The 54091-nt window shown below is 65.1% G+C and carries 61 protein-coding genes and 1 riboswitch (1 of these 62 cut by a window edge); of the genes, 37 read left to right on the top strand and 24 right to left on the bottom strand.

The features are described from left to right. Positions 1-1100, top strand: partial view of a molybdopterin-dependent oxidoreductase gene (locus RUH75_RS06630; protein ID WP_313803396.1) — the 3' end only. It extends 1510 nt beyond the left edge of the window; the window shows 1100 of its 2610 coding nt (coding positions 1511-2610); its start codon lies beyond the left edge, outside the window; the stop codon is at positions 1098-1100. Then, positions 1087-1869, top strand: coding sequence for a uroporphyrinogen-III C-methyltransferase (cobA, locus tag RUH75_RS06625; RefSeq protein ID WP_313803394.1), 783 nt, complete (start codon positions 1087-1089; stop codon positions 1867-1869). Before RUH75_RS06630 ends, cobA begins: the two co-directional genes overlap by 14 nt. A gap of 104 nt (positions 1870-1973) precedes the next feature. Here cobA and RUH75_RS06620 read toward each other — a convergent pair whose 3' ends face one another. Next, on the bottom strand, positions 1974-2501 hold the full coding sequence (locus RUH75_RS06620; RefSeq protein ID WP_313803392.1) for a molybdenum cofactor guanylyltransferase: 528 nt from the start codon (positions 2499-2501) through the stop codon (positions 1974-1976). Further along, the gene (locus tag RUH75_RS06615; protein ID WP_313803390.1) at positions 2501-3490 is read right to left on the bottom strand and encodes a threonine/serine dehydratase; all 990 of its coding nucleotides are present in this window, start codon (positions 3488-3490) and stop codon (positions 2501-2503) included. Before RUH75_RS06615 ends, RUH75_RS06620 begins: the two co-directional genes overlap by 1 nt. An 80-nt stretch (positions 3491-3570) precedes the next feature. Next, a riboswitch (cobalamin riboswitch) is annotated at positions 3571-3785 on the top strand. A gap of 172 nt (positions 3786-3957) precedes the next feature. Here RUH75_RS06615 and RUH75_RS06610 point away from each other — a divergent pair. Next, the gene (locus RUH75_RS06610) at positions 3958-5775 is read left to right on the top strand and encodes a TonB-dependent receptor domain-containing protein (RefSeq protein ID WP_313803388.1); all 1818 of its coding nucleotides are present in this window, start codon (positions 3958-3960) and stop codon (positions 5773-5775) included. Positions 5776-5782: 7 nt separating this feature from the next. Here RUH75_RS06610 and RUH75_RS06605 read toward each other — a convergent pair whose 3' ends face one another. After that, positions 5783-6658, bottom strand: a complete 876-nt coding sequence (locus tag RUH75_RS06605; RefSeq protein WP_313803386.1) for an ABC transporter substrate-binding protein — start codon at positions 6656-6658, stop codon at positions 5783-5785. A gap of 38 nt (positions 6659-6696) precedes the next feature. Here RUH75_RS06605 and RUH75_RS06600 point away from each other — a divergent pair, with 38 nt between their 5' ends. Together RUH75_RS06600 and RUH75_RS06595 are read left to right on the top strand one after the other, a co-directional pair. Beyond that, positions 6697-7692, top strand: a complete 996-nt coding sequence (locus tag RUH75_RS06600; protein WP_313803384.1) for an iron ABC transporter permease — start codon at positions 6697-6699, stop codon at positions 7690-7692. Next, complete coding sequence (locus tag RUH75_RS06595; protein WP_313803382.1) at positions 7686-8465, top strand: ABC transporter ATP-binding protein; 780 nt, start codon at positions 7686-7688, stop codon at positions 8463-8465. The genes RUH75_RS06600 and RUH75_RS06595 overlap by 7 nt, the downstream gene beginning before the upstream one ends. Positions 8466-8508: 43 nt before the next feature. Here the strand turns inward: RUH75_RS06595 and RUH75_RS06590 are convergent, their stop codons facing one another. After that, a complete protein-coding gene (locus tag RUH75_RS06590; RefSeq protein WP_313803380.1) occupies positions 8509-9666 on the bottom strand; it encodes a penicillin-binding protein activator in 1158 nt (385 codons plus the stop codon). Positions 9667-9737: 71 nt separating this feature from the next. Here RUH75_RS06590 and rsmI point away from each other — a divergent pair, with 71 nt between their 5' ends. Genes rsmI through RUH75_RS06570 form a run of 4 tightly spaced genes read left to right on the top strand, consistent with a single transcriptional unit; the run spans position 9738 to position 12594 of the window. Beyond that, positions 9738-10580: a 16S rRNA (cytidine(1402)-2'-O)-methyltransferase gene (gene rsmI / locus RUH75_RS06585; protein ID WP_313803378.1), complete on the top strand. Its 843-nt coding sequence runs from the start codon at positions 9738-9740 to the stop codon at positions 10578-10580. Beyond that, positions 10577-10930, top strand: a complete 354-nt coding sequence (locus RUH75_RS06580; protein WP_313803376.1) for a YraN family protein — start codon at positions 10577-10579, stop codon at positions 10928-10930. The genes rsmI and RUH75_RS06580 overlap by 4 nt, the downstream gene beginning before the upstream one ends. Positions 10931-10979: 49 nt before the next feature. Then, positions 10980-11954 carry a glutathione synthase gene (gene gshB, locus RUH75_RS06575; protein ID WP_313803374.1) on the top strand — a complete coding sequence of 325 codons (975 nt, stop codon included), beginning with the start codon at positions 10980-10982 and terminating at the stop codon, positions 11952-11954. Between the two features lie 40 nt (positions 11955-11994). Beyond that, positions 11995-12594, top strand: a complete 600-nt coding sequence (locus RUH75_RS06570; protein ID WP_313803372.1) for a DedA family protein — start codon at positions 11995-11997, stop codon at positions 12592-12594. A 12-nt stretch (positions 12595-12606) separates the two neighbouring features. Here RUH75_RS06570 and RUH75_RS06565 read toward each other — a convergent pair whose 3' ends face one another. Further along, complete coding sequence (locus RUH75_RS06565; RefSeq protein ID WP_313803370.1) at positions 12607-13503, bottom strand: tyrosine recombinase XerC; 897 nt, start codon at positions 13501-13503, stop codon at positions 12607-12609. 90 nt (positions 13504-13593) lie between these two features. On the opposite strand from RUH75_RS06565, the gene RUH75_RS06560 reads away from it, so the two are divergent. Together RUH75_RS06560 and nadA are read left to right on the top strand one after the other, a co-directional pair. Then, positions 13594-14472, top strand: coding sequence for an MBL fold metallo-hydrolase (locus RUH75_RS06560; RefSeq protein WP_313803368.1), 879 nt, complete (start codon positions 13594-13596; stop codon positions 14470-14472). Between the two features lie 145 nt (positions 14473-14617). Further along, positions 14618-15604, top strand: a complete 987-nt coding sequence (gene nadA, locus RUH75_RS06555) for a quinolinate synthase NadA (protein WP_313803366.1) — start codon at positions 14618-14620, stop codon at positions 15602-15604. Between the two features lie 18 nt (positions 15605-15622). On the opposite strand, the gene RUH75_RS06550 is transcribed toward nadA, so the two are convergent. Further along, positions 15623-16108, bottom strand: a complete 486-nt coding sequence (locus RUH75_RS06550) for an SRPBCC domain-containing protein (RefSeq protein WP_313803364.1) — start codon at positions 16106-16108, stop codon at positions 15623-15625. Positions 16109-16196: 88 nt separating this feature from the next. Between RUH75_RS06550 and nadC the strand changes: the two genes are divergently transcribed. Next, positions 16197-17060 (top strand): carboxylating nicotinate-nucleotide diphosphorylase, encoded by an 864-nt coding sequence (nadC, locus tag RUH75_RS06545; protein ID WP_313803362.1) that lies wholly within the window; start codon positions 16197-16199, stop codon positions 17058-17060. Between the two features lie 29 nt (positions 17061-17089). Here nadC and RUH75_RS06540 read toward each other — a convergent pair whose 3' ends face one another. Both RUH75_RS06540 and RUH75_RS06535 read right to left on the bottom strand, forming a co-directional pair. Further along, positions 17090-17512 (bottom strand): DUF4112 domain-containing protein, encoded by a 423-nt coding sequence (locus tag RUH75_RS06540; RefSeq protein ID WP_313803361.1) that lies wholly within the window; start codon positions 17510-17512, stop codon positions 17090-17092. Between the two features lie 20 nt (positions 17513-17532). After that, positions 17533-19035, bottom strand: coding sequence for an ABC transporter substrate-binding protein (locus tag RUH75_RS06535; protein ID WP_313803360.1), 1503 nt, complete (start codon positions 19033-19035; stop codon positions 17533-17535). A gap of 170 nt (positions 19036-19205) precedes the next feature. Between RUH75_RS06535 and RUH75_RS06530 the strand changes: the two genes are divergently transcribed. The 3 genes from RUH75_RS06530 to RUH75_RS06520 all read left to right on the top strand — a co-directional run bounded on the left by RUH75_RS06530 (position 19206) and on the right by RUH75_RS06520 (position 21111). Next, positions 19206-20144: a right-handed parallel beta-helix repeat-containing protein gene (locus RUH75_RS06530; RefSeq protein WP_313803431.1), complete on the top strand. Its 939-nt coding sequence runs from the start codon at positions 19206-19208 to the stop codon at positions 20142-20144. Positions 20145-20183: 39 nt separating this feature from the next. After that, positions 20184-20387, top strand: a complete 204-nt coding sequence (locus tag RUH75_RS06525) for a hypothetical protein (RefSeq protein WP_313803358.1) — start codon at positions 20184-20186, stop codon at positions 20385-20387. Between the two features lie 115 nt (positions 20388-20502). Beyond that, the gene (locus RUH75_RS06520; RefSeq protein ID WP_313803356.1) at positions 20503-21111 is read left to right on the top strand and encodes a hypothetical protein; all 609 of its coding nucleotides are present in this window, start codon (positions 20503-20505) and stop codon (positions 21109-21111) included. An 84-nt stretch (positions 21112-21195) separates the two neighbouring features. On the opposite strand, the gene RUH75_RS06515 is transcribed toward RUH75_RS06520, so the two are convergent. Next, positions 21196-22623 (bottom strand): short-chain fatty acyl-CoA regulator family protein, encoded by a 1428-nt coding sequence (locus RUH75_RS06515; protein WP_313803354.1) that lies wholly within the window; start codon positions 22621-22623, stop codon positions 21196-21198. 142 nt (positions 22624-22765) lie between these two features. Here RUH75_RS06515 and RUH75_RS06510 point away from each other — a divergent pair, with 142 nt between their 5' ends. From RUH75_RS06510 to RUH75_RS06475, 8 genes are all read left to right on the top strand, one after another. Then, positions 22766-24358 (top strand): isocitrate lyase, encoded by a 1593-nt coding sequence (locus tag RUH75_RS06510; RefSeq protein WP_313803352.1) that lies wholly within the window; start codon positions 22766-22768, stop codon positions 24356-24358. A 223-nt stretch (positions 24359-24581) separates the two neighbouring features. Next, on the top strand, positions 24582-25268 hold the full coding sequence (locus tag RUH75_RS06505) for a glutathione S-transferase family protein (protein WP_313803350.1): 687 nt from the start codon (positions 24582-24584) through the stop codon (positions 25266-25268). 104 nt (positions 25269-25372) lie between these two features. Then, positions 25373-26830 carry a 3-isopropylmalate dehydratase large subunit gene (leuC, locus tag RUH75_RS06500; protein ID WP_313803348.1) on the top strand — a complete coding sequence of 486 codons (1458 nt, stop codon included), beginning with the start codon at positions 25373-25375 and terminating at the stop codon, positions 26828-26830. A 109-nt stretch (positions 26831-26939) separates the two neighbouring features. Beyond that, positions 26940-27557, top strand: coding sequence for a 3-isopropylmalate dehydratase small subunit (gene leuD / locus RUH75_RS06495; RefSeq protein ID WP_313803346.1), 618 nt, complete (start codon positions 26940-26942; stop codon positions 27555-27557). A gap of 48 nt (positions 27558-27605) precedes the next feature. Next, on the top strand, positions 27606-27929 hold the full coding sequence (locus tag RUH75_RS06490) for a DUF1476 domain-containing protein (protein ID WP_313803344.1): 324 nt from the start codon (positions 27606-27608) through the stop codon (positions 27927-27929). A 19-nt stretch (positions 27930-27948) separates the two neighbouring features. After that, entirely contained in the window at positions 27949-28182 is a 234-nt protein-coding gene (locus RUH75_RS06485) for a BolA family transcriptional regulator (protein WP_313803342.1), read from the top strand. A 57-nt stretch (positions 28183-28239) separates the two neighbouring features. Next, the gene (grxD, locus tag RUH75_RS06480; protein WP_313803340.1) at positions 28240-28572 is read left to right on the top strand and encodes a Grx4 family monothiol glutaredoxin; all 333 of its coding nucleotides are present in this window, start codon (positions 28240-28242) and stop codon (positions 28570-28572) included. Between the two features lie 306 nt (positions 28573-28878). Then, entirely contained in the window at positions 28879-29307 is a 429-nt protein-coding gene (locus RUH75_RS06475; RefSeq protein WP_313803338.1) for a hypothetical protein, read from the top strand. Positions 29308-29317: 10 nt separating this feature from the next. On the opposite strand, the gene hemW is transcribed toward RUH75_RS06475, so the two are convergent. Further along, positions 29318-30508, bottom strand: a complete 1191-nt coding sequence (gene hemW, locus RUH75_RS06470; RefSeq protein ID WP_313803336.1) for a radical SAM family heme chaperone HemW — start codon at positions 30506-30508, stop codon at positions 29318-29320. Here hemW and RUH75_RS06465 point away from each other — a divergent pair. Beyond that, a complete protein-coding gene (locus RUH75_RS06465) occupies positions 30507-31205 on the top strand; it encodes a CAP domain-containing protein (protein WP_313803334.1) in 699 nt (232 codons plus the stop codon). The genes hemW and RUH75_RS06465 overlap by 2 nt on opposite strands. Before the next feature lie 82 nt (positions 31206-31287). Here RUH75_RS06465 and rdgB read toward each other — a convergent pair whose 3' ends face one another. Beyond that, on the bottom strand, positions 31288-31917 hold the full coding sequence (rdgB, locus tag RUH75_RS06460; protein WP_313803332.1) for an RdgB/HAM1 family non-canonical purine NTP pyrophosphatase: 630 nt from the start codon (positions 31915-31917) through the stop codon (positions 31288-31290). Between the two features lies 1 nt (position 31918). Then, the gene (rph, locus tag RUH75_RS06455; RefSeq protein ID WP_313803330.1) at positions 31919-32635 is read right to left on the bottom strand and encodes a ribonuclease PH; all 717 of its coding nucleotides are present in this window, start codon (positions 32633-32635) and stop codon (positions 31919-31921) included. A gap of 97 nt (positions 32636-32732) precedes the next feature. On the opposite strand from rph, the gene RUH75_RS06450 reads away from it, so the two are divergent. From RUH75_RS06450 to RUH75_RS06430, 5 genes are all read left to right on the top strand, one after another. Further along, positions 32733-33245: a DUF6438 domain-containing protein gene (locus tag RUH75_RS06450; protein WP_313803328.1), complete on the top strand. Its 513-nt coding sequence runs from the start codon at positions 32733-32735 to the stop codon at positions 33243-33245. A 44-nt stretch (positions 33246-33289) separates the two neighbouring features. Continuing rightward, a complete protein-coding gene (gene hrcA, locus RUH75_RS06445) occupies positions 33290-34333 on the top strand; it encodes a heat-inducible transcriptional repressor HrcA (RefSeq protein ID WP_313803326.1) in 1044 nt (347 codons plus the stop codon). After that, positions 34330-34884 carry a nucleotide exchange factor GrpE gene (gene grpE / locus RUH75_RS06440; protein WP_313803324.1) on the top strand — a complete coding sequence of 185 codons (555 nt, stop codon included), beginning with the start codon at positions 34330-34332 and terminating at the stop codon, positions 34882-34884. Before hrcA ends, grpE begins: the two co-directional genes overlap by 4 nt. A gap of 159 nt (positions 34885-35043) precedes the next feature. Then, positions 35044-35655, top strand: coding sequence for a PadR family transcriptional regulator (locus RUH75_RS06435; protein WP_313803322.1), 612 nt, complete (start codon positions 35044-35046; stop codon positions 35653-35655). A 3-nt stretch (positions 35656-35658) separates the two neighbouring features. Next, entirely contained in the window at positions 35659-35937 is a 279-nt protein-coding gene (locus tag RUH75_RS06430; protein WP_313803320.1) for a DUF2218 domain-containing protein, read from the top strand. Between the two features lie 331 nt (positions 35938-36268). Here the strand turns inward: RUH75_RS06430 and ruvC are convergent, their stop codons facing one another. From ruvC to RUH75_RS06405, 5 genes are all read right to left on the bottom strand, one after another. Further along, positions 36269-36760, bottom strand: coding sequence for a crossover junction endodeoxyribonuclease RuvC (gene ruvC / locus RUH75_RS06425; protein WP_313803318.1), 492 nt, complete (start codon positions 36758-36760; stop codon positions 36269-36271). Between the two features lie 75 nt (positions 36761-36835). Next, complete coding sequence (locus RUH75_RS06420; protein ID WP_313803316.1) at positions 36836-37579, bottom strand: YebC/PmpR family DNA-binding transcriptional regulator; 744 nt, start codon at positions 37577-37579, stop codon at positions 36836-36838. Between the two features lie 67 nt (positions 37580-37646). Then, entirely contained in the window at positions 37647-37973 is a 327-nt protein-coding gene (locus RUH75_RS06415; protein ID WP_313803314.1) for a heavy metal-binding domain-containing protein, read from the bottom strand. Positions 37974-38014: 41 nt separating this feature from the next. Beyond that, positions 38015-38257 (bottom strand): DUF2312 domain-containing protein, encoded by a 243-nt coding sequence (locus RUH75_RS06410; RefSeq protein ID WP_150290645.1) that lies wholly within the window; start codon positions 38255-38257, stop codon positions 38015-38017. Positions 38258-38296: 39 nt separating this feature from the next. Further along, entirely contained in the window at positions 38297-38596 is a 300-nt protein-coding gene (locus tag RUH75_RS06405) for a DUF1244 domain-containing protein (protein WP_313803310.1), read from the bottom strand. Between the two features lie 106 nt (positions 38597-38702). Here RUH75_RS06405 and pyk point away from each other — a divergent pair, with 106 nt between their 5' ends. Further along, the gene (pyk, locus tag RUH75_RS06400) at positions 38703-40160 is read left to right on the top strand and encodes a pyruvate kinase (protein WP_313803308.1); all 1458 of its coding nucleotides are present in this window, start codon (positions 38703-38705) and stop codon (positions 40158-40160) included. A gap of 198 nt (positions 40161-40358) precedes the next feature. Here the strand turns inward: pyk and RUH75_RS06395 are convergent, their stop codons facing one another. Both RUH75_RS06395 and ykgO read right to left on the bottom strand, forming a co-directional pair. Next, the gene (locus RUH75_RS06395) at positions 40359-41006 is read right to left on the bottom strand and encodes an HAD family phosphatase (RefSeq protein ID WP_313803306.1); all 648 of its coding nucleotides are present in this window, start codon (positions 41004-41006) and stop codon (positions 40359-40361) included. Positions 41007-41010: 4 nt separating this feature from the next. Continuing rightward, positions 41011-41136, bottom strand: coding sequence for a type B 50S ribosomal protein L36 (ykgO, locus tag RUH75_RS06390; RefSeq protein ID WP_004210176.1), 126 nt, complete (start codon positions 41134-41136; stop codon positions 41011-41013). A 198-nt stretch (positions 41137-41334) separates the two neighbouring features. On the opposite strand from ykgO, the gene RUH75_RS06385 reads away from it, so the two are divergent. Together RUH75_RS06385 and RUH75_RS06380 are read left to right on the top strand one after the other, a co-directional pair. Next, positions 41335-41934, top strand: coding sequence for a hypothetical protein (locus RUH75_RS06385; protein ID WP_313803304.1), 600 nt, complete (start codon positions 41335-41337; stop codon positions 41932-41934). Continuing rightward, positions 41931-43061 carry a M14-type cytosolic carboxypeptidase gene (locus RUH75_RS06380; protein ID WP_313803303.1) on the top strand — a complete coding sequence of 377 codons (1131 nt, stop codon included), beginning with the start codon at positions 41931-41933 and terminating at the stop codon, positions 43059-43061. The genes RUH75_RS06385 and RUH75_RS06380 overlap by 4 nt, the downstream gene beginning before the upstream one ends. Before the next feature lie 132 nt (positions 43062-43193). Here RUH75_RS06380 and RUH75_RS06375 read toward each other — a convergent pair whose 3' ends face one another. The 4 genes from RUH75_RS06375 to secB form a co-directional block, all read right to left on the bottom strand. Then, positions 43194-43844 (bottom strand): DUF4136 domain-containing protein, encoded by a 651-nt coding sequence (locus RUH75_RS06375; RefSeq protein WP_313803301.1) that lies wholly within the window; start codon positions 43842-43844, stop codon positions 43194-43196. A gap of 201 nt (positions 43845-44045) precedes the next feature. Continuing rightward, positions 44046-45050 carry a tryptophan--tRNA ligase gene (trpS, locus tag RUH75_RS06370; RefSeq protein ID WP_313803299.1) on the bottom strand — a complete coding sequence of 335 codons (1005 nt, stop codon included), beginning with the start codon at positions 45048-45050 and terminating at the stop codon, positions 44046-44048. 5 nt (positions 45051-45055) lie between these two features. Next, positions 45056-46660: a murein biosynthesis integral membrane protein MurJ gene (gene murJ / locus RUH75_RS06365; RefSeq protein WP_313803297.1), complete on the bottom strand. Its 1605-nt coding sequence runs from the start codon at positions 46658-46660 to the stop codon at positions 45056-45058. 22 nt (positions 46661-46682) lie between these two features. Next, entirely contained in the window at positions 46683-47180 is a 498-nt protein-coding gene (gene secB, locus RUH75_RS06360; RefSeq protein ID WP_313803295.1) for a protein-export chaperone SecB, read from the bottom strand. Between the two features lie 189 nt (positions 47181-47369). Here secB and RUH75_RS06355 point away from each other — a divergent pair, with 189 nt between their 5' ends. The 4 genes from RUH75_RS06355 to RUH75_RS06340 all read left to right on the top strand — a co-directional run bounded on the left by RUH75_RS06355 (position 47370) and on the right by RUH75_RS06340 (position 51623). Further along, complete coding sequence (locus RUH75_RS06355; RefSeq protein WP_313803429.1) at positions 47370-48026, top strand: Tim44/TimA family putative adaptor protein; 657 nt, start codon at positions 47370-47372, stop codon at positions 48024-48026. After that, a complete protein-coding gene (locus RUH75_RS06350; protein ID WP_313803293.1) occupies positions 48023-49276 on the top strand; it encodes a murein transglycosylase A in 1254 nt (417 codons plus the stop codon). Before RUH75_RS06355 ends, RUH75_RS06350 begins: the two co-directional genes overlap by 4 nt. Positions 49277-49305: 29 nt before the next feature. After that, positions 49306-49839 carry a Smr/MutS family protein gene (locus tag RUH75_RS06345; RefSeq protein WP_313803291.1) on the top strand — a complete coding sequence of 178 codons (534 nt, stop codon included), beginning with the start codon at positions 49306-49308 and terminating at the stop codon, positions 49837-49839. A 104-nt stretch (positions 49840-49943) separates the two neighbouring features. Continuing rightward, the gene (locus tag RUH75_RS06340) at positions 49944-51623 is read left to right on the top strand and encodes a putative bifunctional diguanylate cyclase/phosphodiesterase (RefSeq protein ID WP_313803289.1); all 1680 of its coding nucleotides are present in this window, start codon (positions 49944-49946) and stop codon (positions 51621-51623) included. 2 nt (positions 51624-51625) lie between these two features. Here the strand turns inward: RUH75_RS06340 and dapE are convergent, their stop codons facing one another. Continuing rightward, positions 51626-52768 (bottom strand): succinyl-diaminopimelate desuccinylase, encoded by a 1143-nt coding sequence (dapE, locus tag RUH75_RS06335; RefSeq protein WP_313803287.1) that lies wholly within the window; start codon positions 52766-52768, stop codon positions 51626-51628. A gap of 130 nt (positions 52769-52898) precedes the next feature. Between dapE and RUH75_RS06330 the strand changes: the two genes are divergently transcribed. Continuing rightward, entirely contained in the window at positions 52899-53906 is a 1008-nt protein-coding gene (locus RUH75_RS06330) for an LD-carboxypeptidase (protein WP_313803428.1), read from the top strand. Positions 53907-54091 lie beyond the last annotated feature (185 nt).

The following is a 54091-nucleotide window of genomic DNA, read 5'->3' as shown; positions in this document are numbered from 1 at the left end:
CTGCCTATCAGAATGACGGCGCGCGGGCATTGAACCTGCGTGCCCAAGCCACCATCGGCAATGACGCTTATGAGGCGATGGAACCGTTCCGCTGGGGTGGCGACACGCCGTTCGCCAAGGGTTTCACCACGCCCGACGGCAAGGCGCGGCTGGTCCTGACCCGGCAGATGGACGTGCAGGCTCCGCTCAAGGATTGGCCAATGACGCTCAACACCGGGCGTTACCGCGACCAGTGGCACACGATGAGCCGCACTGGCCTCTCGCCCAGGCTCGCTCGCCATCGCGAGGAACCGCTGGTCGAAATCCACCCGCAGGATGCGCAGGCGCTGGGCATGGCCGACGGCGATCTCGCCCGTGTCCAGACCGCGCAGGGTAACAGCATCTTCCGCGTGGGTTTCAGCGAAGGCCAGCGTTTGGGCGAAATCTTCACGCCCATCCACTGGACCGATCAGATGTCGAGCGGCGGCCGCACCGGCCTTCTGCCCCGTCCGCTGGTCGACCCGCATTCGGGCCAGCCCGGTTTCAAATCCACCCCGGCCAGCATCGAGAAAGTCGCGACCGAGTGGAAGGGCTTCCTGATCCTGCGCGGTGATCAGCCTGCGAAACTGCCCTGCCTCTGGTCCACCCGGATCACCGTGCCGGGCGGCGCACTCTATGAAATCGCCGGCAATGGCGATCCGGTGCGGCTCGAAGCCTGCCTGCCCAAGGGCGACCGCGTCGAGGCCATCGACCAGACGCGCGGCACCCGCCGGATCGCGATCATCAACGAAGGCAAGCTGTGCGGCGTGCTGTTCGTGACCCGCACCGGCCTGCTGCCCTCGCGCGACTGGCTCATCCGGCAACTGGAAGCCGAAGGGGTGGGCGGTTCCGTTCTGGCCGCGCGTGGCCCGGGCAACCAGCCCGACAAGGGGCCGACCGTCTGTGTCTGCTTCGACATCGGCCTTTATCAGATCATGGCGGCGATCCGCGAACAGAGCCTTGTCGACGTGCCCGCCATCGGCAAGGCGATCGGCGCGGGAACCAATTGCGGGTCCTGCCGTCCCGCGCTCGCCAACATCCTTGTCCAAGCCACGCAGGAGACGCTCCATGCAGCCGAATGAGCTTATCGCCCCCGGACAGGTCTGGCTGGTCGGCGCAGGTCCCGGCGACCCGGACCTGCTGACCCGCAAGGCGGAAAAGCTGATCGGGGCGGCGGAGATCGTCTTCTACGACGCGCTGGTGGGACCGGGCGTACTCGACCTGATCCCGGAAGGCGTGGAGCGGGTCAGCGTCGGCAAGCGCTCCGGCCGCCATAGCAAGGCGCAGGAAAGCATCAATGACCTGCTGCTGGCGGCGGCGAAGGCGGGCAAGCGCGTCGTGCGCCTGAAGGGAGGCGACCCCTCGGTCTTCGGCCGTTCGGCAGAGGAAATGGAGCATCTGGCGGCGGACGGCATTTCCTTCCGCATCTGCCCCGGTATCACCACGGCCAGCGCTGCGGCGGCAAGCGGCAGCGCCTCGCTCACCCTGCGCGGCGTGGCGCGGGGGCTGACGCTGGTGACGGCGCATCTCAAGGCAGGCGAACCGCTGAAGCTCGACTGGGAAATGCTGGCGCGGCCCGGCGGCACGCTTGGCATCTATATGGGGCGCGCGGCGGCGGGCGAGATCAGCCGCTCGCTGATCGCTGCCGGGCGTGACCCGGAAACGCCGGTGATGGTGGCGGTGAACGTGTCATTGCCCAATGAACGGCTGATCCGGGGTAAGCTGTCCGCGCTGGCCTTTCTGGTGCGGACGATCAGCGACGAAGACCCGACCTTGCTGATGATCGGTGAAGCGGTGGCGGGCACCTGTGTCCCGGCGGAAGTGGCGGCAAGCGTCGCGCTGACGGCCTGACTACAAAGCCACGTGCTCCTGCGAAGGCAGGAGTCCAGTCCCGCCTCTGAACTGGACTCCTACGTTGCCTTACGCCGCCCTTCGGGTCGCAGGAGCACGGGACACTATATTTTCAATCTCTCCAAATCCTCCGGCCGGTTGATATTGGGCAACACAAATTCCGGCCGTTCGACGATCCGCGCGCCGATCCGCTCCAGCCAGCCATGGATCGACCGGTTATTCTCCTCGGCCAGATGCGCGTCCAGTTCGCTCGCCAATCCAACTGGCCAGAACCCCGCCAGTTGCTGGCCCTTCAGGATCGCCGCGCCATCCCCCACCAGCGCCTCCGCCAGCCCATCGGGATAGACCGGCACATCGCATCCGGTCGTCAGGACCGCGTCGAAACCCTGTGCCGCCGCATGATGCAGCGCCGCATTCAGCCCGCCCAGCGGCCCCATATCCGCCGCCGGCCGGTCCGCCAGCCCGATCATCCCGTCCACCTGCCGTCCGCAAACCACAATCGCCTCGACATGGCGGCCCAGCGCCGCCGCCGCATGGTCCAGCAGGCTCCGCCCATCGAGCATCGCCAATGCCTTGTCGCTTCCGAAGCGGCTGGACCTGCCCCCCGCCAGCACCGCTCCCAGCAACCGCATCATGCCCCTCCCGCAATGATCCGCGCATAGGCGTCCGGATCGACATTGCTCCCCGAGATCACCACCACGCTCGCGCCCTCTGCCCCCGGAGCCAATCCTGCCAGCATTGCCGCCAAAGCCGCCGCGCCGCCCGGCTCCACCACCAGCTTCAACGCCGAAAAGGCAAAGCGCATCGCCTCGCGCACCGACACGTCGCTTACCACCAATCCGCCCGCCAGCAGCGCCCGATTGACCGGAAAGGTCAAAACCCCCGGCGACGGCGAGAGCAGCGCATCGCAGATCGACCGTGCATCGGGTGAAACGCTCTCCCGCACCCCGCTCGCCAGCGACCGCGCCGTATCGTCAAACCCTTCCGGCTCTACCGCATAGATCGCCATATCAGGCCGCCGCGCCTTCACCGCCGTCGCGATTCCCGACGCCATGCCGCCACCGCCGCAATTGACGAGGATCTGTCCCACCCGCGCGCCCAACTCGTCCGCCTGCTGCAATATCTCCAGCCCGATCGTCCCTTGCCCCGCCATGATGAACGGATCGTCGAAGGACGGCACCAACACCGCTCCGCGCGCGGTCGCCAGCCTTGTCGCGATCTCCTCCCGGTTTTCGGTGAAGCGGTCATAGGCCACCACGTCGGCACCCAGGGCCCGCGTATTGGCCGTCTTGATCGCGGGCGCATCGGCCGGCATCACGATCGTCGCCGCTATCCCCAGCAGCCGCGCGGCAAAGGCCACGCCCTGCGCATGATTGCCTGAGGACCAGGCCACGACCCCCGCCTTGCGTTCATCCGCATTCAAGCGCGCCAGCCGGTTGTATGCTCCGCGGAACTTGAACGACCCGCCATGCTGCGCGCCCTCGAACTTCACCAGCACCCGCTGTCCGCAACGCTCGTTCAACAGGGCATTTTCCAGCAGCGGCGTGCGCACTGCCGCCGGGGCGATGACCCGGGCGGCCTCTTCGACATCGGCGGCGGTAATGGCGAAAATGTCGGACATAGGGTTCCTTGGCGGCTCCTCTTGGCATGGCTGCTCCTTTCCCTTATGGCGCGCGGCGCGGGCGGGGACAAATCCTTGCGCGCAAAGAAGATCGCGCCGGTGCCCGAAAGGGCTGAAAACGGGAATGCGGTGCGGACGGGCAGCCGTCCAATTCCGCAGCTGTCCCTGCAACTGTAAGCGGTGAGCGCGATGCACCTGGGTCTACGGACCCGCCACTGGGCGACAGGCCCGGGAAGGCGTGCATCGCCGCATTGACCCGCGAGCCAGGAGACCTGCCGGCGTATGGTCGCTCTTGCCTTGGGTCCAGGGGTTGGCCGAGGCACGGTGTTTTCCGTCTGAGCGACGCAGCGGCACAGGGCCGCATCGGTGCAGGGGAGGGCGCTGGCGTCGACTTCCCCCTGTCCCGACCGCGCAAAGCGGACGCCCTGAGCCATCAAGTCGCAGCGACGCCCGGGGAAACAGATATAATGTTGAAAACCACCATCTCTCTCGCGGCTCTGCTCGCGGCCACGCCGGTTCTGGCGCAGGAGAATGACGAGATCATCGTCACCGCGCTGGGCATCGAACAGCCCCGCGACGAAGTCGGGCAGGCCGTCACCGTCATCGACGCCGACACCATCCGCGCCCGCCAGAGCGTCAGCGTCACCGATCTGCTGGCCACGACGCCGGGGGTTCGCTTCAACCGTGCCGACGCGGTCGGCGGCGTCACCGGCATCTCGCTGCGCGGCGCGGAAACGACCCAGACGCTGGTGCTGATCGACGGGGTCAAGGTCAATGATCCGAGCGGCATCGGCGATGCCTATGACTTCGGCAACCTGCTGACCGGCAATATCCGCCGGATCGAGGTGCTGCGCGGCTCCAACTCGGTGGTTTATGGCAGCCAGGCGATCGGCGGCGTGGTCAACATCATGACCGGCACGCCCTCTGAAGGTTTCGGCGGCAACGCCTCGGTCGATTATGGCTATGCCGATACGCTGAACGCCAAGGCCGATATTTCCGGCACGGCGGGCATGGCGTCGGGCGGGGTGGGCGTCGCCTGGCTGAACACCGACGGCATTTCCGCCGCCGCCAATGGCACGGAAAAGGACGGCTACAAGAATATCGCGACCAACGCCAAGCTGAAGCTTGCCTTCACCGATGCGCTCAGCCTTGACCTGCGCGGCTATTATATCCATGCCGATCTCGCTACCGACATCTTCTTCGGCGCGCCGATGGACACGGGGGACAGCAGCAAGCTCGACCAATATATCGGCTATGCGGGGCTGAACCTCGCTTTGTTCGACGGCAGGCTGACCAGCCGCGCGGCCGTCACCTGGTTCCGCAACGATCGCGACTATACGTCCGATTTCGGCCCCTATGGCTATTCGGGCACCAATCTGCGCTTCGAATATGAGGGCGTCTATCAGCCGGTCGATCAGGCGAAGCTGGTCTTCGGTTATGAGCATGAACGGCCGAACTATGAATTCGCCGGCTTCGGATCGGTCGAAAGCCACAAGGCGAATATCGACAGCGTCTACGCCCTTGCCGTGGTGAAGCCATTCACCGGCCTGTCCCTCACCGGCGGCGTGCGCCATGACGATCACAGCCAGTTCGGCGGGGCGACGACCTTCGGCGCCAACGCCAACTACACCCCCAATGGCGGCGCGACCAATTTCCGCGCCAGCTATGGCGAGGGGTTCAAAGCGCCCTCGCTCTACCAGCTTTACGACAGCTTCAGCGGCAACAGCGCGCTCAAGCCCGAAACCTCGAAAAGCTATGATATCGGCTTCGACCAGAATCTGGACGGCAATCGGGTGATGCTCTCGCTGACGGCCTTCCTGCGCGACACCCGCAACCAGCTCGATTTCGACTATGCGACCTCGCTTTACGGCAATCTCGACCGCACCCGCGCCAAGGGGGTGGAGGCGATGCTGACGCTGAAGCCCGTCGACGCGCTGACCGTCACCGCCGCCTATAGCTATGTCGACGCGCGCGACCGCAATACCGACGCCCGCCTGCCGCGCCGCGCGGCCAATGCGGTGAGCGTGTCGGCGGATTATGTCTGGCCCTTCCGCCTGTCGACCGGCGCGACGCTGACCATGGTGGGCGACAGCTTCAACGACGCGACCAACACGGTGCGGCTCGACGGCTATGCGCTGCTGGGGGTGCGGGCATCCTTGCCCGTCATGGAGAATCTCGAAATCTACGGCCGCATCGACAATCTCACCGATGAGGGATACGCCACCGTCTATGGCTATGGCACCTATGGCCGCTCGGCCTTTGGTGGCGTGCGTGTCCGCTTCTGATCAACGCTTACCGGCGTGGCGCGGCTGTGACCCGCGCCACGCTTTTGCGCGCGCGGCCGTCAAGCTGCGCCCCGCTTTTGCGCGCGGCGCCGTCAAGCTGCGCCACGATATTGCGTGCGGCCTCGACATAAGCGGGGCCGCCGCACACCGTCCATGCCTGCGGCACGCGGATGCGCGGAATCGCGCGCAGGATCGGATGGTGCAGCATCTCCGTCCCCTGATCGACCACCTTCTCGCTGCCGCTCTCGACGATCAGCCAGTCGGGCCGGGCGGCGACCATCTCCTCCAGCGAAAGCTGCGAGAGGGCGGGCTTGCCCAGCTTCCCCGCCAGATTGACGAGCCCCGCGCGCTTCATCAGATCATCGACCAGCGTGCCCGTCCCGGTCATATAGCCGCGCCGCTGATAATAGGCCGCGACCCCGCCGCGCCTTGGCCGGGGCAGGGCGGCCAGATCCCGGTTCATGCGCGCGATCAGCGCCTCGCCCCGTTCGGGATGCCCCACCGCCGCTGCCACCTGCCGGATCTGCGTCAGGATCATGGGATAGCCGTCCGCGCTTGCCAGCCCCAAAGTCCCGGATCGCCCCGGAGGCGCCCCCACAACGCTGTCCCCGGAAGGAAAGCCGAGCAGCAGGTCGGGCCGGATCGCCAGCACTTCCTCGCCGGGTCGCTTGAGCGTCCTGAAGCCCCGCGCCTTGCCCACTGCCGCCGACAGTTCCGGATCATGCCCATAGGGGCTGAGCGCCGCGATCTGTCCCGGATCGGCCAGCGCCAGCACATATTGATCGGCGCAGGTGTTGAGCGAAACGATCTTCTTCGGCGGAACGGGCGCAGCGCCGGTCAGCGCCAGCACAGAGAATATCGCCAGGATCGCCTTGCCTTGCATGGCACCGGCCTTAGCAAGCGCGCGCAGGGACGCAAGCCATGAGCGCTCGCCGTCACCCCATGCTGATCCCCGTGCTGATCGCATCGATCCTGCTCGCCGCCTTCGGTTCCGTCACTCTCGGCGCCGTGCCGCTCTCCCCCGCGCGCATCCTTGCAGTCCTGACGGGCGGAGGCGACGATGTCGCGCGCGCCATCCTCATCGACCTGCGCCTGCCCCGCATGCTGCTTGGCCTGATCGTCGGCGCGATGCTCGGCCTGTCGGGCGCGGCGCTGCAAGGCTATCTGCGCAATCCGCTGGCCGAACCCTCCGTGCTGGGCGCTTCCAATGCCGCGGCCCTTGGCGCGGTCTGCGCGCTCTATTTCGGCCTTGCGCAAATGCACCCGCTCGCCCTCCCGGCGCTGGCCATATTGACCAGCCTGATCGGCATCGGCGCGCTGTTCCTGCTGGCCGGGCCGGCGGAAAGCCCGCTCACCCTGATCCTTGCCGGCATTGCCATCGCCACGCTGGCGGGGGCGGGGATCAGCCTGTCGCTCAATCTTTCGCCCAATCCCTTCGCGGCGATGGAGATCATGAGCTGGCTGATGGGAAGCCTGGAAAACCGCGCCTATGGTCATGTCTGGATCGCGCTTCCCTGCGTGGCGGTCGGCGCGGTGCTGCTGATGGCCGATGGCCGGACGCTCGACGCGCTGACCCTGGGCGAGGATGGCGCGCAGGCGCTCGGCATCGACCTCGGAAAAGCCCGCCTCCGCCTGATGCTCGGCGTCGCCATTGGCGTGGGTGGAGCGGTCGCGGTGTCGGGCGCGATCGGCTTCGTCGGCCTGATCGTGCCGCATCTGGTGCGGCCGCTCACCGACCGCTCGCCCTCTGCGATCCTCTTGCCTTCGATGCTGGGCGGCGCGGTTTTGCTGACGCTGGCGGATATCGGCGTGCGCCTGATCCCGACCGGCAGCGAACTCAAGCTGGGGGTGCTGACGGCCCTGCTCGGCGTGCCCGTCTTCCTGATCCATCTGATGCGGGAGCGGCGGCTATGGTGACGATCCGCGCGCAGGGGCTGTCCGTCCGCCTGGGTCGCCATCCGGCGGTGAACGGCATCGACCTTGATCTGGAGCCGGGCCAACTCGTCGGCATCATTGGCCCCAATGGCGCAGGCAAGTCCACGCTGATCCGCGCCCTGCTGGGCCTTGTGAAACGCGAAAGCGGCACCGTGCTGCTCGACGGCGCCGACATCAGCCACCTGGGCCGGCGGGAGATCGCCAGGCGCATCGCCTATCTGCCGCAAGGCCAGACCCTGCATTGGCCGTTGGCGGTCGAGCGGCTGGTGGCGTTGGGCCGGATGCCGCATCTGGGGCCGCTCTCGCGGCTCTCGGCAGGGGATGAGGCGCAGGTCGATGCTGCGCTCACCCGCGCCGATGTGCTGCATCTGAAGGGCAGGGTGGCGACCGAACTCTCCGGCGGGGAGCGTGCCCGCGTCCTGCTCGCCCGCGCTCTGGCGGTTGGCGCCCCTGCACTGATCGCGGACGAGCCGCTGGCCGCGCTTGATCCGGGGCATCAGATCGATGTGATGGACCTGCTCAAAGCCGAAGCGCGGGCGGGATCGCTGGTCGTCACCGTGCTGCACGATCTCGGCATGGCGGCGCGCTATTGCGACCGGCTGGTTCTGATGGATCGCGGCGCGCTGGTGGCGGATGGCGCGCCGCTGAAGGTGCTGACGGAGGCGAGCCTCGCCAGCGTTTATGGGATCAGCGCCTGTATCGACGCGGATCGCGACTGGCCGCTGATCCTGCCGATGGGGCGAATCAAGCCCTGAAACCCTCTACCGTCGTTCCCGCCTCCGCGGGGATGACGGAGGATTATTCCGCAAAGGCCCGAGGCGCCGGCGCCACTACCGCGAACGTCCCGGCCCCGATCTCCGAAACCTCCAGCGCGCGTTCGGCAATCCCGTCGCGGCCAAAGCGGAACGCCCCGTCGATCCCGGCAAAGCCGCCCGCGTCGCGCAGCCGCGCCGCCGGGAAGGTCGTGCCCGGCTTCCAGTCGCGCGCGATCCGCACGGTCAGCAGCACGGAATCATAGCCGAGCGCCGACAGCCGGAACGGCGCATTGCCGTAACGCGCCCGATATTTGGTCGCGAGCTGGCGATAGAGGGCATCCGACACGCTGGCGAACCAGGCGCCGCGCAGAACCGGGCTGGATGCGATCGCGCTGTCGGTGTTCCATAATTCCGTGCCGAGCAGCCGCGCCGCAGCGCCGCCATTTTTCCGCACGATCGGCGCGACCTGCATCGCCACGCGCCCGCTGTCTGCGATCAGCAGGGCGTCATAGCTGGACGAGGCCTGCAATTTCCTGACCGCCGCCGTGATCGACGTCGCAGTTCGGTCGAAGGTCTGCATCGACACGACCGTCCCGCCCGCGCCCTCCACCGCGCGCAGCAGCGAGGTGCCGGACCGCTCGCCATAGGTGCCCTTGGGCACCAGCGCGGCGAAGTGCGACAGTCCCTTGGCTCTGGCGAATGCCACGACGCGCTCGATCGACTGGTTGGGGTTATAGCCCATGATGTAGACGCCATTGCCGGCCACGCTCACATCATTGGAAAAGCTGATGACAGGCACGCTTGCGCGCGCCGCGATCGGCCCCACGATCCGCGCATCCTCCGCCAGCAAGGGTCCCAGGATCAGCTTGTTGCCGTCCGCCAGCGCCTTGTTCGCCGCCGCGGCCGCGCCGATGCCGGTATCATAGGTGGTGATCCGCACCTTGTCGGCCTTGGTATCCAGCAGCGCCAGCGTGGTCGCATTGGCGATCGACTGGCCCACGCCCGCATTGGGGCCGCTCATCGGCACCAGCAGCGCGACGCGGTGGCGCTGCGTGTCGGTCGGCAGGCCTTCGGTGACTTCCGGTCCGGTCTGCGCGGGACCGGTCGGCTGCGCCGGACCCGGCCCCTTGGGCACGATCGACTGACAGGCGGCAACCAGCAGGGCGGTGGCTGCGAACAAAATCCGCCCGGCGCGTTTCATCCCCAGCCCTTTTATCAAAGCGAACAAGTCCGCTTGCCGGGGGGCATCCGTCTCTGTCATCTGGCGTCCTTATGGAAACTGATACTTCTAGGCTTGAGGCAGGGCTTTACATCGTTGCAGGGCCGATCGGCAACCTTGCAGACCTTACCCCCCGCGCGGCGCAAGTCCTGCGGCTGGCCGATGTGGTCGCCGTGGAAGATACACGGGTCAGCGCGCGTTTGCTGCGCCATGCCGGGTCGGAACGGCCTATGGTCCCCTATCACGACCATAGCGCCGAAGGGGTGCGCGCCCGCCTGATCGAGCGGATGGCGAGCGAATCGGTGGCGCTGCTGTCGGATGCGGGAACGCCGCTGATCTCCGATCCGGGCTACAAGCTGGTGCGCGACGCCCGCGCCGCCGGGCGCAGGATCACGACGCTGCCCGGCCCCAGCGCCGCCATCGCCGCGCTGACTTTGTCGGGCCTGCCCACCGACCGCTTCCTGTTCATGGGCTTCCTCCCCTCCAAGCAGAAGGCACGCGGCGACGCCCTTGCCGAAGTCGCCGCCCTGCGCGCCACGCTGGTCTTCTACGAAAGCGGCCCGCGCCTTTCCGAAAGCCTCGCCGCCATGGCCGGGCATCTGGGCGACCGCGAAGCCGCCGTCTCCCGCGAGATCAGCAAGGCTTTCGAGGAAACCGCCACCGGCACGCTGACGGAACTGTCTGCCCGTTATGCCGACGCTCCGCCCAGGGGTGAGATCGTCGTCATCGTCGGCCCTCCGGGGGAAGCGCCCCCCGCCAGTGCCGAGGATGCCGACGCGGCCCTGATCGAAGCCATGGAACGCCTCCCTGTCTCCAAGGCCGCAGGAGAGGTCGCGAAAAAACTCGGCCTCGACCGCCGCGCCCTTTACGCCCGCGCCATGGAACTCAAGGGATGAAGAAACAGGCCGCCGAAAAGCGCGGACGGCAGGCGGAACGCATCGCGGGCTGGTGGCTGCGGCTCAAGGGCTGGCAGATCGTCGGCCGCCGCCTGCGCACCCCGGCGGGCGAGGTCGATCTGGTTGCCCGGCGCGGTAAAATGCTGGCCTTCGTGGAAGTGAAGGCCCGCGCCACCGCCGCTGACCTTGACCTCGCCATCGACGCACGCCGCCTCTCCCGCGTCGCGGCGGCGGCGGAAATCCTCTTCTACGATCTCGCAAAACCGGGCGATGACATGCGAATCGACGTGATGCTTCTTGCGCCGGGCCGTCCGCCACGCCATCTGGCCAATGTCTGGCACGGGGGGTAAAGGCTGCCTTCCGGTTTTTGGCCTGCACTGGAAGGAATCGAAAGCGCCCATGACCCAGCTCAACCCGCTCACCGTCGCCGTGCAGATGGACCCGATGGAGGGGATCAAGATTGGCGGTGATTCGACCTTCCACATCATGCTGGCGGCGCGGGCGAGGGGACACAGCCTCTATCATTTTCTCGCCACCGATCTCACCTACCGCGACGGCCGCGTGCTGGCCAGGGCGCGCCCGGTGAAGGTGCAGAAGGTCGAAGGCGACCATTATGTCTTCGGCGCGCCGGAAATGCTGGACCTCGGTCGCGACGTCGACGTGGTGCTGATGCGCCAGGACCCGCCCTTTGATTTGAGCTACATCACCGCCACCCATTTGCTGGAGCGGGTGCAGGCCGAAACCTTGGTGGTGAATGACCCCGCCTCCGTCCGCAACGCGCCGGAAAAGCTGTTCGTGCTCGACTATGCGCGCTTCATGCCGCCGACGATGATCACCCGCGATCTGGATGAGGTGAAGTCCTTCCTCGCCGAGCATGGCGAAGTGGTGGTGAAGCCGCTCTACGGCAATGCCGGCAATGCCGTCTTCCATGTCGGGCAGTCGGGCGCGAATCTCTCCGCGCTGGTGGAACTGTTCAAATCCTCCTGGGTCGAACCTTTCATGGTTCAGGCCTTCATCCCCGGCGTCGCGCAGGGCGACAAGCGCATCGTCCTGATCGACGGCGAAGTCGCGGGCGCCATCAACCGCATCCCCGGCGCGGGCGAAATCCGCTCCAACCTCGCGGTCGGGGGCTCCGCCGCCAAGACGGAGCTGACCGAGCGGGAACTGGAAATCTGCGCCGCCATGGGTCCGGAACTGAAGCGCCGCGGCCTGTTGTTCGTCGGCATCGACGTGATCGGCGGCGAATGGCTGACGGAGATCAACGTGACCTCGCCCACCGGCATCGTCTCGATCGACGCCTTCAACGGCACCGACACCGGCGGCATGATCTGGGACGCGATCGACGCCCGCCTGGCCGCGCGGGCAGCGGCTTGAAATCCTTCTGCCATCCCCGCTTCCGCCTGCATGACGTGCCGTGACCGACTGGGTTCTGCGCCTGATCGATGCGGGCGGCTATTGGGGCATCTTCGCCCTGATGGTGATCGAGAATGTCTTCCCGCCCATCCCCTCCGAACTCATCATGGGGATTGGCGGCATCCGCGTCGGGCAGGGGCGGATGGACATGGGCTGGCTGCTGCTCGCGGGGACGCTCGGCACCACGCTCGGCAATTATTTCTGGTATCTGATCGGCCATGTGCTGGGTTTCGGCCGGTTGAAGCCGATCATCGACCGCTATGGCCGCTGGGCGACGCTGGAATGGAAGGATGTCGAGGCGCTCGACCATATTTTCGGTAAATATGGGCAGATCGTGGTGTTCGTCTTCCGCTTCCTGCCCGCCTTCCGCACGATGATCTCGCTGCCCGCCGGGCTGTTCCGCATGGGGCATGTCCGCTTCCTGCTCTGGACCTCGGGCGGGGCGCTGGTATGGAACGTCATCCTGGCCTATGCGGGCTTCATCCTCGGCCAGAATTTCCGGGATATCGACAAATATGTCGGCCCCGCCGCCACCGTCTGCGTGATGGGCGCGCTGGGCTTCTATCTCTGGCGCCTCGCGACGTGGAAGCCGCGCGGCTAGGGATGGATCACCCTAAGCGCGGGGATGCGCGTTGCGGTAGACGTCGAGCAGATGCGCCGCATCCACCTGCGTATAGATCTGGGTCGAGGACAGGCTGGCATGGCCCAGCAATTCCTGCAACGATCGCAGGTCCGCTCCGCGCCCCAGCAGATGCGTGGCGAAGCTGTGCCGCAGCGCATGCGGCGTCGTCCGGTCCGACAGCCCCAGCCTGCCCCGCGCGCCCTGCACCGCGCGCCGGATCAGGGCAGGGGAGAGCGGCCCGCCCCGCGCGCCCCGGAACAGCGGCGCATCCTTTTCCACCGCAAAGGGGCATAGCGCGACATAGCGCTCCAGCGCCTGCCGCACCTGTGGCAGCAGCGGCACCTGTCGGGTCTTTCCGCGCTTTCCGGTCACCCGCAGCGTTTCGCCAAAGGGCAGCACCGCCCCGGTCAGCCCCATCGCCTCCCCGATGCGCAGCCCGGCCCCGTAGAGCAGCAGCAGCACCGCCCAGTCCCGCGCGCCGATCCATTCCTCCCGTGCCGTTTCGGCTATATCCTCGGCCAGCGCCACCGCCTCGTCGGGCGAAACCGGCCGGGGCAGCCCGCGCTTGACCCTTGGCCCCTTGAGCGGCGGCACGCGCGCGTCCTCGCCGCCGACGAATTTCAGGAAACCCCGCACCGCCGACAATTCCCGCGCCGCCGAGCCATTGCCGATGCCGTCCATCCGCCGCGCCGTCAGGAAGGCGCGCAGGTCGGCCTGCTCCAGCCCCCCCAGCATCGTGGCCGTCACGGCTTCGCCGCGATGCTCCTCCAGAAAGGCGATCAGCCGTTCCGCCGTCGCCACATAGGCACGCACGGTGTGCATCGAGCGCCGCCGGTCGAGCGCCAGATGCCGCCGCCACTGTTCGCAAAGATCGCCGTTACCCGTCATCCGGCCGATGATAGGGCATGGTCGCCATAAACGGAATCCCCTGCGCTTCGCCCTTGAAAACCACGCTGAAATGGGCACATGAGGGTGGTTATGGCACCTCCTTTCGATCCGTCCGATCTTCCTGCGGGCATGCTGATGCAGCTTTCCCGACGGGTGGGACGCGTGCTGGCGCCCAATCCCTCGCCCTTCACCTATACGGGCACGCAGACCTATCTGGTCGGCACGGAAGAGCTGGCCGTCATCGATCCCGGCCCGGACGATCCGGCCCATCTCGCCGCGCTGCTGGCGGCGATTGGCGGCCGCCCGCTGAAGGCGATCCTGTGCACCCACACCCATCGCGATCACAGTCCCGCCGCCGCGCCCCTTGGCGCGCGGACCGGCGCCCCGATCATTGGCTGCGCGCCGCTGACGCTGGAGGATGATGGTCCTCGCGCCGACGCCGCCTTCGATGCCGCCTACCGCCCCGACCGGGTGCTGAAGGATGGCGAGCAGGTGACGGGCGCCGGCTGGACCCTGGAAGCGGTCGCGACCCCCGGCCACACTTCCAACCATCTCTGCTTCGCGCTGCGGGAGGAAGGGGCCTTGTTCACCGGCGACCATGTGATGGGCTGGTCCACCAGCGTCGTTTCGCCGCCCGATGGCGACATGACCGCCTATATGGCCTCGATGCAGCGGCTGCTCGACCGGGATGACGTGCTTTATTATCCCGCTCATGGCGAACCGGTGGAAAGCCCCCGGCGGCTGGTGCGTGGCATGATGGGGCATCGCAAGCAGCGCGAAGGCCAGATCCTGCGTTTCCTGGAACGGCATGGCGCGTCGGAAATCCCCCATATGGTCACGGAAATGTACAAGGGCGTCGATCCGCGCCTGCACAGCGCGGCGGGCCGTTCCGTGCTCGCCCATCTGATCGACCTCGACGGGCGCGGCATCGCCGCCGCGACGGGGGACGGGCGATGGCAGCTGCGCTGAAACACCACGGAGGGCTGATCAATGCCGCGCGTCAGCCGCAAGGCGGCGGGACCCATGGGACGTCGCCACGCCGATCAACGAGGTACTGGCCAACAGGCGCCACGCCCGCTAGGGGCGCGCATGGAGGCCGAGAGGAGTGAGGCACATGACTGCGATGACCACTATCCCGCAGGGGATCGACCTGCGCGCGGAGATCGACCGGCTGCGCAAGGAACGCAATGCCGTCATCCTCGGCCATTATTATCAGAAGCCGGAAATTCAGGACCTGTCGGATTTCGTCGGCGATTCCCTTGAACTGTCGCGCAAGGCGGCGGAGACGGATGCGGACGTCATCGCCTTCTGCGGCGTGCGCTTCATGGCTGAAACCGCGAAGATACTCTCGCCGGAAAAGATCGTCGTGCTGCCTGACATGGACGCCGGCTGCTCGCTGGAGGACAGTTGCCCTCCCGCGCAGTTCAAGGCCTTCCGGGAGGCCCATCCCGACCATATCGCCCTGAGCTACATCAACTGCTCGGCGGAGGTGAAGGCGCTTTCCGACATCATCGTCACCAGCTCGTCGGCGGAAAAGATACTCTCGCAAATCCCCAGGGAACAGAAGATCATCTTCGGCCCCGACAAGCATCTGGGCGGTTACCTCGCGCGCAAGCTCGGCCGCGAAATGCTGCTCTGGCCGGGCGTCTGCATCGTGCATGAGGCGTTCAGCGAAACCGAACTGCTGAAACTGAAGGCCCAGCATCCCGACGCGCCCATCGCCGCGCACCCGGAATGCCCGCCGCATATCGTCGACCATGCCGATTATGTCGGCTCGACCAGCGGCATCCTCGAATTTTCCAAGAAGATGGCGGGCGACACGCTGATCGTCGCCACCGAGCCGCACATCATCCACCAGATGCAGAAGGCGGTGCCGGAAAAGACCTTCATCGGCGCGCCCGGCGCGGACGGCAATTGCAACTGCAATATCTGCCCGTACATGGCGCTCAATACGATGGAAAAGCTCTACCTCGCCCTCCGCGACCTCCAGCCGCGCATCGAAATGGACGAGGAACTGCGTCTCGGTGCGAAGAAGAGCCTCGACCGCATGCTGGAAATGGCGAGCGGGACGGTCGGCCAGGGCGATCTCGGCAACCGCTGAACGGAAGGGGCGAGGGGCTCAGCCCCCGCCCATCTCGCCGACCAGGCCGCCAACGACCCCTTCCAGCTGATCCAGCCCGGAATTCGTTCCTTCCTCGAAACCCTGTCCCAGATAATCATCCCGCATCGCCTTGTTCTGGAAAACGGTGTGATGGGTCAGCAGCGTCCGCCCTTCGGCATCCTCGGCAAGGCTGATCGTCGTCACCATCACGGGCGATCCGGGCGCCTCGAAGCGATTGTCGTATCGGATGCGGGCGTTGGGCACGATCTCCAGATAGGTGCCGCCAAAGGGCGGCCCCAATTCCCCCTCGTCGCTGGTCATCTGGAAGCGGAAGCGCCCGCCTGCGCGAAAATCCATCTCGCATTTGGTGAGCGGCCAGCCGACCGGCCCGAACCAGCGTTTCACATGCGCCGGATCGGCATGGGCGGCAAAGACCAAATGGGCAGGCGCATCGATCAGCCGCGTGATGAATATCTCGCGGACGGATTCGGGTTCGTCGCTCATGCTTCCTCTCCTCAAAACTGCCGTTCAGCCGGTCCATCACGCGGCAGGGGCTGTCAACCACCGGGCGACTATGCCACATCGCTCGGCCATGACTGCTGATTCTTCCACCTTTTCGCTCCCCGGCTTCAACCTTGACGCCTTTGTCGCCGCTACCCTTGCCGAGGATCTGGGGCCGGATGGCCGCGATGTCACCAGCGAGGCGGTGATTCCCGAAGACGCGCTTTTCGACGGGGTGATGGACAGCCGCGACGCCGTGACGCTGGCGGGATTGCCCATCGCCGCCGCCTTCTTCCGCGCGCTCGACCCGGATGTGGAAATCGAGTTGCTGAAGCAGGATGGCGACCGCGTATCGGCCGGCACCGACATCATGCGCATCCGGGGCAAGGCCCGCGCCATGCTCACGGCCGAGCGGTCCGCCCTCAACACCGTTCAGCATCTGACCGGCATCGCTTGCCTGACGCGCGCCTATGTCGATGCGATCCTGGGCACCGGCGCGACCCTGCTCGACACGCGCAAGACCATTCCCGGACTGCGCGTCCTTGAAAAATACGCAACCCGGCAAGGCGGCGCGACCAATCACCGCATGGGCCTGTGGGACGCGGCGATGATCAAGGACAATCACGTCGCCGTCGCCGGATCGGTCGGGGAAGCGGTGCGCCGCGCCGCCGCCGCCGGGATCGGGCGCATCATCGTGGAGGTGGATCGCATCGATCAGATCGAACCCGCCCTGGCGGCGGGCGCCACCCATTTGCTGCTCGACAATATGGACGCTGCTACCCTGCGCGGCGCGGTGACATTGGTGGGCGGGCGCGTGCCAACCGAGGCGTCGGGCGGCGTGACGCTGGACACCATCCGCGCCAGAGCGGAAACCGGGGTCACCTATATCAGCGTCGGTCGTCTTACCCAGTCGGCCCCGGCCGCCGATATCGGGCTGGACTTCGCCTTTGGCTGAATACGGCACTGCGGCAAGCGGATGGCATCCTAACCCTCGACAATCGCCGTCGAGGGATGATGCCGATCCAGATGCCTGCGGATGATCCGCAGATTCCTGCTATTGGACTTGTAGAAGAAGTCGAAAACATCCCCGGCAAAGGGGATGGCGCCGATCAGCGTATCGAAGCCGACATTGGCCGCCATCCGCGTGAGCTGCCATTTCGACATGCCCAGGTTCCGCGCTTCCCACACGATCCACGCGCCCATCGCCGCCGTGGCGAAATCGCCCACCACCGGAACCAGCCCGATCAGGCTGTCCAGCCCGACGCGCCGGTTGGTTCCGGGAATGACGAACAGCCCTTCCAGCAGAGCTTCCATCGCCTGAATCCGCTTGCGCACCGAAGCGGGGTCCCGGCCGAATCCGGGCATGTCGCGCACCATCCGATCGAACTGGTCCTGCGAAACTGCCATTCTTCTGTCCTCCAGAACCCCTAATTGGTGCTCCTGAACAGATGGTTCAATGGGTGTCGCGCCCGCGGGGAGGCCATGAAGCCGGTCAGCCGCCGCGCCACCAGCGACCAGCGGACCGGCGCCCCCAGCGCGATGAAGCCGTTATGCGCCTGCATCAGCGCCTCGGCCTGCGCCACGCGCGCCATGCGTTCCGCCAGGCTGCTGGAAAGGCTTGCCGCCTGCAACTGCGCGTCCGCCTCCGCCGAACAATGCACTTTGCGCGCGCAGCCGATCCGTCCCAGATACCAGAGCGCGCTGTCATAGGCCGCGACCTCGTCCACCAGCCGCAGATCGGCATCCTTCTCCATATCGACCCGTTCCACCGCCAGTCCGATCATGCCGAGGTCATGCCGCACCAGCCCGAACAACAGGGTGGAACCCGGTCCCTTGGGCAAGGCCACGCGCAGCACCGGCGGATCGCCATTCTCACTATGCCACCGCTTCATCACAGCCTGCCCCTGCGCCCGGCGATCCTCCAGCGACAGACCCGTCCAGTCCGGCGCGGCGGGCGGCCCCGGCAGGTCGATCTGTTCCGGCACGATCTGCTCGGTCGTGGCCCAGCCGCCGACGGGAAACATGGCCGGCAACTGGCTGCGGTCGATCGCCATGTTGATCGCCCGGCGCACGCCGGCATCGTCCAGCAGCTTGCCCCTGTCCCCATCCTGACCCGTCACCGCCAGCCCCAGCAATCCCTGCACCGGGTCGATCCGCACATCGTCGCGATCGACCCCGGCGGGCACCAGCAGCGGCAGGTCGGAAAAGCGCCCGCCCAGCACCAGCGCCGCCTGGCCCTGCTGGAAGCGGGTGATGGCCAGCGCCGCCCGCTCCGCCCGGACGATCCGCTTTTGCCAGGCGGGGACCGGCAGTTCATCCCCCGATTCGGTCGTCGCCCGCTCGACCGGCATCAGGATCAGGGCCCTGCCCCGCATTTCCTTTCGGTAGGGCCCGGTTCCCCCGTCGCGCGACAGGATCGCCATTTGCGGCTGGGCCAGCATCTGCAACACATAGGGGCGGGGCGCGGCAAGCCGGATTTCGATCACCTCGCCGGTCATCGCCACCACATCCCGCACGGCGTCCAGCGGGCCGTCCGGGTCCAGCCGCCGCAACGTCTCGATCCTTGCCATCAGCAGCCGTCCGACATCCTTGGCCGTGACCCTGCTGCCGTCCGGCCAGAAAGCGCGGCGCAGGCGGAAAATATAGCTGCGCCCGCCATCCTCCACGATCCAGCGCTGGGCGAGGGCCGGCAGGATTTCCCCGCTGGCGTCGAAGGCCACCAATCCCTGCGCGGTGGTTTCCAGAAACAGCTTCGATCCCGGATCTGGCAGGTTTTCCAGCGGCTTGGCGAAATCGGCGGGGGTGCCGACGACGCTGACCGTCACCGTCCCGCTGCCCTCGTCCGAACAGCTGGCCAGCATCGCTGCCGCAAGGATGATCGCGACAAGGGCGAGGCGGGCAGGAAGCTGGCGGGGGCGGGCGAAAATCATGGGCGGACAAGGCTTAACCCGCCAGCGCGCCCGCGCCAACCGCCATGACGCCCCATCCGCATGCGGAATGACCCGGAACGCCCATTGGCATCTGTCCCATAGCGGAACAGGATTTTGTTAACCATGACTCGGCATTGGCCGCCCCCATGCGCGCGCCTATACCTTTCGATATGCGCTTCTTCTCGACCATCCTGCTCGTGTCCGCGGCCGTCACGGCTACCGCGCTGGCGCAGGGCGTCACCTCGCCCTTCACCGTGGCCGAGAGCGGGCGCGGCTATGCGACGCTGAACGACGCGATAAAGGCGATTGGCGACGGCCGGGGCACGGTGCTGGTGGCGCCGGGCAGCTATGCCCAATGCGCGGTGCAGCAGGGCGGCGATGTCACCATCCGCGCGCAAAGGCCCGGCACGGCGATCCTTGACGGCGTCGCCTGTGAACAGAAGGCGGCGCTGGTGCTGCGCGGCCGGTCAAGCACGGTCGATGGCCTCATCTTCCAGAATCTGCGCGTGCCCGATGGCAATGGCGCCGGCATCCGTCTGGAAAGCGGCAATCTGACGGTCGCCAACAGCCTGTTCCGCAATAGCGAGGAGGGCATTCTGACCGGCGACGCGCCCGGCAACAGCGTGCGGATCGACAGGTCGACCTTCCGCCATCTGGGCCGCTGCGACCGTGATCTGGCCTGCGCCCATGGCATTTATGTCGGCCGTTATGGCAGCCTGTCGGTCACCCGATCCCGCTTCGATCAGGGCAATGGCGGTCATTATCTGAAGACCCGGACCCCACGCGTCACCATTGCCGACAACAGTTTCGACGACAGCGCGGGCCGGCTCACCAATTATATGATCGACCTGTCCAATGGAGCCGGCGGCACGATCCGCGGCAATGAAATGGTGCAGGGCCGGGACAAGGACAATTACAGCGCCTTCATCACCATCGCGCCTGAAGGCCGCGAGCAGGACAGCGCGAATCTCTCGATCGCGGACAACAGCGCCTCCTTCGTGCCGGGACTCCAGCGAAGCAGCAGTTTCGTCGCCAATTTCACGGACGATGCGGTGAAGATCGGCCCGAACCGGCTGGCGAACGGCATCAGGGTCACGGACCGGCGTTGACCGCTTGCGTTACGGCGCGCGGCCTCCGATAATCCGCCGATGCGCACCACCTATAGTTCGGCCACCGTTCGCCTTTACCATCTCAGCGATGCCGATGGCGGCGGCGCGGCGACGACGCTGTTCTACGGCCCCCTGAACGAAGCCCTGCTACTCGCGGAGCAGCAGCCGCAGGACGTGCAGGACGGCCTGTTCCTTGCCACGGACAATGACGTGGTGGCTTATCTCGATCTTATAGAGAGTTAGCTTTTCTTGCCTTCAGGCGCCGCGACGAAGCCGGAACAAAGCCCGCCAACGCTGGTTGATCCCGCGATGGCGGCGGGCGTCGTGCGGCTTTGACAGCCGTGAGGAGAGAGATGTCATGGTCACTCTGACCCCGCTGGAAGTCGGACTGGCGCTTCTGGCCCTTATTCTGGTCGTTTCCATCACCATCATGGTCGTCAATAACCGCCGCCGCGCGAATCTGCGCGCCAAATTCGGCCCGGAATATGGCCGAACGGTCGAAATGACCGGCAACTCGCGGAAAGCCGAAGCCGAATTGCATGAACGGGAGAAGCGCGTCGCGGCCTTCACGATCCGCCCGCTCTCGCCGCCGCAGGCGGATGCCTTCACCGATGCCTGGGTGCGGGTGCAGGCGCAGTTCGTCGACGATCCCCAGGGCGCGGTGTCGCGCGCCGATGTGCTGCTGACCGAAGTGATGGAGGTGCGCGGCTATCCGATCGCCGATTTCGAACAGCGCTCCGCCGATCTTTCGGTGGACCATCCCGAAGTCGTTCAGAATTACCGTTCCGCGCACGACATTGCGGTGCGCCATGCGCGGGGCGAAGCCGATACCGAAGACCTCCGCCGGGCGATGATCCATTATCGCGCGCTCTTCGACGATCTGGTCCATGAGCCGGTCGATCACCGCATGGCGCCCACTGTCTCACGATTGAGGCAGGATGATTTGCGCAGGCCCGATCTGCGCTGAACCTAAAAAGGGGCGGACGGGTCCGGCACAGGTCAGCCGGACCCGCCATGTTCAGCCGTCAGCCCAATCACCCATCGGCCCGGATTACCCATCCGCAAAGCCGAAGGGGGCGTGGGTGCGCCGGAAATCCTCCGGCAGCATGTCGCGCCCGATCGGCGGCGCGGATCGGGCCATGCACTGGCTGCGATGGCACAGACGGCAGGTGACGCCTATCGGGGTCGGCTCGGACGGCGTTTCGCCTGCCGCATAGATCAGCCGATGGGCATGCTCCGCCGCGCAGGCAAGCGCGATCGCCCGCTCGATCCTGGGCGCCCCCCAACCGCCGCCGCCTGCCGTCACCGTCCGCGCGATGGAAAAGAAGCGTTGGCCGTCCGGCAATTCCAGCCATTGCGTCAGCACCTCGCGTGGGCGCTCAAAGGCATGGTGAACCGACCAGAGCGGGCATGATCCCCCATGGCGGGCAAAGGGAAACCCCGCGCTGTCGAGCCGCTTGCTGACATTCCCCGCCTGATCCACGCGCAGGAAGAAGAAGGGTACGCGCTCCTGTCCCGGCTTTTGCAGGGTGGTCAGGCGATGCGCGGTCTGTTCGAAGCTGGCGCCGAACTGCCGCGCCAGCGCCTCCACATCATAGCGCCGCGTCTCCGCCGCCTTGGCGAAGGCGGTATAGGGCATCAGGATCGCCGCCGCTCCATAGGCGGCCAGGGCGCGCCGGGTCAGCCGCCGCCCGCTTTCGCTGGCAAACTGGCCGTCCTTCAGCACCGCGTCGAAATCGCGCCGCATCTCCAGATAGGCGATTTGCAGCGCGAGCTGGAAACTGGTGCTCGCCCCATCCAGCGCATCGTCCAGCAGCACGGCGTCGCGATGCCGGTCCAGCCGCCGCATCGATCCTGCCATCACATCGGAAGGCAGCCGCCGGACCCGCAGATTATGCTTCGCCTTCAGCCAGCCGGCCAATCCTCCAGCGGACAACCCGCCTGCCGCCTCGACCTCATGGGCCAGCTTCTCGCCCGCATCGTCCAGCAGCGGAAAGCTGTTCCGCCGCGCGCCCAGAAAGCGCCGCGATTCGGCCACCGGATCGGGCGCCTCGGCGGTGTCCGCGCGCTCCGTGTCCCCTGATCCGGCGTCCCTGTCGGCAAGGGCCAGCTGCTCCTCGCGATAGGCGGTGTGCAGCCGCAGCAGAGCCTCCGTAATGCCCGGATAGTTGACCGCCACGTCCCCCGTGGCCAGCGCGGGCAGGTCGATATCCGCGAACATCGGGTCCTTCAGCACCGCCTGCAACCGCGCGGTCTGCTCCGCGCCGCCATCGCCCGCCAGCTCGCTCATGTCCATCTTGTATGTGCGGGCGAGGCGCAACAGCATGTCGGCGGTCAGGGGCCGTTGGTTGCGCTCCAGCAGGGCGACATAGCTGGCGGAAATCTCCAGGTCCGCGGCCATGTCCGCCTGGGTCAGCCCCAGTTCGCGCCGCAGCCTGCGAAGGCGCGGACCCATGTAAACCGGACGATCCTTGGCCATTTGTCGTGCGCTCCTGTGCAGCCTTTACAACTTTACATGCAAATCTTGTAAAGTTCTACAACTGAACTTCGCAACCTCTGCCGCGGCGCACAAAAGGCGATTAGGCCAGTTTCATACCCATAGAGCGACCAAGGATTTGAGCATGACCTACCAACAGGAAATCACGAAGGCTGGCACGACCATAAGCGGTCAGGGCCATTGGGATGGCATCGCGCCCGAATCGGTCGCCCGCATGCGCCTTCAGAACCGTTTCCACACCGGTATCGACATCGCCCGCTACACGGCCGGCATCATGCGCCGCGACATGGCGGCCTATGATGCCGATCCGGCCAATTACACCCAGTCGCTGGGCTGCTGGCACGGCTTCATCGGTCAGCAGAAGCTGATCAGCATCAAGAAGCATTTCGGCACGACCAAGGGCAAATATCTCTACCTTTCCGGCTGGATGGTCGCCGCGCTGCGCAGCGAATTCGGTCCGTTGCCCGACCAGTCGATGCATGAAAAGACCAGCGTTCCGATGCTGATCGAGGAACTCTACACCTTCCTCAAGCAGGCCGATGCCCGCGAACTGGGCATGATGTTCCGCGACCTCGACGCGGCCCGTGAAGCCGGTGACGAAGTCAAGGCGCAGAAGATTCAGCAGGATATCGACAATTACGAAACCCATGTCGTCCCGATCGTCGCGGACATCGATGCGGGCTTCGGCAATGCCGAGGCGACCTATCTGCTCGCCAAGAAGTTCATCGAGGCGGGCGCCTGCTGCATCCAGATCGAGAATCAGGTTTCGGACGAAAAGCAGTGCGGCCATCAGGACGGCAAGGTCACGGTTCCGCATGAGGACTTCCTCGCGAAGATCCGCGCGGTCCGTTATGCCTTCCTCGAACTGGGCATCGACGACGGCATCATCGTCGCGCGCACCGACTCGCTGGGCGCGGGCCTGACCAAGCAGATCGCCTACAGCAAGGAAGATGGCGATCTGGCCGACCAGTATAACAGCTTCCTCGACGTCGAGGAGGTCACGGACATCGCCACCCTGCGCGGCGACGTCGTCCTGGCCCGCGACGGCAAGCTGTTCCGCCCGAAGCGCCTGCCGTCGAACCTGTTCCAATTCCGCTCCGGCACCGGCGAGGATCGCTGCGTTCTCGACTGCATCACCTCGCTCCAGAACGGCGCGGACCTGCTGTGGATCGAAACCGAAAAGCCGCATATCCAGCAGATCGCCGGCATGGTCGACCGCATCCGCGAAGTCGTCCCCAATGCGAAGCTGGTCTATAACAACTCGCCGTCGTTCAACTGGACGCTGAACTTCCGTCAGCAGGTGTTCGACGCCTGGGCTGCCGAGGGCAAGGACCTGAGCGCCTATGACCGCGCCAGGCTGATGAGCGCCGATTATGACGCGACCGACCTGGGCCGTGAGGCCGATGAGAAGATCCGCACCTTCCAGCGGGATGCCGCTGCGCGGGCCGGCATCTTCCATCACCTCATCACCCTGCCGACCTATCACACGGCGGCGTTGTCGACCGACAATCTGGCGAAGGAATATTTCGGCGAGGCGGGCATGCTCGGCTATGTCGAGGGCGTCCAGCGCAAGGAAATCCGTCAGGGCATCGCCTGCGTCAAGCATCAGAACATGTCGGGTTCCGACATTGGCGACGACCATAAGGAATATTTCGCGGGTGAAGCGGCGCTGAAGGCGGGCGGCATCCACAATACGATGAATCAGTTTGCGGCCTAAAGGCCGCGGGGAAACCAGTTTGCGGCCGACAAGCCGCTGACCGATCCGGATCGTGGGCGACACTCCCGCGATCAGGGTGGAAGGACTTGACGGTCCGGGGCTTCATGCTCCGGACCGTTTTTTTTGATTCATAAGCCTATCTTATGAACCTCGCCGCCATTCCGGCTTTTGCCCCGGTCGTCGCGCGCCTATGTTCATCGCGCCGTTCATAAGGGGAAAGCCGATGTCCTACACCCTCATCACCGCCAACCGGAATTATTCGAGTTGGTCCCTGCGCCCATGGGTGCTGATGAAGACGCTCGGCATCGGCTTCACCGATCGGCTCGAACCCTTCGCCGCCGCTGAAAATTACGCGGCCTTTCGCGATTTCTCTCCGACGGGACAGGTGCCCGCGCTGATCGATGGCGACAGGACGGTCTGGGACTCGCTGGGCATCACGCTGTACCTTGGCGATCGGCATCCGGACGTCTGGCCGCAGGGGGACGCCGCGCGGGCATGGGCGCAATCGGCCGTCGCGGAAATGCACAGCGGCTTTGCAGCGCTGCGCAACGATTGCCCGATGAATGTCGGGGTGCGCGTGGAAGCGCATATGCCGTCGCCCGCTCTCAACCGGAACATCGCGCGGCTGATGGAACTGTGGGGGGAGGGGCTGTCCCGCTTCGGCGGCCCCTTTCTGGCGGGACCGGCTTTCACGGCCGCCGATGCCTTTTATGCGCCGGTGGTTTTCCGGGTGCGGACCTATGGGCTGGACGTCGGGCCGGTGGCGCAGGCCTGGGTCGACCATATGCTCGCCCTGCCCGCGATGCGCGAATGGGAGCGCGCGGCCCTCGCCGAAAGCTGGCGGGAGGAAAGCCATGAGGCGGAAGTGGGCGCGGCCGGTCGCATCGTCGAGGATCATCGTGCCGGCTAAGTCCCTGACGTTGCGTCATGGCAGGGCGGCTATTGGCGGAAACAGGAAAAATTGGCCGCTTTCCCTCTTTTCCCCTGCCCTGTCTGGGGCTAGGGGGAAGGGCTATGGTAAAGCCCCGCACCTTGTATGAGAAGATTTGGGACGCGCACGTCGTTGAACGCCGTCCCGACGGAACCTGCCTGATCTATATCGACCGTCACCTCGTCCATGAGGTGACGAGCCCGCAGGCGTTCGAGGGCCTTCGCATGGCTGGACGCAAGGTGCGTCGTCCCGACCTGACCCTTGCGGTGCCGGACCATAACCTGCCGACGACCCCGCGTCGCGATGCGGCGGGGAACCGTATCCCGATCGCCGATCCCGAAAGCGCGCAGCAACTGGCGGCGCTGGAGCGCAATGCGCCCGAATTCGGCGTCCGCCTGATCGGGGACGCCGATGCCGAACAGGGCATCGTCCACGTCGTCGGTCCGGAACAGGGCTTTACCCTGCCGGGCACGACGCTGGTTTGCGGCGACAGCCACACCAGCTCGCATGGCGCGCTCGGTGCGTTGGCCTTCGGCATCGGCACGTCGGAGGTCGAGCATGTGCTCGCGACCCAGACGTTGCTGCTCAAGCAGTCGAAGACGATGGAAGTCGTGGTCGATGGCGAGCTGGGCTTTGGCGTGACGCCCAAGGATGTGGCACTGGCGATCTGCGGCCAGATCGGCACTGCGGGCGGCACCGGCTATGTCATGGAATATCGCGGCTCGGTGTTCCGCGACATGTCGATCGAGGGGCGGCTGACGGTCGCCAACATGTCGATCGAGGCGGGCGCGCGCTCCGGTCTGTTCGCGCCGGACGAGAAGACCTTCGCCTATCTGGAAGGCCGCCCCATGGCGCCCAAGGGGACGGAGTGGGATGCCGCCGTCGCCTATTGGAAGACGCTGCTGACGGATGAAGGCGCGGTGTTCGACAAGATCGTCGTGATCGACGCCGCCGACATCGTGCCCAGCGTCACCTGGGGCACCAGTCCGGAAGATGTCGTGCCGGTAACGGGCGTGGTGCCCGACCCGGAAAGCTTCGCCGACGCCTCAAAGCGCGCCGCCGCGCAGAAGTCGCTCGACTATATGGGCCTGACCGCCGGGCAGCGCATGGAAGACGTCGCCATCGAGCATGTCTTCATCGGCAGCTGCACCAACAGCCGGATCGAGGATTTGCGCGCCGCCGCCGATCTGCTCAAGGGCCGCCATATCGCCAGCGGCATCAAGCACGCGATGGTCGTGCCGGGTTCGGGGCTGGTCAAGCGCCAGGCCGAAGCCGAAGGCCTCGACCGCATCTTCACCGACGCCGGCTTCGAATGGCGCGAGCCGGGCTGTTCGGCCTGCCTTGGCATGAATCCCGACAAGGTTCCTTCGGGCGAGCGTTGCGCCTCGACCAGCAACCGCAATTTCATGGGCCGTCAGGGGCCGGGTTCGCGGACGCATCTCGTCTCGCCCGTCATGGCCGCTGCCGCTGCCATCACCGGACATCTGACCGACGTGCGCGAATTGTTGGCGGAAAAAAAACAGGGAGAGGCGGTCGCATGAAGAAGGTATTCTGGTTGCTGACGCTGGGCGCGTTGGCCAGTGCCGCCATGGCGGCGACCCTGGGGCGCGCGGAAGATTCCCATCGTCCCGCCGAAAAACGGTCACATTGATGGACAAGCTGAATATCGTTGATGGCAAGGCCTATCCGTTCGGGATGAAGAATGTCGACACCGACATCGTCATCCCGGCGCATTGGCTGAAGACCATTTCGCGGAGCGGTCTGGGCAAGGGCGCGTTTGAGGTGCTGCGCAAGGAACCGGGCAATGTCTTCGACGATCCGGCCTATGTGGGCAGCCCGATCCTGATCGCGGGCGACAATTTCGGCTGCGGGTCCAGCCGCGAACATGCCGCCTGGGCGCTGGCGGATCTGGGCATCAAGGTCGTGATCGCACCCAGCTTTTCGGACATTTTCTCCGGCAACGCCTTCAAGAACGGCATTTTGACCGTGGTGCTGCCGCAGGAGGCCATCGACCGGCTGATGGAAGTGGCCCAGGGACTCAATGGAACTCCGGACCCGATCCATGTCGATCTGGAGCATCAGACCGTCACGACCCGGTTCCAGGACCGCTTCCAGTTCGAGATCGATCCCTTCCGCAAGCATTGCCTGCTGGGCGGCCTGGATGAGATCGGCCTGACGCTGGGGCAGGCGGACACGATCAGCCACTTTGAGGCAAAGGACGCCGACGCGCGTCCCTGGCTCGTACCGGCCGTTGCGCAAGCGGCCTGATCATCCTATCTCGAACGGAATATTCCGGTTTTTCTACAGGGCACAGGCATGACGACCTTCGACGAACGCGAAAAGGCCTTTGAAAACATGTTCGCGCATGATCAGGAGATGCAGTTCCGCATCCAGGCGCGCCGTAACCGTCTGCTCGGCGAATGGGCCGGGGCGAAAATGGGGCTGACGCCCGAAGAAACCGATGCCTATGCCAAGGCAGTGGTGCAGGCCGATTTCGAAGAAGCGGGCGACGAGGATGTGATCCGCAAGCTGTTGGGCGACATGACCCTGGCCGGGATCGACATTGATGAAGCCGGCGTCCGCACCGCTCTGGACGAGCAGCAGGTCATCGCCCGCCGCATGTTCATCGAAGCGCAATAAGCATAAGGAACCAGCGACCGTGCCGATGGCCGCCGATGACATTGCGGAGATGATCCGCGCCGCCATTCCGGATGCGGAGGTCGAAATCACCGACCTTGCCGGCGATGGCGACCATTATGCGGCGCGCGTCGTTTCGGAAAGTTTCCGCGGCATGAGCCGGGTCGCGCAGCAGCGCGCCGTTTATGCCGCGCTGGGCGGCCGCATGGGCGGCGTGCTCCATGCCTTGCAACTTACCACCGCCGTTCCCAATTAACGGCCATCAGACACATATCGCGCCCTTGCAGCGGCGCCTGACAGGAATGGACACCCGATGACCGACGCCGTGCACCAGCGCATCGCCGATATCGTCAATGGCAATGACGTCGTGCTTTTCATGAAGGGCACGCCGCTGTTCCCGCAATGCGGCTTTTCCAGCCGTGCGATTGCGATCCTCGAACATCTGGGCGTCGCCTATGAAAGCGTGGACGTCTTGCAGGATCAGGTCGTCCGTCAGGGGATCAAGGCCTTTTCCGACTGGCCGACCATTCCCCAGCTTTATGTGAAGGGCGAATTTGTCGGTGGCAGCGACATCATGATGGAAATGTATGAAGCGGGCGAATTGCAGCAGCTCATGGCCGATCAGGGTGTTGCGCCCGCAAACTGAGCCTTCCTCCGAGGGATCATGAAAAGGCGGTCTGGTTTCCGGGCCGCCTTTTTTCATGCGCGTCACCTGAGGAAACGGGTGGGGCCAAAACCGGGTGGGGCCAAAACCGGGTGGGGGATGAGGCTGAGACGGGCCGTCATCCCCCGATAGTTGAACGTTCATGGGAACGTCCCTACCTCCGCAAGACCTGTGCCAGAGATGAAAAGGCACGCATTTTCGATGCTCACGAAGGTTAATCCTTCGTCGGCCGTTGCGATATGTGTAAAACAGGTCGACACTTGAAGAAATCCTGAGAGGATTGCGACCATGAGCGTCTGGACGGCCGAAATGCTGATTGCCACGACCCTGTTGGCGGCGCCCGTCATCGACAGGATCGCGCCGGTTCCGCCCGTGCCCCCCGCCGGTCAGCGCGACGATGGGGATCGGATCGCGACCCATGCCATGCCTGGCGAAGCGGAAATCCGTCATAAGGTGCCGAATGTCGACATTGGCAGCGGCTGCGAGGAAGGGAAGAACGTGACGCGGCGCGAGACGGTGGATGCCGATGGGCGCCGTCACATCCGGATTCGCATTTGCGAAACGCAGATCGAGGCGCAGGCGCATCGCGCCGCGCGGGCCGGACTGATCGCGGCCCGTGCCCACATCGCCGCGGCCGCGAAGATGTCGGACAAGATCAGGGCCGACGTGCTCCGCGATCTGGACAAGGAAATCGCCCGGATGGATGACGAGGAATAGGACAGGTCGTTCAGACCGCCACGACTTCCGGCAGAATCGCATCCAGCAAGAGCATCCCGGCGGGTTCGATGCGTAGGCGTCGCCCCTCCTGCCGGATCAGCCCATGGCCGGCGAGCCGCGCAACCGCGTCCGCGTCGATCAGCGCCGCGATGGGCACGCCGGAGAGGCGGCCGACCCGCTCCAGATCCACCCCTTCCACCAGCCGCAGCCCCATCAGCAGCGCCTCCCGCGCCCGGTCGGCGGGATCGAGCGGTTCCTCGCTTTGCAGCCCATGGCGGTTGCGGCCGACCGCGTTCATCCAGTTTTCGGGCTTCCTGTGGCGCAGGGTGGCCAGCCCGCGGCGCCGTCCATGGGCCCCTGGGCCGATCCCGGCATAGTCGCCATAGCGCCAATAGATGAGGTTATGACGGCTTTCCTGCCCCGCGCGGGCATGATTGCTGATCTCATAGGCGGGGATGCCCGCCGCCGCCGTCATGGCCTGGGTCTGTTCATAAAGCGTGGCGGCATGGTCGGCATCGGCGGGGGTGAGCCTGCCCTGCGCAACCAGCGTCGCGAAGCGGGTGCCCGGCTCTATGGTAAGTTGATAGAGCGAGAGATGATCGGTGCCGAAGGACAGGCCCCGTGCCAGTTCCGCTTCCCAATCCGCTTCGCTCTGGCCGGGCCGGGCGTAGATGAGGTCGAAATTGACCCGCGCGAACACTGACTGCGCGATGTCCAGCGCCGCCAGCCCCTCGCGTACGTCATGGGCGCGGCCGAGAAAGCGGAGCGCTTCATCCTCCAGCGCCTGAAGGCCGAGCGATACCCGGTTGACCCCCGCCGCAGCGAGGTCGGCGAAGCGAGCGGCCTCGACCGAGCTGGGATTGGCCTCCAACGTGATTTCGATGTCGGACGTCGCAGGCCAATGGCCCGTCGCCGCGTCGATCAGCGCCTCCACGATTCGCGGCGGCATTAGCGAAGGCGTGCCACCGCCGAAGAAGATCGAGGAGAGCGGCCGCCCACCATTCAGTGCCGCTTCATGAGCCAGATCGCTTAGCAGCGCATCGCGCCAGGCCTCGATATCGATCTCGGCCCGGACATGGCTGTTAAAATCGCAGTAAGGACATTTTGAAACGCAAAATGGCCAATGCACATATAAGGCTATGGGATCGGCCAAGTCCGATGAGTGAGGCGCGGCAGCGGGGATAAAAGGGTCGGGTGACATGAGTAGGGGCTTCATTAAACGGCTTTGGCCCGCGCGGCTAGCGTTGGCGGGGCTTTTGCTGGCGGTCACGGGGCAGGGCGAAGCGTCGCCTTCGCGCGGGACCCGTTCCCCGCCACCCGCCATGCCTGCCTCCTATTATGGCATGGAAGAAGCGGATCGCGACAATGCCCTGATGCGTGACGTCGTTCTGGGCATGCATAATGAGGAACGCGAATCGCTCGGGCTCTCCCCCTTGGCCTGGGACAGCGCCCTGGCGGCGGATGCGGCGCGCTATGCGCGGCAGATGGCGCAGACCAATCTCTTCCGGCATTCGCCGCGCGCCAGCCGCGCTATCCCCAGCGGCGAAAATCTCTGGATGGGATCGCGGGGCCTGTATGATTATGAGCTGATGGTGGGCTCGTTCCTGGATGAGAAACGCTATTTCCGGCGCAGCGGCATCCTGCCCGATCTCAGCACCACCGGCCGCTGGGAGGATGTCGGCCATTATACCCAGATCATCTGGCGCAGCACGCGCAAGGTCGGCTGCGCGCTGGCGGAGGGGCAGAGTTACGACTATCTCGTCTGCCGCTATTTCCCGGCGGGCAATGTCTTCGGCCAGAATCCGCTGGACCGGGACGACGGCGCGCCCGCCCAATATGCCAGTGGCGAGCATTGCGCCGGGCACCCGCCCGGGTTTTTAGAGCGGTTTTCGATCTGATTGGATCAGATCGCCGCTCTAAACCCCTGTGTTTGCGGCGATTTCTTAACCAGCGATCGATTCCGATCGCTTGGAAATCGCTCTAAAACACCGCCGCCACCAACTGCGCGAAGGCATCGGCGCGGTGGCTCATCGCATGCTTTTTTTCCGGCTCCATCTCGCCGAAGCTGATTTCATGCCCATGCGGCTGGAAGATCGGGTCGTAGCCAAAGCCCCTGTCGCCGCGCGGCGGCCAGATGATGGTGCCGTCGACCCGACCCTCGAACGCCTCGACATGGCCATCGGGCCAGGCCAAAGCGAGGGCGCAGATGAAATGCGCGCCATGGCCCGCTTCCGGTCCCCGGGCCTGGATATTGTCCCAGACCAGCTGCATGGCGAGCCCGAAATCCTTGGTTTCCCCAGCCCAGCGGGCAGAGAAGATGCCCGGATCGCCGTTCAGCGCCTCGACGCACAGGCCGCTGTCATCGGCCAGCGCGGGCAGACCCGACAGATCGGCGGCCTGCATCGCCTTCAGCTCCGCATTGGCGATGAAGGTCGTGCCAGTTTCATCGGGTTCGGGCAGGTCCAGCGCGGCGGCGGACACTGTCTCGATACCATAGGGTGCGAGCAGTTCTCCGATTTCCCGCACCTTGCCGGGATTGTGGCTGGCGATCACCAGCCTGCCCGGTCCCAGCTTGCGGATCGCCTGTTCCTGTCCGAACTCGTCACTCATCTTATCGTCCCGTCACCTTATCCTGCGCCGCGAAGATCTGCGCGCAGCCGATACGGGCGAGGCGCAGCAGGCGAAGCAGCTCTTCCTCGTCATAGGTAGCGCCTTCCGCCGTCGCCTGCACTTCCGCAAATTTGCCATCGCTGGTCAGGATCAGATTGGCGTCGGCCTGCGCATTGCTGTCCTCCGCATAATCGAGGTCGAGCACCGGCGTGCCGTTGTAGATGCCGCAACTGATCGCAGCGACCTTCTGCACGATGGGGTCTTCCTTCAGCGCACCGCTCGCCAGCAGCTTGTCGATGGCGATGCGCAGCGCGACCCAGCTACCCGAAATGGCTGCCGTGCGGGTGCCGCCATCGGCCTGGATCACGTCGCAGTCGACGACGATCTGACGCTCGCCCAGCTTCTGGAGGTCGACCACGGCACGCAGCGATCGGCCGATCAGGCGCTGGATTTCCTGGGTGCGGCCCGACTGCTTGCCCTTGGCGGCTTCGCGGCTGCCACGGGTGTGGGTGGCGCGGGGCAGCATGCCATATTCCGCCGTGACCCAGCCCGAACCCTTGCCGCGCAGGAAGGGCGGCACTTTTTCCTCGATCGATGCGGTGCACAGGACGCGGGTGTCGCCAAAGCTCACCAGGCAGCTGCCCTCGGCATGGATGGTGAAGCCAGGCTCCATGGTGATTTCGCGCATCTGGTCGGGCGCGCGGCCGGAAGGACGCATAAGATTTCTTCTCCGAAGCGTTGTGTCGAGCGGGCTTAGCGCCGGGCCGGCGGACATGCCAGTGGCGATATATGTGAAAGATGCTAGGAAACGGGGCATGGGGACGAAAACGATCATGATTTTGGCGGCCACGGCGCTGCTGGGCGCCTGCGCGATGGAGCAGGCCGAGCTGGAAAAGCCGACCATGGCGGGCGATACGATCAGATTTTCAGCCGGACCCTGTTTCGGCGCCTGTCCCAGCTATAGCCTTCAGGTGACGCCGGACGGTTCCGGACTGATCGAGCCGCAACGCTTTACCGCCGTGCCGGGGCCGACGCGCTTCACCGTGACGCCGCTGCAATATCGCCGCTTCCGCGCGGCGCTGGCGCAGTTCCGGCCGGCGCAGGGAACGGTCAAGCGGATTGCGCATGGGGAAAATTGCACCCGTTTCGCGACGGACATGCCCGCTTATGTCATCGAATGGACGCGCGACGAAGCGCAGCCCACCCGGCTGGAATTTCAGTCCGGCTGCATGGATGCCGGATATGGCAGGCTGCGCGCGACGATCGCGTCGATCCCCAGAATGCTGGATATCGCGGCGATGGTGAAGCCCACCGCCAAGGGCAAATGACGGTTGGGCTTGAGCGCAGAGCGATGCGCGCCTAGATAAACGCCATGGCGGTCACCCCGATCACCGAGCTTAACGAGCGTGCCCGCGACGTTTTCCGTCTGGTGGTCGAGAGCTATCTCGGCACCGGGCTGCCTGTTGGCTCGCGCACGATCAGCAAGCTTGCCAGCTTGAGCCTGTCGCCCGCGTCGATCCGCAATGTGATGCAGGACCTGGAGGAGCTGGGCCTGCTGGCCGCGCCGCATACCTCGGCAGGGCGCATGCCGACGGAAACCGGGCTCCGGCTTTTCGTCGACGGCATGATGCAGGCGGCCGAACCTTCCGTCGAGGAAAGGCGCGCGATCGAGGCGGGGATTTCCGAAGGCGGGCCGATAGAAGAAGCGCTGTCGGCCGCCACCGCCGCCTTGTCCGGCCTGTCCGCCTGCGCCGGGATCGTCATGGTCCCCAAGCGCGAACCCGTGCTGCGGCAATTCGGTTTCGTGTCGCTGAATGATCGGCAGGCCCTGGCCGTGCTGGTCGGACAGGATGGATCGATCGAGAATCGCGTGGTCGATCTGCCGCTTGGGGTGACGCCCATCATGCTCAATGAGGCGGCGAATTTCATGTCGGCGCGCTTTGGCGGGCTGACGCTGGCGCAAGCGGGAGAGGCCTTGCGGCGCGAGCTGGAGAGGGACCGCAACACGCTTCAGGGCGCGGCGCGGGAACTGGTGGAGCGCGGCATTGCAGTCTGGTCGCATGATGCGGACGAGCGGCCGGTATTGATCGTGCGCGGTCAGGCGCATCTGCTGGATGATGGCACCGCCGCCGATCTGGAGCGGGTGCGGCAACTGCTGGAGCAGCTTGAGGGCAAGCAGGAGATTTCCAGCCTGCTGGAAAGCGCGCTGGCGGGCAGCGCGACCAAAATCTTCATCGGATCGGAAAACAAGCTCTTTTCCCTGTCGGGTTCTTCGGTCATAGCCGCGCCTTACCGGGGCGGAGACGGCCGGGTGGTGGGCGTGGTCGGCGTAATCGGGCCGACGCGCTTGAACTATGCGCGGGTGATCCCCATGGTGGACTTCACTGCGCAGACGCTGTCGAGATTGATGAGATGAGCGAAGAAAAACTGAATATCGAAAATACCGAAATCGTTGACGAACTGCCCGAGGATGCGGCGCCAGCCGGCGACGCGGCGGCGGAGAAGATCGCCGCGCTCGAAAATGAACTGGCGACCGCCAGGCAGGACGTGCTCTATGCCCATGCCGAAACGCAGAATGTGCGGCGGCGGCTGGAAAAGGAACTGGCCGACGCGCGCGCCTATGCAGCGACGGCCTTTGCCCGCGACATGCTGTCGGTGGCGGACAATCTGGGGCGCGCGCTCCAGACGATCCCCGCCGATCTGCGTGACGATGAGAAGTTCAAGGGGCTGGTGGCAGGCCTGGAAGCCACCGGGCGCGAGCTGGAGGCGGTCTTTGGCCGCAACGGCATTGAGAAACTGGAGTCGGTCGGCCAGCCGCTCGACCCCAACAGGCATCAGGCGATGATGGAGGTGCCCTCGGCCGATGCCGAGCCGGGCACGGTGCTGGTCGAAATGCAGGCGGGCTACACGATCAAGGATCGGCTGCTGCGTCCTGCGCTGGTCAGCGTGGCGAAGAAGCCCGACTGATCGGCCATTATCGCGAGATAAAGGGCCCGCCGGACCATGCGTCCGGCGGGTTTTTTTGTTCCAGACAGTTGAGATGCAGAAAAGATATATCGTAAATCTTGACGTTCGATATTTTAAGATATATCTAAACCCATCATGAAACAGTTAAGAGACTCCGATATGCACTTTCATCATCGTCATCATGGCGGCCGTCGCGGGCTTGGCCATGATCGCATGTTCGGGCCGGAAGGCTTTGATCGTGGCGGCTTTGCAGGCGGCTTCGGTGGCCGCTTCGGCGATGGCCCCTTTGGCGGCGGCCGGGGTGGCGGACGCCGCCGTCAGTTCGCCAATGATGCGCTCAAGCTCATCCTGCTGAAGCTGATCGCGGACAGCCCGCGTCATGGCTATGACCTGATCCGCGAGATTCAGGCCCTTTCGGGAGAGGCCTATGCGCCCAGCCCCGGCGTGGTCTATCCCACGCTGACCCTGCTGGCGGACATGGGCCTGATCGTCGAACAGCCCGGTGAGAGCAGCCGTAAACTGTTCGCCATCACCGACGCAGGCACGGCCCATCTGGCCGACAATGCCGAGGGCATGCAAGAGGTCATGGATCGTCTCGGTTCACTCGCCAAAAGGGCGGAACGCACGGATGGCGCGCCGATCCGACGGGCGATGCACAATCTGGGCATGGCGGTCCGGGCGCGGCTTGAACGCGAAGGGGCCGATGCCCAGACCATGTTCGACGTCGCCTCGCTGATTGATGAGGCTGCCAGCAAGATCGAAAGGCTGTAATCCATGACTTTGACCGCCAATGTGCCGACCGCCCATGCCAGCCGCTATCTTCAGCAGCTCTGCAAGCATTGGGGACACAAGTTCGAAACCGAATATGATGCGCAACAGGGCATGATCGCCTTCCCCATGGGCCCGATCCGGATGACGGCGGCGGCGGAAGCCCTCACCGTCACCATCGAACCGCAGGAGGGCGCGGATGTCGAACGCTTCAAGCAGGTGGTGGCGGATCATCTCGACCGCTTCGCTTTTCGCGAAGCCCCGCTGCGCTTCGACTGGCGGTAAGGGTGGAATGTGGACGGTCGGCTTAGCTGAGTCTTCCTTGATACGCGCCGTGTTCCTGCGAAGGCAGGAACCCAGTCCCGCCCTCGCCTCATCATTGCAACGTCTGAACTGGGCTCCTGCCTGCGCAGGAGCACGTTACGCTCAATGGCTACAAATGGCCAAACCCGCCAAAAATTCCCCTGTCCTACAGCATGGTAACAGAGCTAAGCCCACCCAGCTCTTTGAACCGTCCGGCCACGATAGGAAATTCCGCACGAAAAGACGCCTTTCCGCGCCTTTTGTCGTGTCACCTTTGTCACCCAAATCCTGTAGGCCGGGCTTATTTTCCGGCCTATTTACGCGGTATCCGCCGAGCGCTCGCCAGATGATGCGCATGGGTGATCGCGACCGCCAGCGCATCGGACGCGTCCGGTCCCGCGACCTTCGCGCCGGGAAGGAGGCGGGACACCATGGCGTGGACCTGCTCCTTCGACGCATTGCCGACGCCGACCACCGATTTCTTGACCAGCCGGGCGGCATATTCGCCCACTTCCATGCCGGATCGGGAAGCCGCCAGCAGCGCCACGCCTCGCGCCTGACCGAGTTTCAGCGTCGATTGCGGATTCACGTTGACGAACACTTCCTCGACCGCCGCGCCATTGGGCTGGTGTTCCAGGATGAGGTCGGTCAGCGCCAGGTCCAGCACCAGCAGGCGTGACGCCAGCGCCATCTCGGAATCGGTCTTGATCTGACCATTGGCGATATGGGTAAGGCGATTGCCGTCAGCGGCGATCAGCCCCCAGCCGGTAGTGCCCAGGCCGGGGTCGAGGCCAAGGATGATCATTCAACAAAATCCGTTCGGTTCGAGCGAGGCTGTGTCATGTGCCGACCTCGCTCGACACGAACGGATCGGGGGCATTCAGCCCAATTTCTCCATGACCTCGTCGGACACTTCATAATTGCCCCAGACGGTCTGGACGTCGTCATCATCTTCCAGCGTATCGACCAGCTTCATCAGCGTCGCGGCGTTGCTTTCATCGACGTCGACGGTGGTCTGCGGCTTCCAGGCGAGCTTGGCGCCCTCTGCCGGACCCAGCTTGGCCTCCAGGCCCTTGGCGACTTCATGCAGCGCGTCCATGGCGGTCCAGATCTCATGCTCGTCCTCGTTCGACGACACATCCTCCGCGCCGGCTTCCAGCGCCGCTTCGAAGATCGCGTCGGCATCGCCCGCGCTCGCCGGATAGGTGATGAGGCCCATGCGGTCGAAGCCATGGCTCACCGCGCCCGACGCGCCCAGATTGCCGCCATTCTTGGAGAAGGCGGTGCGCACATTGGTCGCGGTGCGGTTACGATTGTCGGTCAGCGCTTCCACGATGATCGCGACCCCGCCGGGACCATAGCCCTCATAGCGGATTTCCTCGTAATTCTCGGTATCCCCGCCGATCGCCTTGTCGATCGCGCGCTGGATATTGTCCTTGGGCATGGACTGCGCCTTGGCGGCGTTGATCGCCAGACGGAGGCGCGGGTTCATGTCCGGGTCGGGCATGCCCATTTTCGCCGCCACGGTGATTTCGCGGCTTAATTTGGAGAACATCGAGGAGCGCTTTTTGTCCTGCGCGCCCTTGCGATGCATGATGTTCTTGAATTTGCTATGGCCGGCCACGGCCTGCTCCTGACTTATCTGGTTATCCGAAGCGCGCTCTCTAGCGGGCGAGCCTCATCCGCGCAACTCAGACGAGAATGGCGGTGCCCGAGCAGGTGACCATCAGCATCGACCCACTCGATCCCACCGTCTCATAATCGAGATCGACACCGACCACCGCATTGGCGCCGAGCGTCGCGGCGCGCATCCGCATTTCCCCGATCGCCTGTTCCCGGGCGCGCTGGAGAACATCCTCATAGGCGCCCGATCGGCCGCCGACGATGTCGCGTATGCCCGCAAACAGGTCGCGCACGATGTTGGCGCCCACGATCACCTCGCCGGTGACGATGCCGAGATATTCCTTCGCGGGACGCCCCTCCAGGGAAGGGGTGGTGCTGACGATGATCTCGGTCATGGGCGCTCTCCTTTTGCGGTGGGGTTATTCCAGCCCCGGCGTCATTCCAGGCCAAGGGCCGACTTGTATGTTTCCAGCAGCGCTTCGGCCTCCATGCGGGCGTTGCGCTCCATCTTGCGCAGGCGGACGATCGACCGCATCGTCTTCACGTCATAGCCATTGGCCTTCGCCTCCAGATAGACGTCCTTGATATCGTCCGCGATGCCCTTCTTTTCCTCTTCCAGACGCTCGATGCGCTCGATGAAAAGGCGTAGCTGTTCGGCGGCGACATTGCCATCGCTCATGAGAATCTCCATTCCATGTGAATCGGTTGGCGAACGCCTCTAATGACTGTCGGCGTTCTTCGCCACACTCTCCTGCATCCGTGCGATCTGCTCGGGCGTCGCTTCGCCCTGGTAGCGGCTTTTCCACTCGCCAAAGGGCATGCCATGGATGATTTCCCGGGCCTGATCCCTGCTGAGCGCGCCATCCGCTTCCGCGATCCAGTCGGCCAGGCAGTTGCGGCAAAAGCCCGCCGCGCCCATCAGGTCGATATTCTGAACGTCGGTGCGGTGCTGCAAATGCGCCACCAACCGTCGGAAGGCGGTTGCGGCAACGGCATCTGTGAGTATGTTATCGCTCACGGCGAAACCTTTCGCTGATCTACATCATCCTGTCGTGCAGCACGGATAATCGAAAACCGCGCCCTGGCAAGCCAGAGGCGACCATGACGGTCAGGAGACATAGGGAATGACGAAATTACCGCCCCGTTCGCGCAAGGTCCGCATTCTTGCGACCCTTGGCCCTGCGAGCGACAGTCCGGAGATGATCCGGGCGCTGTTCGTCGCCGGGGCTGACGCTTTCCGCATCAATATGAGCCATGGCGCGCATGAGGATCATGCCGCGCGCATCGCCGCGATCCGGGCATTGGAGAAGGAGTTCGGCCGTCCGACGACGATCCTGGGCGACCTTCAGGGGCCGAAGCTGCGCGTGGGCACGTTCGAACGCGGGCTGGCGGTGCTGGAAACGGGCGGGGCCTTCGTCCTCGATAGCGATCCGGCGCCGGGCGACGCCAGCCGCGTGAACCTGCCGCATCCGGAAATCTATGCGGCGCTGGTCCCCGAAACCCGGCTGTTGCTGGATGACGGCAAGCTGGTGCTGCGGGTCAAGCAGGTGGCGGGCGATCGCATCGATACGGTGGTCGAGGTCGGCGGCACGCTGTCCAACCGCAAGGGGGTCAATGTGCCGGACGTGGTGGTGCCGGTGCCGGCGCTGACGGAGAAGGACCGGCGCGACCTCAGCTTCGCGGTGGAGCAGGGTTGTGACTGGATCGCGCTCAGTTTCGTGCAGCGGCCCGAGGATCTGGCGGAGGCGCGCAAGCTGATGGGCGGCCATGGCGCGCTGATGGCGAAGATCGAGAAGCCCTCCGCCGTGCAGCGGTTGGAGGAGATCATCGAGTTGGCCGACGGCGTGATGGTGGCCCGCGGCGATCTGGGCGTGGAACTGCCGCCTCAGGCGGTGCCGCCGCTCCAGAAGCAGATCGTCGCGACGGCGCGGCGCATGGGGCGTCCGGTCGTGGTGGCGACGCAGATGCTCGAATCGATGATCAAGGCGCCGACGCCGACCCGCGCCGAAGTGTCCGACGTGGCGACGGCGGTCTATGACGGGGCCGACGCGATCATGCTGTCGGCGGAGACGGCGGCGGGCGACTGGCCGGTCGAGGCGGTGGCGATGATGGACAGCATCGCCCACAGCGTCGAGCGTGATCCGGGCTATTTCGCGCGGCTGCACTTTACCGAAACCAAGCCCGATCCGACGACCGCCGACGCTCTGGCAGAGGGGGCGGGCGGCATCGTTTCTGTTGTCGGGGCGAGCGCGATCACCTGCTTCACCTCCTCCGGCAGTACCGTGCGGCGCGTGGCGCGCGAGCGGCCGATGACGCCGATCCTGGCGCTGACACCGCGCGCGGACACGGCGCGCAAGCTGGGGCTGACCTGGGGCGTCCATGCGGTGCGGACCAAGGATATCGGCACCTTCGAGGAGATGATCGGCAAGGCGCGGCGCATGGCCCTGCGGCATGATATGGTCGACAAGGGCGGCAAGATCGTCGTGCTGGCCGGCGTGCCTTTCGGGACGCCGGGGTCGACCAATGTGCTGCATGTCGCCGCGATTCGCGGGGATGAACTGAGAGGGCGGGACGAGGGTTAGGCTGTTTGAGGATTTGGCCTGCAATGGCCAAACCAAGACGTTCCCCTCCCGTAGACGGGAGGGGTTAGGGGTGGGCGCGAGCGAAGCGAGCTTCCGGGCTAGCCGTTGAAAATCGCCGCTGATGTTGCGCCAGCACACCCCCTAGCCCCCTCCCGCTTGCGGGAGGGGGAATGACGGCAAACCACCCAAATTTGCGCCCTAAGCCAAATCCCCTCGCCCTTGGCCTGAATAGGCTCCAAGCAACCCCAGCGCCGCCAGCTCCTGCCGCAACGTCGCCGCGTCGCGGAACAGGTGACCGTGCATGCCCTCCGCCTGTGCGGCGAGGATATTCTCCTCGCGGTCATCGATGAAGATCGCCTGCTCCGCCCGCAGCCCGAATCGACGAAGCGCCAGCCGGTAAATGGCGGGATCGGGCTTCACCAGCTTCTCCGCGCCGGACACCACGATATCGCGGAAGGGCGCGAACAGCGCCGTCTCCCGCGCGTGGAAAGGCGTCCAGAATTCCGCGCTGAAATTGGTGATGGCGAAAAGCGGAATGCCGCCTGCATCCAGTTCGCGGACCAGTTCCGGCATGCCCGCGATCGCAGGGCCGACGCTGTCGATGAACTTCTCGCCCCAGAGGCGAATCAGGTCCGCGCGCTCGGGATGGCGGGCGATCAGTTCGGCGCTGGTTTCCGCGAAGGGGCGGCCGGCATCATGCTGGAAATGCCAGTCCCTCGTCACGACATCGCGGAGAAACGCGTCGAGCGCCCGATCGTCGTCGATCAGGCGCTCGTACAGAACCCTGGGGTTCCAGTGATACAGGACATTGCCGACGTCGAAGATGACGGCGGCAATCTCCGCCATTCAATCAGCCCTGGCGGGCCTTGAAGCGGCGGTTGGTCTTGTTGATGACGTAGGTGCGGCCGCGGCGGCGGATCACGCGGTTATCCCGGTGACGGCCCTTGAGCGACTTGAGCGAATTGCGGATCTTCATGGAACCAGCCTTTGAATGAATCTTGCGTGATCGAAAATCGAAGCGCAGCCCCTATGGGTGAGACGGCGGAAAGTCAAGGGCGACCGGCCGCCTTTTCCCGTCATTCATCCTGCATGCAGCAAAGGCGTGGCTTCACGGATTGTAGGGGAATAGAGCCGCCGTGTCGTGTAGAGGATGATATCCCCTGGAGTCCTGTCCATGTTGAAAAAAATCGTTTTTCCTGCCCTGCTCGCCCTTGGCTTGAGCGCTTGCGCCACGGCGGTTCCACCGGTGGAGGTGACGCGTTTCCATATCGACAATCCCGCGCGCAGCGGGACGATCGCTGTTGAGGAAATGGCAGGGAATCCCGATGTTGGTTTAGAATTCCGGACCTATGCGGCCGCCGTGGATCAGGAATTGCAGCGAGTGGGCTTCACTCCCGCCGGGACGGCAGCGAAGAGCGAATTTGTCGCGCTGACAGGTTTCCGCCGGACGTTCCGCGAACCGAACAGCTATGGCAATAATGGCAAGCCGGTGAGCGTCGGGGTCGGTGGCGCCGTGGGCAGCGGCGGTTATTCCGGCCTTGGCCTGGGCATTGGCATCAATCTGTCGGGCAAGCCCAAGGGGCAGGTGATCACGGAATTGCAGGTGCAGATCCGCCGCCGCGCTGATTCGACCACCATTTGGGAAGGCCGCGCGCAGACGCAGGCGCGGGAAGGGACGCCCGCCTCTCAGCCGGGTCTGGCGGCACGGAAGCTCGCGGCGGCGTTGATCGGGGGCTATCCGGGAGAATCGGGCCGGACTATAACTGTCAAATGACCATCTCGATCACAAGCGCCTTCGACAGCGGCAATATTCGCCTTGTTTCCCTGAATGATAGCCCAGCGGGAGTCCGAGCCGAGCTGGAGATTGTCAAGGATCGGCAGAGCGACTTCTACCAATGGTTCCATTTCCGCGTGGCAGGCGTCGCTGGGCGGGAGGTGGAACTGGCGATCACCAATTGCGGGGCGTCGGCCTATCCTGACGGCTGGCCGGGCTATCAGGCAAGGGTCAGCGAGGATCGCGAAAACTGGCTGCTGGCGGACACCAGCTATGCCAATGGCACGCTGACGATTCGCCTGTCGCCGGATGCCAACGCGGTGTGGCTTGCCTATTTCGCGCCCTATTCGATGGAGCGGCACCATGATCTGGTCGCCTGGGCCGCCTCCCAGCCGGGGGTGGAGCACCGCGAACTGGGGCTGACGCTCGATAGGCAGCCGCTCGATCTGCTGGTGTTGGGCGAGGGGCGTAAGAAGGTCTGGCTCTATGCCCGTCAGCATCCGGGCGAAAGCATGGCCGAATGGTGGATGGAAGGCGCGCTGGAGCGGCTGTGCGATGAAGAAGATGCCGTGGCGCGGCTGCTGCGACAAAAGGCGACCTTCTGCATCGTGCCGAACATGAATCCGGATGGCAGCCGTCGGGGTCATTTGCGCACCAATGCGGTGGGCATCAATCTCAACCGCGAATGGCACGAGCCATCGATGGACAAGAGTCCCGAAGTGTATCTGGTAAGAGCCGCGATGGACGAAGCGGGCGTGGATTTCGCCATGGATGTGCATGGCGATGAGGCGATTGCGGCGGTGTTTCTTGCCGGGTTCGAGGGGATACCCTCGATCACCGAGCGGCAGTTGGCGCTCTACCGTCGTTATCGCGATACGCTGGCCGCCCGGACGCCGGATTTCCAGACGAAGAAGGGCTATCCCGTCGCGCCGGACGGCAAGGCGAACCTGTCCATGTCCACAAATCAGCTGGCGGAGCGTTTCGGCGCGGTGGCGATGACATTGGAAATGCCGTTCAAGGATAATGACGACTTGCCGGATGCCGATTTCGGCTGGTCGCCGGCACGATCGATCCAGCTTGCCAAGGATTGCCTGGGCGTGCTGGCAGAGATGATCGACGAGATTTGATAGCGAGGGATTTGGACGATCCGCCACCCCGTATCAAGTCCGGGGTGGCGGATCGCAAACGACGCCGGGCAATGGGGCATGGTCCAAAGCCGCCCTTCGACAGGTTCAGGGCAGGCTTTTGCGCATGCTTACCTAACCCTTCTTTTCGGGCGGCAGGGTGATCTTCACATTTTCGCCATTCTGACCGGGAAAGCCGGTGAACATCGCGTCGATCAGATTCGGGACCAGATAGGTCAGCTTGTTCGACAGCGACTGGGCCGAAGCCTTGCCCTCGAACAGGCGGCGATTGTCGGCCGCGCGATCGATCTTCATGCTGAGGTCGCTGGTATAAACCGTATAGCTGCTGATGTCGTTATAGCCCCCCGGACCGAACAGCCACGGGTCATAAAAGCCATAGCCCCAGGGGCGCCCCCAGCGGCCGCGCCAGCCCCATCCGCCATAGAAAAACGGATCGGGAGCGCCAAAGCCGGTCGAACGGACCTTTTCGCGGCCATTGTCGACGCCATAGGCTACGCGGACGATGAGATCGGCACGCGCCGGGTCGCCGGCCACTACATAGCCGGTCTGCGTCAGACGTTGCCCGACGAGATCGGCATAGTGGGAAAATTCCAGACCGCCGGCGAGCCGCGGATCGTCGGCGACAATGGTGAAGCTCTGTCCCGCCGGCGCCGGAAGCTGCTGGAACCGGGCGACGTCCGCCTTGAAGGAGGTTGCGCATCCCGAAAGCGCCACAAGCGCCAGAGCGGGCGCCGCGATCAGGCCGATCTTGTTGAAACGGGTCATTTTCCTGCGTCCTGTATCAGGCACTGCGCCTGCCAATCAACTTAGCGCCTTGCCATAGCAAAACGCAACTGAACATCGTTTGAACGCGCGAAACGGGCGAACGGGCGCAAACCATGTCCTGCCATCCTTACGACGGCGCGGACATGATTATTCCGTGGCCATGGGAAAAAGGGGGCGCACTTTGGGCAACCCCTTGTGGCATCAGCGCATCAGTCCCATGGCGTCATAGGCGGCGCGCAGGGTTGGTTCCGCCGCTGCCGACGCCTTGGCCGCGCCCTTTTCGAGGATGGCGTCGAGCGCGGCATCCTCCGTGCGCAGTTCCAGGAAGCGCGAACGGATCGGGCGGAGCGTTTCCACCAGCAATTCGCCCAGCGCCGGCTTGAACGCGCCGAAGCCCTTGCCCGCGAACTCGGCGCAGACGGCATCGGGGGTCTTGCCGGACAGCGTCGCGTAGATGCCGATCAGGTTGTTCGCTTCCGGGCGCCCGGCCAAGCCTTCGGCGGTTTCGGGCAGCGGTTCGGGGTCGGTCTTGGCCTTCTTCACCTTCTGCATGATGGCATCGTCATCGTCGGTGAGGTTGATGCGGCTCATGTCGCTGGGGTCGGACTTCGACATTTTCGCCGTACCATCGCGCAGCGACATGATGCGGGCCGATTCCTTCGGGATGATCGGTGCAGGCATGGTGAACAGTTCCACGCCGAAATCGGTGTTGAACTTGGTCGCGATGTCGCGCGCCAGTTCCAGATGCTGCTTCTGATCCTCGCCCACCGGCACATGGGTTGCATTGTAGATGAGGATGTCCGCCGCCTGAAGCACCGGATAGACGAACAGGCCGATCGAGGCGCCCTCGCGGTCCTTGCCCACTTTGTCCTTGAACTGGGTCATGCGGTTCAGCCAGCCGATCCGCGCCGTGCCGCTCAGCAGCCAGCAGAGTTCGGCATGGGCGGGCACGCGCGCCTGATTGAAGAGAACCGAGCGATCCGGGTCGATCCCCGCGGCCACCAGCGCGGCGGCCATGTCACGGACATTGCGGATGCGCTGCTCGCGCCCCTCATGCACGGTGATCGAATGCATGTCGGCCAGGAAGAAGAAACACTGGCTGTCGGCATCCATCTCATCCTGCATCCGCACCCAGTAGCGGATCGCGCCCAGATAATTGCCCAGGTGCAGATTGCCGGTCGGCTGGATGCCGGAAAGGACGCGCATTTGATCTATCCGTTCTCTGTTTTGGTTGCACTTTTGCGGCGCATCAGCGCCCTAAGATCGGACAGCCGATAGGCGCCCGTGAGGAAACAGGCCACCCCGTACAGCGCGATCCCTGCGCCGACAAGCATGGCGAGCGCCACATAGCGTTCGACCATGACCCCGCCGAGCCACGGGTCGAGCAGCCCTTCGCCCGCATAGAGCGCCGCGCCCATGGCGATGGCGGCCACCGCAAGCCGGGGCAAGCGTCGCCGCAATTGCCGGTCGGCGGCAAAATGCCCGCGCTTCACCAACGTCGAATAGAGCATGGCGACATTGAGGGTAGAGGACAGTGCCGTCGCCAGCGGCGGCCCGACATGGCCCATGCCGACCTTGCCCAATAGCGGGATCAGCACGATATTGCCTATGATGTTGATGACAATCGAGAGCATCGCATAGCGAACCGGCGTCTTCGTATCGCCACGTGCATAATAGCCCGGTGTCAGCACCTTCACGAGCACATAGGAGGGCAGGCCGATCGAAAAGGCTGAGAGTGCCCAGCCGCAGCGTTGGGCATCCTCGACGGTGAAGCGGCCATATTGGAAGAGGCCGCGCACGATCGGTTCGGCCACGGTGATGAACGCCACGGTGGCGGGCAGCGTCAGGAACAGCGCCAACTCGATCCCGCGATTCTGCGTGTCCATCGCCACTTGCTCCTGACCGGTCGAGAGCAGGCGGGAAATGGTCGGTAGCAGGATGGTGCCGAGCCCGATGCCGATCAGGCCCAGGGGCAACTGGTTCAGCCGGTCGGCATAATAGATATAGGTGATCGACCCCGAGGCGAGCAGCCAGCCCGACAGCGCGGTGGAGATCAGCAGGTTGATCTGCGAGGCGCCTGCGCCCGCCGCCGCCGGAACGATCAGCCGGAGCAGTTCCTTCACGTCCGCATCGAAGCGCGGGCGCCTCAGCTTCATCGACACTCCTGCCCGCTGGCAGGCCCAGATCAGCCAGAGCAGTTGCAGCGCGCCGCCCACGGTGACGGAAATCGCCTGCACTCGCGCGGTTTCATATTCGTCGGCGCCGTGGAACAGCCACAGCCCGGTGATCATCGCGACATTGAGCAGGATCGGCGCGGCGGCATTCACCCAGAATTTGTCGAGTGAGTTGAGAATTCCGCCCAGCAGCGAGGCGAGGCTGATCAGCGCCAGATAGGGCAGGGTGATCCGCGAGAGCATCACTGCGAAGGCGAATTGCCCGGGCGTCGGATGCTGCCGCGAAAAACCGCCGGAGAGCGCCCAGGTGATCGGCCATGCCGCCACGATCAGCAGCGCGGTGAAGACCAGCAGCACCGGCAGCAGCACGGCGAGCGCCCGCTCGGCGAAATGATAGCCTTCCGCGATGCCGCCCGGGCCCGCCGCCTTGCGGTTGAACATCGGGATGAAGGCGGCGGAAAAGGCACCCTCGGCAAAAAGGGCGCGGAACATATTGGGCAGGCGGAAGGCGACGCCGTTAAAGGCGTCCGACGCGAAGCCGGCGCCGACATAACGCGCTGCCAGCGAATCCCTTACCAGCGCGAGCACCCGGCTGGCGAGCGTCAGCCCGCCGACCGAGCCGAGCGCTCGTACCAGTTTCATGGGCCGTGGATTCCCGATCGGCTCAGGCGTGGCCGGCTGGCTCGCCCGCGGTCTGTGCCATGGCTTGCGCCTGCTGGACATAAAGGCCGCTGAAATCGATGGGGTCGAGCAGCAGCGGCGGGAAGCCGCCGTCGCGAATCGCATCGGCCAGCACGCGGCGGGCGAAGGGGAAGATCAGGCGCGGCGCTTCGGCCAGCATGAAAGGCTGCATCTGATCCTCCGGCACGTTGCGCATGCCGAAGATCGCGGCATAGACCAGCTCGACGGCAAAGGCGGTGCCCTGCGGTGCCGTCGCCTTGACCTCTATCTTCAGGGAGACTTCGACGACTTCCTCGCCCACCTTGTCGGCGCCGATGTTGAACTGGACATCGATCTGCGGCTGGTCCGGCCATTGGTAGACGGCCGGCGCGTTCGGGTTTTCGAAGGACAGATCCTTCACATATTGGCTGATCAGCGCAATCTGCGGGCCGGTGTCGGCGCCATTGCCGGTGGTCTGGATGGTATCGGCTTCCTCGGCCATCTTATTTCCCTGGGGTTCTTAGGTGGCTGGCGGACAGGCACCTGCTCATGTTCGATCCGCGCGCTTAGCAGGGGCAGCAGGGCGGGGCAATGGCGGCCCTGCGAAAAGCGGCCATTTGAATATGCGGGGAAACATGCCTATGTTGGTGGCGTTACAGTTTCAGATTCAGTCCAAAGGGTGCCTGACCCCGTGTATGTGATCGTCATCCTCGCCATGATTGCCGGTTTTCTGGCGCTGCGGCTCTATTCCGTGCTGGGCAAGCGCACGGGGCATGAGCAGGAGCCTGCTCTTCGCCCGGCTGACGAACGGGCCAAGGTGACGATCGTGCAGCCGCGGCCGGTCGCGGAAATGGCGGGTGATTCAGTGCGTCTGTCGGACGGCCTGATCGCGCCCGGTGGCGAGACGGGCGTGCGCGCGCTGATCGCCGCGGATCGCAGCTTCGACGTGCCCCAGTTCGTCGAAGGCGCGAAGGCTGCCTACAGGATGGTGCTGGAAGCCTTTTGGCGCGGCGACCGGCAGGAGCTGGAATGGCTGTGCGACGCGGATGTGCTTGCCTCCTTCGAGGAAGCGATCGCCGCGCGCGAAGCGGAGGGCCATGTCCTCGACAACCGTCTGGTCCGCATCGAGAAGACGCAGATCATCGGTGCCGGCGTCAATGGCCGGATGGCGGAGATCGCGCTGCGGTTCGAGGCGGATATTGCCGCCGTGACCCGTGACAGGGACGGCCATGTGGTTGCTGGCTCCCTGACCGATGCGGTCGGCACCAATGACGTCTGGACCTTCACGCGCGACCTGCGCAGCACCGATCCCAACTGGAAGCTCAGCGAAACCGACGAGGCGGCATGAACCTGCGTCAGTCGGGGGGCGCGCTGGCCGCAGCGTTGCTGCTGTCTGCCTGCGCGGGTGGGGTGATTCCGCCGGGCGCGAGCGGTCCGACGCCGACACGTCCACCGCGTGGCGGCGAAACGGCGACCCGTCCCATTCCCGCTACACCCCGGCCGGCCATGCCCGTCACGCCGCCACCGACCATAGTAGCTGATACGGCCAATGCGGTGAGCGCAGGCATCGTGCGTGGTCCCGACATTACGGGCCTCATTCCTTCGGGCGAACGCGCGCGCAAGGCATTGCAGGCTTTCCGTCTGTCCTGTCCCGCGCTGATGAGGCGAGGCGATCAAAGCGGGCTGACGCGCGGATCGGATTGGAACAGTGCCTGCGCAGCCGCTTCCAGCTGGTCCGAAGCATCGGCCGGCGAATTTTTCTCCCGCTATTTCGAAGCGGTGCAGGTGGGTGAAGGGAAAGCCTTCGTCACCGGCTATTATGAGCCCGAAATCGCTGGGTCGCGGACGCGTCAGCCCGGCTATCAGGTGCCGATCTACCGCCGTCCATCCGGTCTGATCGATGTCAATCTCGGCCTGTTCAGCGACAGCCTGAAAGGCAAGACCATTCGCGGCAAGGTGGATGGCAGCAATTTCGTGCCCTTTGACGAGCGCTCGCAGATCGTTGGCGGGTCGTTGACGGGCAAGGGGCTGGAACTGGCATGGGCGGCCGATCCGGTCGAGTTCTTCTTCCTTCAGGTCCAGGGCAGCGGGCGCCTGCTGCTGCCCGATGGCGGCGTCATGCGCATCGGCTACGACGGACAGAATGGCCGCGACTATACCGGCATCGGCAAGCTGATGAAGGATCGCGGCTTGATCCAGGCCGGATCGATGCAGGACATCATGGCCTGGCTGCGCGCCAATCCCGCCGAGGGCGCGGCGATCATGAACGAGAATAAGAGCTTCGTCTTTTTCCGGGAACTGACGGGCGCTGGGCCGCTGGGAGCCTTGGGCGTGCCGGTCACGCCGGAGGCGACGGTGGCGGCGGATCCCAAATATGTGCCGTTGGGCGCGCCGGTCCTCCTCTCGCTCGACCGGGCCGAACCCAATGGCATCTGGATCGCGCAGGATACCGGCGGCGCGATCAAGGGCGCCAACCGCTTCGACAGCTTCTGGGGCGCGGGCAGCGATGCGCGGGCGATGGCGGGCGGCATGTCGGCGCGCGGCAGCGCGCTCATCCTGTTGCCGATCGGGTCGGCGGCTCGGCTCGGCCAGAACTGATGGCCCGTTGCCTCTGATATCTTGCTACGATGGCCCGGCGCAATCTCACATCTGAAGAACAGGCTCTTTGGGCGACGCTGACCAGGTCGGTGAAGCCGTTGCGGCCTGGCGCGCGAATGCCGCTGGTGCCTGCGGTGGCGGTCAGGGCGACGGGTGCATCAGGGTTAACGGGTCCTTCCGCGCAGCCTCCTGCCCCTACCCCGGCGCGGACGCCGGCAGCGACCCTGGATTCGAGCTGGGAACACAGAATCCGTAACGGAAATCTGGCGCCCGACATGTCGATCGACCTGCACGGGCATAGCCTGGCGGCGGCGCATTCCCGGCTTAGCCAAGCGCTGGCGACGGCATGGACGCGGGATGTGCGTGTCCTGCTGGTGGTGACCGGGAAACCGCCCAAAACCGCCTCCGCAGGAGCTGGGTCCCGCCGGGGGGCCATTCGCGGCGAAATCGGCCATTGGCTGGAAACCAGCAGCTATGCCGACCGTATCGCCAGCGTGCGGATCGCGCACCAGCGCCATGGTGGCGAGGGGGCGCTCTACATCATTTTGCGGCGCAAAAAATAAGCCTTTTGGCTGGTTCTACTGACCTTTTCTTAACCACTGTCCTTCATATCCGGCTGATCCGGTCCAGCGCCGGACTGAGCGGTTAGGGTGGGTTAGGGAGGCACATGCAGGGCGTGACATTGACGAGCCGCGCCACTGCCTTCGCCTGCGCCGCGGGGGCGCTGGTGTTCATCCTGTCGCTGGTCCTGGGCCAGGGGCAGGCCACCGATATTGACGGCATCGGCCGATCCCTCATCATCGCAATCCTGTGCGGTACCTTGAGCTGGGCGTCCGCGCGCCGGACGGTGGCGACCACTGCGAGCGCCATCGACAGGGCCACCGAGCGCCTGCTGGCTGCTGCGCATGGCGACCTGCAATCCGCCGTGCCTGCTGACATCGGCCAGGAATTGCCCGACCTTTCAGTGGCGATGGAAAGCCTGTTCAGCCAGGTGCGGACCAATCTCGATCATGTTCAGGCGCTGGCCCTGTTCGATCAGGTGACGGGCCTTGCCAACCGCACCAGCTTTTGCCGACAGGTGGAACGCATGCTGGCCGAGCGGAGTGAAGAGGGGCTGGCGGCCCTGTTCTTCATCGATCTGGACGGCTTCAAGGGCGTCAACGACACGCTGGGTCATGCGGCGGGCGATCAGTTGCTGGCGCGCGTCGCCGGGCGTTTGCGGGAAGTGGCGATGGTGCAGGCGAGCGCAGGGGCGGGCGATTGCCTGATCGGCCGTCTGGCGGGCGATGAATTCACCCTGTTCATTCCCGCCGTGACCGACCGGGAAGCCGCCAATCGGATCGCGCGCGCGATCCAGTTCGCCCTGGGGGAGCGCTTCGACCTTGGCAGCCAGCATGTCGATCTGGGCGCATCCATCGGCATTGCCTGCTATCCGGAGCATGGCGATACGCTGTCCGCGTTGCTGCGCTCGGCCGACATCGCCATGTACCACGCCAAGCATCAGGGACGTAACCGGGCGGAGATGTTCACCACCGAGCTGGCGCTGGAAGCTGCCGATCGGGCGGAGCTGGAGCGCGACCTGCTGCTCGGGCTCCAGCGGGACGAATTCCTGCTGGAATTTCAGCCGCAGATCGAAATCGGCAGCGGCCGGGCAGTCAGCGCCGAGGCGCTGGTGCGTTGGGTGCATCCGGAGCGGGATCTGGTCATGCCTGATTCCTTCGTCCCCGTCGCAGAGGAAAGCGGAGCGATCGTCGCGTTGGGCGACTGGGTCATGGGACGGGTTTGCGAAACGGCAGCGCGTTGGTCGCGGGCCGGGATCGTCCAGCGTATCGCCATCAATATTTCCTCGCGCGAGCTGGGACAGGCCGATTTCTTCATGCGGCTGCGTCACGCCATGAACGCGCACCAGACTCCGGCGATCATGCTGGAACTGGAGATCACCGAATCGCTGGCCATGGAGATGAAGGCGCGCACGCTCGATCAGCTGCGCGCATTGCGGACAGATGGCGTGCGCATCGCCATCGATGATTTCGGGACGGGCTATTCCAACCTGTCCCGATTGCGGGATTTGCCGGTGGACCGGGTAAAGATCGACCGTTCGCTGGTCCGCGACATTGCGACTTCGGCCGAGGCGCGGACGATTTGCAGCGCGGTCGTCGGGCTGATCCAGGGCCTGGGCATGGAAGTCGTGGTGGAAGGCGTGGAAACGCAGGCGCAGATGGAAATGCTTCGCGTCATCGGCTGCACGCTGTTCCAGGGCTATCATCTCGCACGGCCGACAGCGGAAGCGGACTATATTGCCCGCTTTGCCGTACCCATGGCCTTGCCGGAGCGCCGATCGGTCTGACTTCAGGCGCGCAGGGCGCCCACCGTCACGAGCCGATAGATTTGCGTGAGGTCGCGCAGATCGGCCAGGGCCACCGCTTCGTCCAGCTTGTGCATGGTCGCATTGTTGAGGCCGAATTCCACCACCGGGCAGAGACGCGACAGGAAGCGCGCGTCGGATGTGCCGCCGGTGGTCGACAGTTCCGCCTCTACCTTCGTCACTTCGCGGATCGCGCCGGCGACCAGATCGGATAGAGCGCCCGGCTGGGTCAGGAATGGCTCTCCGCTGATCCTGGCTTCCACCGTGCCGCCCTCTGCCGCGGCGATGGCGGTGATGCGTTCCACCAATTCCGCGCCGCTATGTTCATTGTTGAAGCGGATCGAGATGCGCGCCTGGGCGGCGGCGGGGATGACGTTGGTCGTGGGGTTGCCGACGTCGAGATTGGTGACCTCTATATTGCTCGCCTGAAACCAGTCATTGCCTTCGTCCAGCACGATGGCGTCGATCGCGGAGAGGATGCGGATCAGGCGCGGGATCGGATTGTCGGCCAGATGCGGATAGGCGACATGGCCCTGCACGCCGCCGACATTGATCCACATGTTGACCGAGCCGCGCCGTCCGATCTTCACGACGTCCCCCAGCCGTTGGGAGGAGGTCGGCTCGCCCACCAGGCAGAGGTCGGGGCGCAGGCCGTGGGCGGCCATGCGGTCCATCAGCGCCAGCGTGCCGTAGACTGCGGCGCCTTCCTCGTCGCCGGTGATGATCAGGCTGATCGTGCCGGGCAGGTCTTCTGGCAGGTCGTGCAGCGCCGCGACATAGGCGGCGATGGCGCCCTTCATGTCCACGGCGCCGCGGCCGTAGAGCAATTCCCCGCGCCTTTCCGGCACGAACGGATCGCTGGCCCAGCCATTGCCGGGCGGCACCACGTCCAGATGGCCGGCGAAGGCGAAATGGGGGCCGGGGCCAGTCGTCCGCCAGGCAAGGAGATTTTCCACCGGGCCGTCGGGCGCCTCGCCCGTGACGAAGCGGTCGATGGTGAAGCCCAGCGGTTTCAGCATCGCTTCCAGCACCGCGAAGACCTCTCCCGTGGCGGGGGTGATGGAGGGGGCGGCGATCAGCCTTTCGGTGATGCTGATCGGATCGGCTTCGGTGCTGGTCTTGGTCATCGGCTTGCGTTAGCGAAAGCGGGGAGCCTTTGCCAGCGGGAGGACGTGCCGTGCCCGAGATCGACCTTGCCGCCATTGCCTGTTCCCGCAAGGATGGGAGACGCTTTTGAGCCTTGATCGTCGCGCTTTGATGGCCGTGCTGGGCGCGGCGATGGTGGCTCCCGGCGCTGTGGCGGCGGTTTCGGCGGGGGTGGTGAAGCCGCCTCGGCTGCGGCCCGGCGATGTGGTCGGGCTGATCGAGCCGGCGGGTTTCACCGATGACGCCTTCGACCTTGATCTGGTCAAGGAGACGGTCGTGGCCATGGGGCTTGTTCCCAAGCCTGCGAGGCATCTGCTTCAGCGCCATGGCTATCTGGCGGGGACGGATGCGGATCGGGCGGCGGATGTCAACGCGATGTTCGGTGATCCGGCGGTGCGCGGGGTGTTCGCGACGCGCGGCGGGTGGGGGTGCGCGCGGGTGCTGCCCTATCTGGATTTCAGGACGATCCGGGTCAATCCCAAGCTGTTGATCGGCTTTTCCGATATCACCGCGCTGCATCTGGCCTTTGCGGCGCGGGCGGGGTTCGTCACCATCCATGGGCCCAATGCGGGGAGCAGCTGGCCGCGCTTTTCCTGGGATGCCTTTCGGGCCGTGGCTTTTGACGGGGCCACGCCTTTGCTGGTCAATCCGGAGGGGCGTGAGGATCGGTTGGTGCAGCGGGACTGGCGTATCCGGACCTTTCGGGGCGGGAAGGCCAGCGGGCGGTTGCTGGGCGGGAACCTGACCGTCCTGTCGACGCTGATGGGAACGCCGTGGGTTCCGGATTTCGACGGCGCGATCCTGTTCATCGAGGATGTGAGCGAGCAGCCCTATCGGATCGATCGGATGCTGACGCAATTGTCGCTGGCCGGGGTGTTGGGCAAGGTGGCGGGAGTGGTGTTCGGGCAGTGCACCGACTGTGGGCCGGATGGGGCTTCCTATGGCGGGTTTACGCTTTCGGAGGTGTTGCGGCAGCATCTTGGGGCGCTGGGAGTGCCGGCTTTCCAGGGCGCGCTGTTCGGGCATGTCGCCAGCCAGTTCAGCCTGCCGGTCGGATGCCGGGCGGAGATCGACGCCGATGCCGGGACCATCCGGTTGCTGGAGGCGGCCGTTCGATAGGATCGGGGTGACATAGGTGACACTGTAAAAGGCGCAGGGGAATGCGGTTTTCCGGGGATTTTCCTATTTCAAAGAGCCGGGAGCGGGATAGCGCGGATCGAGGGTTGTAGGACAGGGGAAAATGGATGTGGGGGGCTGTCTGGGTGGATTCCAGCCATTACAGCTTCGTCATCCCGGACTTGATC

It is taken from the genome of Sphingobium sp., assembly GCF_032153725.1.
Lineage (GTDB): Bacteria > Pseudomonadota > Alphaproteobacteria > Sphingomonadales > Sphingomonadaceae > Sphingobium.
The sequence above is the reverse complement of the archived record's forward strand: the minus strand, read 5'-3'. Positions and strand labels throughout refer to the sequence as shown.

What these genes read in the sequence shown, in the direction of transcription:
- cobA (WP_313803394.1), top strand. Translation starts at nt 1,087, where the DNA reads ATGCAGCCGAATGAGCTTATCGCCCCCGGACAGGTCTGGCTGGTCGGC.
- RUH75_RS06620 (WP_313803392.1), bottom strand. Translation starts at nt 2,501, where the DNA reads ATGCGGTTGCTGGGAGCGGTGCTGGCGGGGGGCAGGTCCAGCCGCTTC.
- RUH75_RS06615 (WP_313803390.1), bottom strand. Translation starts at nt 3,490, where the DNA reads ATGTCCGACATTTTCGCCATTACCGCCGCCGATGTCGAAGAGGCCGCC.
- RUH75_RS06610 (WP_313803388.1), top strand. Translation starts at nt 3,958, where the DNA reads ATGTTGAAAACCACCATCTCTCTCGCGGCTCTGCTCGCGGCCACGCCG.
- RUH75_RS06605 (WP_313803386.1), bottom strand. Translation starts at nt 6,658, where the DNA reads ATGCAAGGCAAGGCGATCCTGGCGATATTCTCTGTGCTGGCGCTGACC.
- RUH75_RS06600 (WP_313803384.1), top strand. Translation starts at nt 6,697, where the DNA reads ATGAGCGCTCGCCGTCACCCCATGCTGATCCCCGTGCTGATCGCATCG.
- RUH75_RS06595 (WP_313803382.1), top strand. Translation starts at nt 7,686, where the DNA reads ATGGTGACGATCCGCGCGCAGGGGCTGTCCGTCCGCCTGGGTCGCCAT.
- RUH75_RS06590 (WP_313803380.1), bottom strand. Translation starts at nt 9,666, where the DNA reads ATGAAACGCGCCGGGCGGATTTTGTTCGCAGCCACCGCCCTGCTGGTT.
- rsmI (WP_313803378.1), top strand. Translation starts at nt 9,738, where the DNA reads ATGGAAACTGATACTTCTAGGCTTGAGGCAGGGCTTTACATCGTTGCA.
- RUH75_RS06580 (WP_313803376.1), top strand. Translation starts at nt 10,577, where the DNA reads ATGAAGAAACAGGCCGCCGAAAAGCGCGGACGGCAGGCGGAACGCATC.
- gshB (WP_313803374.1), top strand. Translation starts at nt 10,980, where the DNA reads ATGACCCAGCTCAACCCGCTCACCGTCGCCGTGCAGATGGACCCGATG.
- RUH75_RS06565 (WP_313803370.1), bottom strand. Translation starts at nt 13,503, where the DNA reads ATGACGGGTAACGGCGATCTTTGCGAACAGTGGCGGCGGCATCTGGCG.
- RUH75_RS06560 (WP_313803368.1), top strand. Translation starts at nt 13,594, where the DNA reads ATGGCACCTCCTTTCGATCCGTCCGATCTTCCTGCGGGCATGCTGATG.
- nadA (WP_313803366.1), top strand. Translation starts at nt 14,618, where the DNA reads ATGACTGCGATGACCACTATCCCGCAGGGGATCGACCTGCGCGCGGAG.
- RUH75_RS06550 (WP_313803364.1), bottom strand. Translation starts at nt 16,108, where the DNA reads ATGAGCGACGAACCCGAATCCGTCCGCGAGATATTCATCACGCGGCTG.
- nadC (WP_313803362.1), top strand. Translation starts at nt 16,197, where the DNA reads ATGACTGCTGATTCTTCCACCTTTTCGCTCCCCGGCTTCAACCTTGAC.
- RUH75_RS06540 (WP_313803361.1), bottom strand. Translation starts at nt 17,512, where the DNA reads ATGGCAGTTTCGCAGGACCAGTTCGATCGGATGGTGCGCGACATGCCC.
- RUH75_RS06535 (WP_313803360.1), bottom strand. Translation starts at nt 19,035, where the DNA reads ATGATTTTCGCCCGCCCCCGCCAGCTTCCTGCCCGCCTCGCCCTTGTC.
- RUH75_RS06530 (WP_313803431.1), top strand. Translation starts at nt 19,206, where the DNA reads ATGCGCTTCTTCTCGACCATCCTGCTCGTGTCCGCGGCCGTCACGGCT.
- RUH75_RS06525 (WP_313803358.1), top strand. Translation starts at nt 20,184, where the DNA reads ATGCGCACCACCTATAGTTCGGCCACCGTTCGCCTTTACCATCTCAGC.
- RUH75_RS06520 (WP_313803356.1), top strand. Translation starts at nt 20,503, where the DNA reads ATGGTCACTCTGACCCCGCTGGAAGTCGGACTGGCGCTTCTGGCCCTT.
- RUH75_RS06515 (WP_313803354.1), bottom strand. Translation starts at nt 22,623, where the DNA reads ATGGCCAAGGATCGTCCGGTTTACATGGGTCCGCGCCTTCGCAGGCTG.
- RUH75_RS06510 (WP_313803352.1), top strand. Translation starts at nt 22,766, where the DNA reads ATGACCTACCAACAGGAAATCACGAAGGCTGGCACGACCATAAGCGGT.
- RUH75_RS06505 (WP_313803350.1), top strand. Translation starts at nt 24,582, where the DNA reads ATGTCCTACACCCTCATCACCGCCAACCGGAATTATTCGAGTTGGTCC.
- leuC (WP_313803348.1), top strand. Translation starts at nt 25,373, where the DNA reads ATGGTAAAGCCCCGCACCTTGTATGAGAAGATTTGGGACGCGCACGTC.
- leuD (WP_313803346.1), top strand. Translation starts at nt 26,940, where the DNA reads ATGGACAAGCTGAATATCGTTGATGGCAAGGCCTATCCGTTCGGGATG.
- RUH75_RS06490 (WP_313803344.1), top strand. Translation starts at nt 27,606, where the DNA reads ATGACGACCTTCGACGAACGCGAAAAGGCCTTTGAAAACATGTTCGCG.
- grxD (WP_313803340.1), top strand. Translation starts at nt 28,240, where the DNA reads ATGACCGACGCCGTGCACCAGCGCATCGCCGATATCGTCAATGGCAAT.
- RUH75_RS06475 (WP_313803338.1), top strand. Translation starts at nt 28,879, where the DNA reads ATGAGCGTCTGGACGGCCGAAATGCTGATTGCCACGACCCTGTTGGCG.
- RUH75_RS06465 (WP_313803334.1), top strand. Translation starts at nt 30,507, where the DNA reads ATGAGTAGGGGCTTCATTAAACGGCTTTGGCCCGCGCGGCTAGCGTTG.
- hemW (WP_313803336.1), bottom strand. Translation starts at nt 30,508, where the DNA reads ATGTCACCCGACCCTTTTATCCCCGCTGCCGCGCCTCACTCATCGGAC.
- rdgB (WP_313803332.1), bottom strand. Translation starts at nt 31,917, where the DNA reads ATGAGTGACGAGTTCGGACAGGAACAGGCGATCCGCAAGCTGGGACCG.
- rph (WP_313803330.1), bottom strand. Translation starts at nt 32,635, where the DNA reads ATGCGTCCTTCCGGCCGCGCGCCCGACCAGATGCGCGAAATCACCATG.
- RUH75_RS06450 (WP_313803328.1), top strand. Translation starts at nt 32,733, where the DNA reads ATGGGGACGAAAACGATCATGATTTTGGCGGCCACGGCGCTGCTGGGC.
- hrcA (WP_313803326.1), top strand. Translation starts at nt 33,290, where the DNA reads ATGGCGGTCACCCCGATCACCGAGCTTAACGAGCGTGCCCGCGACGTT.
- grpE (WP_313803324.1), top strand. Translation starts at nt 34,330, where the DNA reads ATGAGCGAAGAAAAACTGAATATCGAAAATACCGAAATCGTTGACGAA.
- RUH75_RS06435 (WP_313803322.1), top strand. Translation starts at nt 35,044, where the DNA reads ATGCACTTTCATCATCGTCATCATGGCGGCCGTCGCGGGCTTGGCCAT.
- RUH75_RS06430 (WP_313803320.1), top strand. Translation starts at nt 35,659, where the DNA reads ATGACTTTGACCGCCAATGTGCCGACCGCCCATGCCAGCCGCTATCTT.
- ruvC (WP_313803318.1), bottom strand. Translation starts at nt 36,760, where the DNA reads ATGATCATCCTTGGCCTCGACCCCGGCCTGGGCACTACCGGCTGGGGG.
- RUH75_RS06415 (WP_313803314.1), bottom strand. Translation starts at nt 37,973, where the DNA reads ATGACCGAGATCATCGTCAGCACCACCCCTTCCCTGGAGGGGCGTCCC.
- RUH75_RS06410 (WP_150290645.1), bottom strand. Translation starts at nt 38,257, where the DNA reads ATGAGCGATGGCAATGTCGCCGCCGAACAGCTACGCCTTTTCATCGAG.
- pyk (WP_313803308.1), top strand. Translation starts at nt 38,703, where the DNA reads ATGACGAAATTACCGCCCCGTTCGCGCAAGGTCCGCATTCTTGCGACC.
- RUH75_RS06395 (WP_313803306.1), bottom strand. Translation starts at nt 41,006, where the DNA reads ATGGCGGAGATTGCCGCCGTCATCTTCGACGTCGGCAATGTCCTGTAT.
- ykgO (WP_004210176.1), bottom strand. Translation starts at nt 41,136, where the DNA reads ATGAAGATCCGCAATTCGCTCAAGTCGCTCAAGGGCCGTCACCGGGAT.
- RUH75_RS06385 (WP_313803304.1), top strand. Translation starts at nt 41,335, where the DNA reads ATGTTGAAAAAAATCGTTTTTCCTGCCCTGCTCGCCCTTGGCTTGAGC.
- RUH75_RS06380 (WP_313803303.1), top strand. Translation starts at nt 41,931, where the DNA reads ATGACCATCTCGATCACAAGCGCCTTCGACAGCGGCAATATTCGCCTT.
- RUH75_RS06375 (WP_313803301.1), bottom strand. Translation starts at nt 43,844, where the DNA reads ATGACCCGTTTCAACAAGATCGGCCTGATCGCGGCGCCCGCTCTGGCG.
- trpS (WP_313803299.1), bottom strand. Translation starts at nt 45,050, where the DNA reads ATGCGCGTCCTTTCCGGCATCCAGCCGACCGGCAATCTGCACCTGGGC.
- murJ (WP_313803297.1), bottom strand. Translation starts at nt 46,660, where the DNA reads ATGAAACTGGTACGAGCGCTCGGCTCGGTCGGCGGGCTGACGCTCGCC.
- secB (WP_313803295.1), bottom strand. Translation starts at nt 47,180, where the DNA reads ATGGCCGAGGAAGCCGATACCATCCAGACCACCGGCAATGGCGCCGAC.
- RUH75_RS06350 (WP_313803293.1), top strand. Translation starts at nt 48,023, where the DNA reads ATGAACCTGCGTCAGTCGGGGGGCGCGCTGGCCGCAGCGTTGCTGCTG.
- RUH75_RS06345 (WP_313803291.1), top strand. Translation starts at nt 49,306, where the DNA reads ATGGCCCGGCGCAATCTCACATCTGAAGAACAGGCTCTTTGGGCGACG.
- RUH75_RS06340 (WP_313803289.1), top strand. Translation starts at nt 49,944, where the DNA reads ATGCAGGGCGTGACATTGACGAGCCGCGCCACTGCCTTCGCCTGCGCC.
- dapE (WP_313803287.1), bottom strand. Translation starts at nt 52,768, where the DNA reads ATGACCAAGACCAGCACCGAAGCCGATCCGATCAGCATCACCGAAAGG.
- RUH75_RS06330 (WP_313803428.1), top strand. Translation starts at nt 52,899, where the DNA reads ATGGCCGTGCTGGGCGCGGCGATGGTGGCTCCCGGCGCTGTGGCGGCG.